This is a genomic window from Flavobacterium sp. FlaQc-47 (genome assembly GCF_044006475.1).
Taxonomy (GTDB): domain Bacteria; phylum Bacteroidota; class Bacteroidia; order Flavobacteriales; family Flavobacteriaceae; genus Flavobacterium.
The window spans coordinates 346,029-402,842 of record NZ_JBIPCQ010000005.1; the positions used below are offsets into that span (position 1 = coordinate 346,029).

A 56,814-nucleotide genomic window follows, 5' to 3' on the forward strand; every position below is an offset into this window, starting at 1 on the left:
AAAAAGGATTTTCCCTTCCATCAGGGCTAGGGATTTGTGTTAAAAATTAACCTCTCGGGCAACTTTATAACGTGGTTCATTACTTTTAGTTCTCAAAATAATTTCTCCCAGAAAACCTGCAAGAAATAATTGAGTTCCTAAAATCATAGTTGTTAATGCAATAAAAAACCATGGATTACTTGTTATTAAGCTATATTTCATTCCGTTATACATATGGTATAATTTAGAAATACCAATATATCCGGTTGATAAAAATCCAATGATAAACATCACTGAACCCATTGCGCCAAATAAGTGCATAGGTCTTTTGCCAAATCTTGACAAAAACCAAATTGTAATTAAATCCAGAAAACCGTTTATAAAACGCTCCATTCCAAATTTTGTTTCGCCATATTTACGAGCCTGATGAATCACGACTTTTTCACCAATTTTCCCAAAACCCGCATTTTTGGCCAAAACAGGAATATAACGGTGCATTTCGCCCGAAACTTCTATGTTTTTTACAACCGTATTTTTATATGCTTTTAATCCGCAGTTAAAATCATTCAATTCAACTCCGGAAGTTTTTCTTGCCGCCCAGTTAAACAACTTTGACGGAAGATTTTTTGCTACCACAGAGTCGTAACGTTTCTTTTTCCAGCCGGAAACCAAATCAAATTTTTCAGCCGTAATCATTTCGTATAATCCGGGGATTTCGTCCGGACTATCTTGTAAATCGGCATCCATTGTAATAATTACATCGCCCTTTGCTTTTGCAAAACCAGCATGTAAAGCCTGTGATTTTCCAAAGTTTTTCATGAAACGAATTCCTTTTACATGAGGATTTTCAATAGAGAAACTTTCAATAATATTCCAGGAATCATCCGTACTTCCATCATCTACAAAAATGATTTCATAAGAGTAATTATTAGATTGCATCACTTTAATGATCCACGAATAGAGTTCCTTTAGTGATTCCTCCTCATTAAGAAGCGGTATAAGTATAGATAAATTCATTTAAATTTTTATAAACTTTGAGTTTTGTTATTCTTTATAATTGCTCCTATAAGTGACGAATACAATAATCCGAAGAAAGAGTACATCACAAGCGTTACAGGAAAAACAATTGCAGGATTCATGAATTTTTTAATCATAGAAACTCCCATCTCCATTTCTTTCGCTGTCATTTCAGGGTTTTTGGCAAGCATTCCTTCTTTAGAAATATCAATCATTTCGTTTATGAACTCAGGAAAAATCAAATTAAAAATCACACTAAAAGCGGCGTAAACAAAAGCAGCAACAAAAGTGATTGAAATTCCAACTTTTAAACATTCACTAAAAGAAATAAAACCATTATTGATATTTTTCTTATAATTAGTACAACCTATATATATAAACAAGATTGGTAATACAAGATAGTTGCCTATGTTTACAATTGTACCAATACTGGAATTTACCAGCGATTTCATACCTATTATATACATGATAACAAATTCTAAAACCATAATAACACCAAACAAAACACCATATAGTATTGATGATTTAGCAGGAGAAGTATTTTTTTCCATAAAACGATGATTTATTAATCCACAAATATAGCAATTCCCAATATAATCAGAGATAAAAAAAGCTTTTTGAATTTAACTAAAAAAAAGTGAGCTAAACATTTGAATATTAAAAAAGAATTGTAAATTTGCAAACTCAAATAATTAAACGTTTTAAACAAAAAAAGAGTATCCTTTGTTTACACCTTTTTCTAACCACGGAAAAGCTTCAAAATAAAAATACTCCAAACAATAAATAAAAGAAAAGATGAAAAAAGGAATTCACCCAGAAAATTACAGATTAGTTGCATTTAAAGACATGTCAAATGACGAAGTTTTTATCACTAAATCTACTGCAGATACAAAAGAAACAATTGAAGTTGACGGAGTTGAGTATCCAGTTGTAAAAATGGAGATTTCCAGAACATCTCACCCTTTTTATACTGGTAAATCTAAACTTATCGATACTGCAGGACGTATTGATAAATTCAAAACTAAATACGCTAAACACGCTAAATAATAAAAGCTGTTTTTACTTATATAAAGCCTTCCAATTTGGGAGGCTTTTTTTTTTGAGAATTATTTAACCGCAATGTGCGCAAAGTTTTTTTATTTCAGGTTGTACTAGTACCGAAAAGTTCGCAACGCTTTGTGAATATTTACTTTGCGAGCTTTGCGTAAAACCTTTGCGGGCTTTGCGGTTAAATGATTACCAATATAAAAAAAATATAATTCTGGACAATATTTTAGTAGTGTCTCTAAAAAAAAGCAACTATTTTTTGGTTTGAATTAATGTGCATTTAATGAAAACGCATAAATATTTGTAACTTTGAACCCGATAACCAAATCAAGTTTTTAACAAGTACCAAATTTAATATTTATGAATTACATTCTTTTTGACGGTCCCGTCCGGAATGCTTTACTCCCTTTTACTTTTACTAGACCTGTTGCTGATATATTAATTGGAATAATGACCATTCGCCAGAAATGGGAAACGCGTTTAGGTTCGACAATAACAACTATTACCGAAGAATATCTGTCAGAGAAATTCCCGATGGTTGAATTAGAAGAGAATGTTATGATCAATGCAGCGTATTTACCAAATGATACGCTTGCGGAAATGGTTTCTGACTTAAAAGAAAATCAGGCGATTTTTAAGGGCGATGATGTAATTGCTTTTTTTACCAATGAGAATCAGGAAGAAGTAGATTTTGACACTTACGAAATCATTCAGTATAATGGTGAAGCTTTAACTGTAGAACATACATGGGATATTTTCTCTAAAAATGATGCTGCAATTCGTGAAGACTTTATTTATTTGACTGAAGACAGAAAATCACAGCCAATCCCAAAAAGTGTAAATGTTATTGCGCCCGAAAATATATTTATTGAAGAAGGAGCAAAATTAGAATTTGTTACCCTGAATGCTTCAAACGGTCCGATATATATAGGTAAGAATAGTGAAATTATGGAAGGAACCGTAATTCGTGGTCCTTTTGCTTTATGCGAAAATGCACAGGTAAAATTAAACGCAAAAGTTTACGGAGCAACAACAGTTGGACCTGGATCAAGAATAGGAGGAGAGGTTAAAAATTCCGTTCTTTTTGCAAATTCAAACAAAGGACATGACGGATTTTTAGGAGATTCGGTTTTAGGTGAATGGTGTAATATTGGTGCAGACAGTAATAACTCAAATTTAAAAAACAATTACGAAGAAGTGAAGTTGTGGAGCTATGAAACAGAAGGTTTTTCTAAAACAGGACTTCAATTTTGTGGATTAATGATGGGAGATCATAGTAAATGCGGAATCAATACGATGTTCAATACCGGAACTGTAGTAGGAGTGAGTGCTAATATTTTTGGAAGTGGTTTTCCCCGCAATTTTGTCCCAAGTTTCTCATGGGGCGGAGCAGCAGGTTTTACAACTTATATTACTAAAAAAGCTTTTGAAACTGCGAGATTAGTTATGGGAAGACGAAACATAGATTTTGATGCGACAGAAGCAGCAATACTGGAACATATTTTTGAGGAAACTAAAAAGTGGAGAAAAGATTAATTTAATTTAGATAATTAGTCAATTTGATAATGTGATAATTTAGTAAATCCGACAGGTTTTTAAAGCCTGTCGGATTTTTGTTTTTAAATTAAATACTACTTATTTGTCGATTTTTGTAAAATCTCCCTTTAATGTAAATTTTAATTCTAAACCATTGGTAAGTTTTGTTTCATAACCGGAAGTTCCTATTTCTATTTTGGTTATTTTTTCTTTGCGAAAGTTATCTTTCACATAAGAAGCAATTTTTTTCGGGATAATAGAGGAAGGGATTTTAGAATTTTCACCATCAACTTCTTTCCAGTTTCCTTTTTTATCAAATTCAATTTCCAGTTTATCATTAAATTGAACTTTATATTCTGTAGAAAGAATTTCTTTGTCCTCTATTATATAACTTGGTTTTTTTGATCCAAAATGGGTTTTTAGGAAAGCTTGAGCATTTGCCGGTAAAGCTTCTTTTTTAATTATTGTTTTTTGTGCATTTGCTGAAAGTCCAAATACTAATCCTGCTATTAGACAAACAGTAAAGTTTAATTTCGTTCTCATATAGTACTGATTTTTGATTCTTATACAAGATAAGATTATATTTTTAAAAATGTAAGAATATTGATTTAAATTAAAAAACGTAATGGCTTAAAAAAAGCCCTGAAATTAAATTCAGAGCTTTTGGTTTTATGTAGTTGCGCCTTTATTTATCAATTCGAATAAAATTTCCCTGAAGATCAAATACCACTTCTATATTGTTAGAAAGTTCAACTTCAATAAATGTTTTTTCATTGTCAATTGAAGTTACAGATTGATTGGGATAATTTGTCATTACATAAGTATTGATTTTTTCCGGAATCAACTCAACAGGAATTGCCTGATGATTTCCGTCAATATCGACCCAATTTCCATTGGCATCAAAATCAATTTCAAAACCATTTGTTAAATAAACATCATAGATAGATCCATCTGCGTCTGGTTTGTCCTGTTTTTTTATTACCTGATAAGTAGTATTAGCGAAATATGTTGTTATAAAAATACTTGCCGTTTGCGGTAAGTCCGTAGCTGTAATTACTGTTTCGCGATCGTCGTCATCGCTGTCACAAGATGTTGTAGTAACTAAAAGTGCCAAAGCGATAAAACCGGATAATAATATTTTTTTCATGATTGGATGTTTTAATAGAGAATGCTTAATTGTCAATTCTTAAAAAGTTGCCTTTTGAGTTAAATTCAAGTTCCAGACCATTGTTTATATTTACTTCATAACCTTTGTAGTCTTTGCTGATTTTAGTTACGGCTGTAGTTGCAAAATTTGCTTTTACATAAGAGGCTATTGCTTTAGGAACTATTGCGGCAGGAATTGAAGTGTGATTTCCATCTACTTCTTCCCAATTTCCTTTTGCATCAAATTCGACTTCAATATTATTTGCGAATTGTACTTTATAATCTGTCGAGAAAGTTTCTTTGTCCTTAATAATATAAGTAGGTTCTTGCCCTGCAAAGTGAGTTTTTAAAAATGTTTGCGCATTTACAGGCAAAGCAGCTTTTGTAATGGTTGTTTTTTGAGCATTTGCTGAAAATCCAAATGCTAATCCTGCAAGCAAACAGAAGGCTGGGTTTAATTTCGTTTTCATAATTGTATATTTAAATTCTGATACAAGATTAAGACCTGAATTTGGAAACAATTAGGAAAAAATAATAAAAAGACTACTTTTTTGGAAAAATAATTTTAAACTGATGGTTTTCGGTAAACAGGTATTCTATAGTAATGGAATAATTGTTTATAATAGATTTTACTATCGATAATCCTAAACCGGTTGATTCATTAGTGGTAGTATGGCGATATAATCTGTTGAAAATTACTTCCGGATTTAATGGAGAATTATTGCCGCTATTTGAAATTAGGATCTCATTTTTATTAATGATAAAGTTTACAAAACCATTTGGATGATTATGGATTATGGCGTTTTTTAATAAATTGCTAATCAGTGCTATTGCTAATCCTTTGTTCATCATGAAATACAACGAATCATTTTGGATCACTGTAATTTTTACTTTCTTATACTCTGATAAATCATCATAATCATCAGCTAATAGTAAAATAAGCTCATTAAAATCAATATTTTTTTCTTCAGAAAATTGCTGGTTTTCTATTTTGGATAACATTAATAAGGATTTATTCAATTTAGTTAATCGATTTAATGTGTCCGTTATTTTTCCTAATTCCATCATTTGTTCATCAGGAAGTATATTATTCTCAGCAAATAATTCAAGTTTATTAATGCTTATTGCCAGAGGAGTTTGTAATTCATGTGAAGCGTTTTCAATAAATTGCTTCTGGCTGGAATATATCATTTCATTTCGGGTCAACATCTTTTCGACTTCTTTTTCCAGACTAATAAATTCATCTATCGAAGAATTTATAGGTTTTAATTTGCTGCCGGTTCCTAATTTAATTTCTTTTAGGTTTTCTAAAATAACATGAAATGATTTCCAGATTCTTTTTAAAAGTAAACGGTTTACCAGTAATATACTGATAACAAGCATCACATATAAACCTATTAATGCTAAAAACAAATCCTCCAGTAACTCATCTTCTTCAACGATCGAAGCTTTTATGATTAATTCGTATGAGTTGCCTTTTTCATCATCAAATACAGTTTTTAAGGTTCTGATAGGTTCATTGTCATTGTCATATTCCATAAATTCTTTTGAAGTTGAAAATTCCTCTTTATGAGAATATTGACCTTTTGGAAGTGGTTTTATCGTGAATTTATTGATTCCGAAGTCTGGTGAATTCAATAATTCCTTGTTTGCAAAAGCATGACGGACGATTATAATTTTAGAATTTTTTAAATCATCATCTATATTGTCATACACTTCATCCAGAATTAGCACATAAAAAATTCCTGCCCAAATTGGGATTACAAGCAATAATGTTATGGCAAGATAGCGAAGTGTATAGTTTTGTAATTTCATCAATTCATTTTATAACCAATACCGTAAACTGCCTGAATATCAATTTCGGCATTACTGTCTTTTAGTTTTTTTCGTAAATTTTTAATCTGCGAATATACAAAATCTAAATTGTCGGCCTGATCCGTATGATCTCCCCAGACATATTCCGCAATAGCGGTTTTATTAATTAATCGGTTGGGATTGATGATGAAATAATAAAGCAAATCAAATTCCTTTCTGTTTAAAATTAATGCTTCGTCGTCAATAGAAACAGTTCTTTGTTCCGGAAAAAGTGTTACGTTTTTCCAGGCAATAAAATTATCGCCATTATGATTGTTTCTGCGAATTGCCGATTTGATTCTGGCATGTAATTCAGATAAATGAAAAGGTTTACTCAAATAATCATCTGCGCCTAAATCCAGCCCTTTAACCTTATCATCAACAGCATCTTTTGCCGAAATTATAATAACTGCACTTTGCTTTTTTTGTCTTTTTAATTCCTGAAGTAAGTCCAGACCATTTCCGTTAGGCAGCATAATATCGATTAAAATACAATCATAATCATATGCGCCTAATTTGTCTAATCCTGAAATATAGTCATGTGCAGTTTCTACTATGTATTTTTCTTTTTCAAGTGATTGTTGCACCACCTCACGTAAACCAGCTTCATCTTCTATTATTAAAATTTTCATACTTGCCTGTTTTATGTATCTCAAATATAAGAATACGAGTTCAAATTAAACCTCTGTTTCTGGAAACATTTGGGAATTTTGACAGACTTCTTAGATTGTTGGATTTTTAGATTTCTTAGATTTTGAAGTGTACCGCTTAATGTTTAGTGTTTTTTTTGATAATTTCTAAAAGTCTAAGAAGTCTAACGCTCTAAAATCTTAAATTCTCATTGGCACATTATCTAATTAAAATCTATCTTTGCACCACGAAAAAAAGGATAGTCAACTAAACGATTAACCGATTAAACAAATTCACAGAAAGTAATGATTACAGTTAACGATATTTCGGTTCAGTTTGGTGGAACTACATTATTTAGCGATGTTTCTTTTGCTATAAATGAAAATGATAAAATTGCCCTTATGGGTAAAAACGGTGCGGGTAAATCGACGCTTTTAAAAATAATTGCAGGTCAAAGCAAACCCTCTACCGGAAGTATCTCTGCCCCAAAAGATGCTATTGTGGCCTATTTGCCTCAGCATTTACTAACGCAGGATGGCGCAACTGTAATGGAAGAAGCATCAAAAGCTTTTGGTGAAATCTTTAAAATGAAAGCTGAAATTGATGAAATCAACGAACAATTAACCGTTCGTACTGATTATGAAAGTGATGCTTACATGAAATTAATCGAAAGAGTTTCAGACTTAAGCGAGAAATTTTATGCAATCGAAGAAGTAAATTACGAAGCTGAAGTTGAGAAAATCTTAGTTGGTTTAGGTTTTGAACGCGAGGATTTTACACGTCAGACATCTGAATTTTCAGGAGGATGGAGAATGCGTATTGAGCTGGCAAAAATTTTACTTCAAAAGCCGGATTTGATTTTACTGGATGAGCCAACCAACCACATGGATATTGAAAGTATTCAATGGCTGGAAGATTTTTTATTGACTCAGGCAAAAGCAGTTGTTGTAATTTCCCACGATAGAGCATTTGTTGATAATATCACGAATCGTACAATTGAGGTTACGATGGGAAGAATTTACGATTATAAAGCAAAATATTCTCATTATTTAGAGTTAAGAAAAGACCGTCGTATTCACCAGCAAAAAGCATACGATGAACAGCAAAAAATGATTGCTGATAACAGAACTTTTATAGATCGTTTTAAAGGAACATTCTCTAAAACAGATGCCGTTCAGTCACGTGTTAAAATGCTTGAAAAACTGGTTATTGTACAAGTTGATGAAGTGGATAACTCCGCTTTGAAATTAAAATTCCCTCCGGCAGCGCGTTCAGGACAATATCCGGTTGTAGTCAAAGAGCTTTCTAAATCTTACGGGGATCATGTTGTTTTTAAAGATGCCAATATTGTTATCGAAAGAGGTGAAAAAGTAGCTTTTGTAGGTAAAAACGGAGAAGGAAAATCGACAATGATCAAAGCGATCATGAAAGAAATAGGTATCGATGAAGGAAGTGTAGAAATTGGTCATAATTCACAAATTGGATATTTTGCCCAAAATCAGGCTTCATTATTAGATGAAAATGCTACAATCTTTGAAACTATCGATGCAATTGCAGTTGGAGATGTAAGAACTCAGATTAAAAATATTCTTGGAGCTTTTATGTTTCAGGGCGATGATATTACTAAAAAGGTAAAAGTGCTTTCAGGAGGAGAAAAAACACGTTTGGCAATGATTAAATTATTGCTTGAACCAGTGAATTTATTGATTCTGGATGAGCCTTCAAATCACCTGGATATGAAGACTAAAGATATTATTAAAGATGCATTGCGTGACTTTGACGGAACTTTAATTCTGGTTTCTCACGATCGTGATTTCCTTGATGGATTAGCAACTAAAGTTTTTGAGTTTGGAAACAAACGTGTGAAAGAACATTTTGAAGATGTTGCCGGTTTCTTGGCACACAAAAAAATGGATTCTATGAAAGAGATCGAAAAGTAATTCTACTTACATAAATAGTAAAAAGCACAAGTTAATTCTTGTGCTTTTTTGTTTATGTTAAAATCTGCGATATTATTTTAGTGATATTTTTTTTACAAGACGTTATATTTTTTCTTATTTTGGTAAGATATTTTAGAGAACTACGCATTCCAGATATTCTTATCTGAGAGATTTTGTAAAAACGGGGAATAAAAGCCTAATTTTTAATTATGGAATTTATGAATAAAATTTTACTGCTAAAAATTGTTTTTATCCTTTTAATATTACCGCTTTTCATGAATGCTCAAACTGCGACAACTCAAAAAGCAGAAGATTCGGAAAGTGTTATTAAATATCCCCAATTTCAGTTTAAAGGACTTTTGCAGGCAAGATATTTAGAAAGTTTTGGTGATAATGTAGATGTTACAGGATTGCAGCATTCTACAGGAGAAGTTACTCAAAGTTCATTTGATATTAAAAGAATGCGAGTTGGTTTAAATACTAAATTAAGCGAAGCCACAGAAGTTGTGATTCTGGTTAATCTTGCTGATTTTAAATCAGATACAAAAGGGAAAGTACTTGAAAATGCATACGGAAAATATACTTTTAATAAATATATTGCTTTAACAGGAGGTCAGTTTCGTCCCGCATTTGGTATTGAGGAATTAGTTCCTGTAGATATTATAAAGTCATTTGATTTCTCGAATCAGTATTATGAATTCGGGAAAAATGGCTGGACGAGTTTTCAAATTGGCGCCTCGGCAAACGGGGTTTTTGATATTGGAAAAATCCCGGTTAGTTATGCTGTTTCTATTTTAAACGGAAACGGAAAAAATCAGGAAATGGACAATGATAACGGAAAGCAATATTCAACTAGATGGGTTTTTGAATTGTCTCAAAAACATAAAATAAATATAGGATTAAACGGCGGTATCGGAAAAAGATCACAAGAAAAAGTATTTGCTCTGGGTGCTGATATTACAAGTGATTTTAGACTAACTGACAGGTTTACTTTTGATTTGCAAATCGAATATAAGCAAGGAACAAATCATAATTTGTATTTTTCTTTACCTGTTGATGGCAGAACTTCAAATGTTGACGATTACCAAATGCGTGGAGTTTATTTCCTGCCTAATTTGAGATATGTGGTTGATTATAAAAAATTAACTTCGCTGGAATTATCATGTCGATATGAATCTTTTGATAATAATTATAAAGTAAATTCGAATGTACGCCAAACATTTACTCCAATGATCAGTCTGGAATTTGGTAAAGCTTATTTAGGACGTATCGAAATGGGATTTGAAATTGATCGATACGATAAAAACATTCCAGACACTTCCTTTTATGATGATGAATTATTTCTGATTCAAATACAACTCCGACTTTAATTTAACTTAATTCCCGCTTTTATGAAAGAAGTAAAAATTCCTCAAACCCTGATTACGCTGGCAGTTGGAATTGCAATTTGGTTAATTCCTGCACCGGACGGTGTTGTAATTGAAGCCTGGCATTTGTTTGCAATTTTTGTGGCAACAATTCTTGGAATTATTTTAAAGGCTGCGCCTATGGGAACCATGTGTATGATTGCAATTGCATTAACGGCATTCTCTCAGGTTTTAGCTCCTGGCGAAGCTGGAAAATCAATTACTCTGGCATTGAGAGGTTTTGGAGATAAAGTGATTTGGCTTATCGGAATTTCGTTTTTTATTGCCAGAGGTTTTATCAAGACAGGTTTAGGAAACCGAATTGCTTTTTTGTTTATTCGAATATTCGGGAAAAGTTCATTAGGATTGGCTTATGGCTTAGGATTAGCTGATTTGGTTTTGGCTCCCGCCGTACCAAGTAATACCGCAAGGGGAGGAGGGATTATTTATCCTATTATGAAATCAATGGCAATGAGTTTTGGCTCGATGCCGGATCAGCCTGAAACCCATAGAAAATTAGGATCCTATTTAACGCTAAGCAGCTATAATGCGAATTTAATTGCTTCGTCTATGTTTTTGACAGGAACGGCAAGTAACCCCATGTGTCAAAAATTCGCCCTTAATTTAGGAATTAAGATAAGTTGGATTTCGTGGGCAACTGCGGCAATTGTTCCGGGTTTGGTGGCTTTTTTTGTAATTCCGTTAGTTTTATATAAAATTTATCCGCCAGAATTAAAGAAAACCGGAGACGCTCCGCAAATTGCGGCTCAAAAGCTAAAAGAGATGGGGGCAATAACCCGTAATGAATGGATGATGTTGCTGACTTTCTTTATCTTATTATTTCTCTGGATGACAGGTGATTTATTTTCTATCGATGCAACAACAACTGCATTTATTGGCTTGGTCATTTTATTGCTTACGTCAGTCTTAACGTGGGAAGATGTAAAAGCCGAAAAAGGTGCTTGGGATACCATTGTATGGTTTTCGGTTTTGGTAATGATGGCGAGTTCGCTTAACGAATTAGGATTTATTGGTTGGTTCAGTAATTTGGTAAAAGCCGAAATTGGCGGTTTAAGCTGGCAAATGGCTTTCCCAATTATTATATTGGTCTACTTTTTTAGTCATTATCTTTTTGCCAGTGCAACCGCACACGTTGCGGCAATGTATGCGGCTTTGCTTGGCGTAGGGGTTTCGCTTGGAATTCCGGGATTACTTTTAGCCTTTATGTTGGGTTTTGTAGGGTCCATTTATGGAACTTTAACGCATTACGGTCATGGTCCGGCACCTGTTTTCTTTGGGAGCGGCTATGTTGACTTAAAAAGCTGGTGGGTCAAAGGGCTAGTCACCGGATTAACAATGTTACTTATTTACATGGTTATCGGTGGGCTGTGGCTGAGACTTATTGGTTATTTTTAAAATTTAAATTCGAATTCCCGGTGGAAGTAGTTCTTTATACACAGGATTTTTTTTAATGAATAATACAATTCTGGGATGAATGGGCATTAATTTGAATTTCTTTTCAATGATAATGTCCATAATGTTTTTAAGCACTTGATCAATTAAAGCTTGATTTTCATACCCTTCAGGTTTGTTGATTTTTGTCAGGAAAATTTTCTTTTCCTGAAATGAATATTCAACAGAAAGTAATCCTTCAGGGACTATGGTTTCAAATTGTCTTGCAAAAGTGTTGTCTTTGATTTCCATAGTTTCAATAGGTTCCATATTAGTCATGTTTTGGGGATTGAATTAAAAAATAATAGAAAAAGAACGTTCATAAATATTATCGAACAAACCTTTGGAAAATTTGTTAAATAATGGTTATTATGACTACAAAGGTAATCATTTGATTTTCAATATAAAATTATTTTTGATGAGGTAATAGATGTTTAACATTTAGAGTTTTTGTAATTTAATTTTAGTCAAAAAATATTATGGTGCAAGATTTGCATGCATATTGCTAAAAAAAGTAATTTTAGCTTCAAAATATAAGCTGTAACCTAATCCATTTTCTATCAAATGAGTAAAATTCCTGTATACTTTATGCCCGGTTTGGCGGCTAGTCCGGCTATTTTTGAAAGAATCATATTAGATGAATCTGTTTTTGAAATGTGTATGTTAGAATGGGAAATTCCACAGGCAAAGGAATCCTTGACTGATTATGCACTCCGAATCACTAAAAATATCAAACACGAAAATCCGGTTCTAATTGGTGTTTCTTTTGGAGGAATTCTGGTTCAGGAAATGGCGAAACATATTCCAGTTAGAAAGGTGATTATTATTTCGAGTGTGAGAAGTAATGGAGAATTTCCAAGAAGAATGAAATTAGGGAAAACTACAAAAGCATATAAGCTGATTCCTATGAAGTTAATTTTGAATATTGAGAATCTGGCTAAATATTCTTTTGGTGAAAAAATCAATAAACGTATTAAACTTTACGAAAAGTTTTTAGCGGTTCGTGACCTTAAGTATTTACAGTGGGCCGTTGAATCGGTTATTTTATGGAATAGAAACGAGATCGATCCAAAAGTAATTCATATTCACGGAGATCAGGATGATGTTTTTCCTATAAAGTATATCAATAATTGTATCGTTGTAAAAGGAGGAACGCATATTATGATCCTGAACAAATACAAATGGCTGAATGAGAATTTGCCTTCGATCATATTGGAGGATTAGAAACCTTTAAAATTGCAGTTTTTAAAATTCCAAATTTCAATACTCATAATGTTCCCATCCTGATTTCTATGATAAATACAAATCTTTTTTAGGAGCTAATCCCGCTATCCGTTCCAATCTTTTGTGCCGAACCCCGGCACAAAAGGATTTCCACTTCTATCGGGGCTAGTGTAGCCGTTTCATACGAATATTCTAGCCCATCTTGTCATCCTGAGGAACGAAGGATCACACAAGAAGCTCAACAAAAAAGCTCAACAAAAAAGCTCAACAAAGAAGCTCGGCAAAGATTGCGGCATCATTTTACGGAATTACTAGTGCGATCCTTCGTTCCTCAGAATGACAAGATTGTGAAAAATAAAAAGCGACAAAAAAAATCCCAAATACCATATAATTGGAATTTGGGATTTTGATATTGTAATTTAAAGAAATTTAGATTTTCTTCATTTGATCTTTCATCATTGTGATTTGCTCTTTCAGCATTCCTTGTTTGTCTAATTTCTTAGCTTCGTTCAATAAATTAGTCGCTTCGAGTTTTCTTCTTCTTGACATTGCAACTCCGGCAAGGTTTAATTTTGCCACCGCTAAATCCATATCCATTGATAGTCCAAGTTCGATAGCTTTTTTAAAATGTTTCTCGGCCTGGTTGATATTTGTTTGCGACAACATGATTCCGTGAAGGTAATTAAAGTATCCTTGTTGTTTTCGCACTAATGCAGCTTCCGGGTTTTTGATGTATGCCAGCCATTTTTTAGCGCCTTCAAAATCTTGTTTTCTTAATTTAAGGAAGGCTAAAAGGATAAATTCGTTTTTAAAGTAAAGAAATATTGGAATTGCAGTCAATAATATAAGGAAGATTCCGTTCCCGATATTACTCTCTGTAAATTGATAAATGCCAGCAACTACAAGAAGTCCTGCTAAAATAAGTTTAATATTTTTGTGAAACATAATAGATGTATATTTGTGATTGCAAATATAGTAAAATGAATTAAAAATATTTTTATTAAAGTGCTTGCGAGAAAAAAAAGTCTTTGTATATTTGCACTCGGTTTTAGAATAACAATATTCGAAGAACAAAAAGAGATATTACATACTATTTAAAGATACAAAGCAATGAGCAAAAGAACATTTCAACCATCGAAAAGAAAAAGAAGAAATAAGCACGGATTTATGGACAGAATGGCTTCTGCGAATGGAAGAAAAGTTCTAGCGCGTAGAAGAGCAAAAGGAAGACATAAATTGACTGTTTCTAGCGAGCCTAGACACAAAAAATAATTTTTGTTTAAAATGAAATATTAGCCGTTACTTTTTTAGTAACGGCTTTTTTTAAACTAATTTTTTAAAATCGTAACTTTGTTTAAAAAAATAAATACTATGGAAGTTTTAAGACCACAAAACAGAAGTACTGATGAAATTATTAGATATTTATTAGAAACAAAAAAGCAAATAACAGAAGAAAGTAAGTCTTTTGCAAAAACAGAAGATTTTCAGGTTGTTAGAAAAAAACTTAAAGAATTAAATAAAAAAAAATGAACTATAAAATAGGAGCCACTGTAGTGGCTATTTTTATGGGCCTTCATTTAAAAAGAAGCAAAATAATAAATTTCCTATTTCTTTAATAATTGCAAAAACGAATCCTTACAGAGCAGAAATTTTTGAAGCATTTGTTCAAATGTCAATGAATAATAAAAAATAAAACAACAACTACAAACAAATTACAATGCCTAAAGACACATCAATAAAATCCGTTTTAATAATAGGTTCAGGACCTATTGTTATTGGTCAAGCTTGCGAATTTGATTATGCAGGTTCTCAATCTGCACGTTCTATTCGTGAAGAAGGAATTGAAGTTATCTTGATAAATTCAAATCCAGCAACTATTATGACCGACCCAACAATGGCGGATCATGTATATTTGAAACCTTTAACGACAAAATCGATTATTGAAATTCTGAAAGAACATCCACAAATTGATGCTGTTTTGCCTACAATGGGCGGACAAACAGCTTTGAATTTATGTTTGGAAGCTGAAGAAAAAGGAATCTGGCAGGATTTTGGAGTAAGATTAATTGGAGTTGATGTAAACGCCATTAATATTACTGAAGACAGAGAGCAGTTTAAACAGCTTCTAGAAAGAATAAATGTGCCAACTGCACCTGCAAAAACAGCTACTTCATATTTAGAAGGAAAAGAAATTGCTCAGGAATTTGGTTTTCCGCTTGTAATTCGTCCATCGTTTACGCTTGGAGGAACCGGAGCTGCAATTGTTTACAAAAAAGAAGATTTTGATGAGCTTTTAACCCGCGGACTAGAAGCTTCGCCAATACACGAAGTTTTAATTGACAAAGCTTTGATGGGTTGGAAAGAATACGAACTAGAACTTTTAAGAGATAAAAATGATAATGTTGTAATCATTTGTTCAATCGAAAATATGGATCCTATGGGAATTCATACGGGAGATTCGATCACGGTTGCGCCAGCAATGACTTTATCTGATAAAACATTCCAGAAATTACGTGACTATGCAATTTTAATGATGCGTAGTATTGGTAACTTTGCGGGAGGTTGTAACGTACAATTTGCAGTTTCGCCAGACGAAAAAGAAGATATCGTAGCGATCGAGATTAATCCTCGTGTATCTCGTTCATCTGCTTTGGCATCAAAAGCAACAGGATATCCAATTGCTAAAATTGCTTCTAAACTAGCGTTAGGGTACAACTTAGATGAATTGCAAAACCAAATTACTAAATCAACTTCGGCTCTTTTTGAACCAACTCTTGATTATGTAATTGTGAAAATACCTCGTTGGAACTTTGATAAATTCGAAGGTGCTGACAGAACTTTAGGTCTTCAGATGAAATCTGTTGGTGAAGTAATGGGAATTGGGCGTTCGTTCCAGGAAGCGTTACACAAAGCAACTCAATCTCTTGAAATTAAGAGAAATGGTTTAGGTGCTGACGGAAAAGGATATAAAAACTACGAAGAGATTATCGAGAAACTAACTTTTGCAAGTTGGGATCGTGTTTTTGTAATTTATGATGCAATCGCAATGGGAATTCCGTTGAGCCGTATTCATGAAATCACAAAAATAGATATGTGGTTCTTAAAACAATATGAAGAGCTTTATACTTTAGAGAAAGAAATTTCGAACTATAAAATAGGAACTCTTCCAAAAGAACTTTTGCTTGAAGCGAAACAAAAAGGTTTTGCCGACAGACAAATTGCTCACATGTTAAATTGTTTAGAAAGTGAAGTACATACATTACGTATGGAGAAGAATATTAACCGTGTGTTTAAACTAGTTGATACTTGTGCGGCTGAGTTTAAAGCAAAAACACCTTATTATTACTCAACTTTTGAAGCTGAAATCGAAAAAGCAAATGGCGAGCGCTATGTAGATAACGAAAGTATTGTTACTGATAAAAAGAAAATCATAGTTCTGGGTTCCGGACCAAATAGAATTGGACAAGGAATTGAGTTTGATTATTCTTGTGTTCACGGAGTTTTAGCGGCTAAAGAATGTGGTTATGAAACCATCATGATTAACTGTAATCCTGAAACGGTTTCAACAGATTTTGATACAGCTGATAAATTATACTTCGAACCGGTTTTCTGGGAGCATATTTACGACATTATTCAGCATGAAAAACCAGAAGGTGTAATTGTTCAGTTAGGTGGACAAACGGCTTTGAAACTGGCTGAAAAATTATCTAAATACGGAGTAAAAATAATCGGAACTAGTTTTGATGCACTTGATTTAGCCGAAGACAGAGGAAGATTCTCAGACTTATTGACTGAATTAAATATTCCTTTCCCACAATTCGGAATTGCTGAAACAGCTGACGAAGCTTCTGCATTAGCAGATACTTTAGACTTCCCTTTATTGATTCGTCCTTCTTATGTATTAGGAGGTCAGGGAATGAAAATTGTAATCAACAAAAAAGAATTGGAAGAGCACGTTATCAATTTATTGAAAACGATTCCAGGAAATAAATTGCTTCTTGATCATTATTTAGCCGGAGCAATTGAAGCTGAAGCTGATGCCATTTGTGATGCTGACGGTAATGTGTACATCATAGGAATTATGGAGCATATCGAACCTTGCGGAGTTCACTCCGGAGATAGTAATGCGACATTGCCTCCTTTTAACTTAGGAGAATTCGTGATGCAGCAAATTAAAGATCATACCGAAAACATAGCAAGAGCGCTTAAAACTGTTGGTTTAATCAATATTCAGTTTGCGATTAAAGATGATACGGTTTATATTATCGAGGCGAACCCGAGAGCATCGAGAACAGTACCATTTATTGCAAAAGCATACGGAGAACCTTATGTAAACTACGCTACTAAAGTAATGTTAGGACACAATAAAGTAACTGACTTTGATTTTAATCCGCAATTGAAAGGATACGCGATTAAACAGCCGGTTTTCTCTTTCAGTAAATTCCATAATGTAAACAAAGCATTAGGACCAGAAATGAAATCAACAGGAGAAAGCATCTTGTTTATTGATGACTTAAAAGACGATCAATTCTATGAATTGTATTCAAGAAGAAAAATGTATTTGAGTAAATAATCTCAAATCCTGATATAAAAAAAGCTCCATGAAAATGGAGCTTTTTTTGTGGTTTAACTTTTGGAAGTTGGTTTAATTAATATGTTTTAAATATTATTCATTAGATAATGACATATTATCTCTTGTGTTTTTTTGTACAGAAATAGCTCCAAACAATGCTAATAAAAAAGCAAAAGCATAAAAACCTTTTTCGCTTGGTAAAATTGTAGCATTCCATAATCCTACTACCAGTAATACAATTGATAAAAGGGTTCCGAACCAGCAAATTCCGTAGTAAATATCAGTTACAGGAAGTTTTTCAAGTCTGTCTCTAACGCTTTTTTGCAATGAAACTACTGCAAAAAGACCAAACATTAAAACTGTGAAATAATAGCCTTTTTCGTTTAGTAGCATTTCGGCTCTTGCGAGTCCAACTATAAAACCAACTGTTCCTGCTCCAAGAGCTACCCAAGATGCCGCAATAAAGGCGTTTGATGTTTTTTGTACCATGGTTATAATTTAATCATTAATTGGTGAGTCGCAAATATAATTAAATTCGGTTCAGATCAAAGTAAAACGTAATACTATTATTCAGGCTAATCTTCCAAAATTGTTACATAAAAAAAGCTCCATAATTGGAGCTTCTTCGTTTTAAAGTAAGATAGAAATATTATTTTTTTATAAGTTCCTGCAAAGGTTTCAATTGTTCCATATTGATTTTTGATTCTTTCAAAACGGACATTAAGGTCATGATATTGTTTGGGTTCATGTTTTTTCCTAAAACACGAACAACTGCAAAACCATTTTCTTTTCTGTTAGCAAAAACTACGAATTCTTCAATGTTATCATCGGCACCCACATAACTTATTGATGCGCCATCTTTACCTGAACCAAACTTCATTAATTCCTGGTATTTCGGATCTTTTAAAATCGCTTTAACCTTGGCTCTTTCTGTTTCAAATTGAGTTTGGTTTGTTGCATTTGCTTTAAAAGCTAAAATGTTCATTTTGTCAAATGATTTCAAAGCTTCATTTTGTTCGGCAGATAATTTTGTTTTTTCTAAGTTTAAAATATCAGGCGAAAGATCAAGTGAGATAAAATCTTTATTATCTGTATTTTCTACAAAATAACGCTGTAATGAAGGGTTAGAATTACAACTTACTAAAGTTAGTAATACTAAAAGGGCTGAGGTAAAAATGTTGGCTTTCATATTATTTTTTACCTTTAGAGGCTTTTTTTAAGTCAGCACCGCCAGGAAGTTGCATCTTGTCTGTAAGTACTGAAATTTCGTTGATATCAAAATTACCGGTTAGTGATAATAAAACAGTTTCTTCGTTTTTAGCACCATCAACGTACATTAATAATTCTCTAACCTGAGAATCTGTTGCTCCTGATTTTACAGATATTTTTACGTTTCTGCCACCGTCATTAATTCGCATTAATTCTTCTAATCCCGCTGTTTTTACATATTTTTCAGCAGAAGCTTTCATATCAGCTTCAACCTTTGGGTTTTTAGTGGTAAAGACTTTCAGGTAATCTAATTTTTTAATAAGTTTAATATATTGTTGTGTTTCCTTATCAGAAGCATCAACTTTTACTTTGCTCATTAAGTCAAACATTTTTTTGTTTACAATTACAGATGTAACATCGTCCTGACCATCAAATTTATCAAATGCTCCTTGTGCATAAAATGCGTGGCTAACGAATGCGAAAACTAGTGTTATGATGAAATTTTTCATTTTTGATTGATTTTAAATTATTGTTTAAAAATTTTGTTTTTTGATTGTTCATATTCTTTAATGTATTGTACACTTCCAATACCTACATTAACATTGTTTGATACTAAGGCTAAAGCTTTTTGCGTTGCAGCAAGGGCTTCTTCCGGATTATCATAGGTTCCTAATTCTGATTGCGCTACAACCGGAGTTGTATTTTTTTCGCTCACATAAAAATAAGTTCCTACTCCTAGTAAAACAACAGCCGAAGCCGCAATTGATAACCACGCCACATTTCGTTTTTTAGTTTTGAGTGGTATTTCCTGCGTCGATTTCTGTTCCTTTACCTGAGAGAAATAACCAAAAATAGGTTTGTATTGTTCTAAATGCTGCGCAACATCTGGTGAAGAAAAATATTCTTTTAATTCATTTTCTTCGGCAATACTGGTTTCTCCCTGAAAGTATTTTTCTAATATATCTTCTATTTTATTGAATTCCATAACGGTGTGTATTAAGCATTGTTTCTCTAATTTTTTTTCTCGCTCTTGAAAGTGCTACCCGAATAGCCGTTTCATTCATGTTTACAATTTTCGCAATCTCATCAAACTCATATTGTTCAACATCACGTAACTGAATTAATATTTGTAGTTGTTCAGGCAACTGGCTTATTATTTTTTCAACCCATTCTAAACTATTCGAATCCTCCAGTTTTTTATCTAATTGAGGTTCCCGATCTGTATAATTATTATGAACAATTTGTAGATTCCCTGCCCTTTTCGATTTTAATTGATCCAGACAATAATTCTTTGTCATTGTCATTGCTAAGGCTTCCACGCTGCCATAAGAATCTAAATTCTCTTTCTTGTTCCATAATTTCACCATTACTTCCTGGGTGGCGTCTTCGGCTTCCTCGGTGCTGGTTAATAATCTTTTTGCCAGACGAAAAACTTTGTCTTTAAAAGGATTTATTAATTCTATAAACACACTTTGATTCATCTCTGGTTTATTTTTGGTTGGTTTTTGGTTGGTTATGTTGTAAGCTTCCTTCTTTACCGCTTAAACGATAAATTTATGGTCATTTTAATTTTATAAATAAACCATTATAAGTAAGCTTATATAGTCAAGACGAGGCACTATTATTTTTGTTACAGCAGAAGTGAAAATTTTATAATAAAAAAACACTTTAAAATTATCAATGTTAAAACTAAAGATACTATTTTTACGTTAGTACTACATAGATACATACTATATGAAAACAATTTTAAAGAGCGTACTGCTATTGTTTATACTTGCTTTTTCTTTACAATCTTGTGAGGATCAGGATGATGTTGCTGTTTCTGGTGATTTGCAGGTGAATAATTTTGTCTGGAAAGGATTAAATCAATATTATTTATGGCAGGCAGATGTTCCTAATTTAGCTGATGATCGTGAAGCGTCACTTGATTCATTTTTACGCGGATATTCTAAACCAGAAGATTTATTTCAGGATTTATTAAATAAACCTATCAGCAAATTCCCTAAAGGGCAGGCGATTGATCGTTTTAGCTGGATTGTTGATGATTATACCGTTTTAGAACAGGAACTTCAGGGAACTTCAAAAAATGATGGTGTCGATTTCAGACTAAGTTATAAACCTAACAGTACTACTGATTTAGTAGGTTACGTTCGTTATATTATTCCAAACTCTGATGCATCAAAAAAAGATATCAAACGTGGTGATCTTTTTACGGCAGTAAACGGAACGCAACTTACGGTTTCAAATTATCAATCACTTTTAGCGGCTGATAGTTATACATTGAATATGGTTACGTACAATGGATCTACTTTTGAATCTAACGGAAAAACTGTTGCATTAGTGAAAACTACTCTGGACGAAAATCCTATATTTATCAATAAAGTAATTACTTCAGGAAGTCATAAAATAGGTTATTTAATGTATAACGGATTTTATGGTAATTATGATGCGCAGCTTAATGCGGCTTTCGCCGAATTAAAAGCGCAAGGAATTACAGATCTTGTTCTTGATTTAAGATATAATGGAGGAGGTTCTATCCAGACAGCGACACGTTTAGCAAGTATGATTACAGGTCAGTTTACTGATAAGATTTTTTCTAAAGAAAAATGGAACGATAAAATAAACGCTGCTTTTCAGGTTGATAATCCGGAATATTTAAATAATAGATTTGTAGATAAAATTGACGGCGCAGCTATTAGCAGCCTGAATCTTTCTAAAATTTATATCCTGACAACAAGCGGAACAGCATCTGCAAGTGAATTGGTAATAAACGGTTTAGTGCCTTATATTTCAGTAATTCAAATAGGAGAAACTACTGTTGGAAAAAATGTAGGATCTGTTACATTATATGACTCTCCAAATTTTGGAAAAGCAAACAGAAATCCCAATCATAAATATGCAATGCAGCCTTTAGTATTAAAAATAGTAAATGCAGCTGATTTTGGCGAATATACAGATGGTTTAAAGCCAACTTATGAGCAAATAGAGCGTGTGAGTAATCTGGGCGTTTTAGGTGAAACATCTGAGCCATTGCTTAATGTAGCAATTTCTCAAATTACCGGAATAACGACTAAAAAAGCACAAACGGATAAAGGTGTAATTTTAAAAACCTTTACAGATGTTAAAGCAATGAACGGTTACAGAAATCAAATGTATATTGAAAAAGCTCCCGAAGGACTTTTAAGATCATTATAGTAAATATAAAAACCAATAAAAAAGGCTTTCAGTAATGAAAGCCTTTTTTATTATTGCATTATTCCAAAAACACAATTTATTCTAAACTAAAAATTAGTCATTAAAGTAGAAGCCGTTTGTTCCTACACCCGTAGTTAATTCTTTTTGCAATGCTCCGGTTAAATCGTAAATGTAAGCCTTGCCATCTGTTGTAAAGTTTCCTTGTGAAACATAAATACGCCCATCGTTTACTGCAAATCCATATACATAAGTCGCAGGAGATGTTAAAATTGCCGTTGTTGATGCAGCAGTAGCATTTGTGTTCATCGTGTAAACAGAACTTCCTACTGTGTAATAAATTTTATTGTCTTCAATATCCATAAATCCTGCACCACTTAAGCTTTCCGGAAAAGTAATTTTAGTAGTTGTTTTGTCTGATATTTTTACTTTTACAAGTTCACTGCTATTTCCAAAACCTCCTTTTAAAATGTATAGAACTCCATTTTCTTCTTCAATACAATCACCGTTAAAACCAATTTGCACAGGAGTATCCAGTTTTTTTGCAGCGATATCAACTACTAATAATTTATCATTATAAGCATCAGTAATATAAAGTTTTCCATCTTTTAAAACCACTCTGTTAGCCGTAGCATTTAAGTCAATTTTTGATTCAACCGTATTAGTTGACAGGTTAATTACAGCTACATAATCATCTGTATCACCTGTTGCGGCATTTTCGTATGAATATGTATTTGCGTTTGTAACATATGCTTTGCCATCTTTTACAACACCGTATCTTGGATTTAGTAAACCTGTTTCGATTTTAGTAATTAATTTAAAAGTATATCTGTTAACTACTGTAATATTGTTAGCTCCCCCAGAAATAATATAAGCATTGTCTCCGCTAAAAAAGATATTTTGTGCATATTTCCCAAGTATATCACTTCCATTTACAGTTGAATAAACATCTTTTGTAAAAGAAGTTAAGTCATTACTTGAAAATGAAACAGTACCTTGTGAAGTTCCCTCATTCAGAATAAAAAAACCATTGTCATAAACTCCTTTTGGAGTATTATCTTCATCATCATTTGAACACGAAACGAATAGCGAAACGCTAAGTGCTATTAAAAATAATTTGCTAAACTTCATATATTAAAATTTTAAGGTTAAATACATATTAAAATTGCGACCAGGCATAGGTCTGTATTCCAGACTTTCATACTTCTTATTCAAAACATTGAGTACTTGAAAACCAAGTTTGAAAGTGTCCAGAAATTTAAAATCATAATCAATCCCAATGTTTGAAACGTTATAATCATTAATAATTTCTGTTGGATCATTGTCTGCTCTTGTATAAACAAAACCATTAAATAAAAATTGATAATAGGCAGAAATTCTGTTTCTGGAATAAGAAACAGATCCTGTCACTTTATTTAAAGGAACATAAAAAAGCTGTTTTTTAGTATCTTCATTTTTCGAAGCCGTGTAAGCGTAAGTTGCACTTACTTCAAAGTAATTTTTACCATATTGTTTTTTCCAGTTCAATAATGTTTCAGCACCATAGCTGTTAACCTTATCCGTATTTTGCGGCGACCAAATGCCATTATTTCCCGGGATCCATTGCAATAAATCCTTTATTTTCATGTAATAAAAGGTTTGCGTTAAAGAGATGTTTTTGACTGTGAAAACATTTCCAATTTCTGCCTGATAAGAACTTTCAGGTTTCAAATCCGGATTTCCTCCCGTTTCCCAATACAAATCATTAAAAGTTGGAATTCTGAAATTTCGGGATAAATTCAATTTTGCATTATATAATTTACCAAACTGATACGAAGATCCCAGAGAAAATAAAACAGGTGATTCATAATTATCGGTAAATTCTTTTCGGATACCCAACTCATTTTTCCAGTCAGCCGAAAGTTCTTGTTTTAACAGTAAAGCAATTGAGCTGATTTCCCTGACATGATCGCCAAAACCGCTTCCGTAACCTTTAGTTTTATTATAATCAAAAATGGCATTTGCTTGTGTTGATTTAGAAATTTGATAACCTAAATCAGCTTTTGTGATAAGGCTTTCTGTTTTTCCGTAAGTAAAATTATTAGAAGAAATATTCCCGTAATATTGGTAATTTTCAAATATATAAGCACCTTTTAAATTGGTAGTAAATTTTCCGAAATCACCATCGTATTCTAATAAGTTTCGGTTGAAACCATTTACATATCTGGTTTTAGTCTCAGTTTCTGATATTATTGAGGTGTTTCTATCTGTATTTGAAGTTTGACTGTATAATTTAAGACTGTTTCTTACATCAAATTTGTAACCAACATTAGCATTCAGGGTAATAATATCGTACTGACCATTTTGATTCCGGCGCTGTTCGCCTTTCCAGTTGTATTGATTCAGATATTTATAATCGTTTGTCGAACTATTTTTAGAAAAGCCAATTTGAGCACTCCATTTTTCATTCGAAATATTCGTTTTAAAGTTGATTCCAATAGTATTAAAACTTCCGTAATCTAACTTTAAATTGTTTTCGAATCGCTTATAAAATCCTAAATCATTATTTAAATGAACAGTTCCTCCAACGGCTCCGCTTCCATAAATGACACTTCCACCACCAGCTTTTACACTTATCGAATTATAATCAGAAGATGAAATGGTATTAAAATCAGTACTTCCGTTCATCTGAGAGTTGATATTAATTCCGTTCCAGATTACAGCCGTTTGCGATGCAGTCGTTCCTCTAAAAGAAACTGTCGAAAGCATTCCGCGACCATATTCCTTAAAATAAATGGTAGAATTAAAATTTAGTAAGTCAGTAAGTAAAGCTTCATTTTTAGTAATAGTGGAATCATTAAACTTTAAAACCGATTGTGAACTGGAATATTTCTTAAGATTAGCATCAGAAACGACAACTTCTTTCAGTTTAGTAATAGAATCGCTTTGCGCGCAAATAATTTGGCACAGCAATAATAAGCAAAAAGCGAAAAGTTTTTTTAAAGTCATAATTTCTACACTCTTTTTCCCGAGAGTTCGATATTTTGTTTATAAAGGCAGGTCTCCTGGCTTGCGTTTTGTTGTTTACCTTCCCATTCGCAGTGCGACCAGTGGTTTTGTAGTTAACAACAAACATTCTTTTCAGAACTAAGCTTACAGTTGCGGGAACAGCTCAAGATTAAAACTTGATTCCCTTTTAATGTGTTTGTGAAATGAACACAACCTTAATTTCGTGCAAAGATAAAGTTAAAATTAGCGAATTTTCAAATTTATGTAACTTTTTAAGCCAAATTCTAAGCAAAATGATCTTTATAGTGCTATTTTTATTACGTCTCCAAAATCTACTTTATTGTTAAAAGCATCTTTTAAGGGTAAAAAAGTATGATGACATAATATGCTTCGAATAATTCCGGCGTGTGCTACAATTATAATTGGCGTATTTATTTCTTTTTGAATTTCAGCTAAAAAACTACCAACTCTTTCATGTAATTCAACAAATGATTCTCCGTTTAAAGCAGCAATATTCACAAAATCCTCCATCCAGGGATTAAGTTGTTCAGGCGGAATATCATTCCAGTTTTTCATCTCCCAATCACCAAAATTCATTTCCATTAAACGATCCTCTTTTTTAAACGAAATTGTTTTAATAATATTCTGAATGTATTCGGCTAAAATTAAACAGCGTTGTAATGGACTTGAAAAAATAATGGCTTCTTGTGGTAATTGCGAAATAATATTTTTGAAAACAGCGTCAAAAGGTTCCGCTAAACCAATATCTGATTGTCCGTAGCAAACTCCTTTTTCGCAAATGGTTTCGGTATGACGAACTAGATAAATTTCCATATAAAAAGAATACTTAAATAATAAATAACTTCACAAACCTGTTGCGTGGCTCCAAGACAATCTCCCGTATAACCATCAATCCATTTTTGAAAATAGCGCGCCAAAAAATAGCGCATTATAAAAACAGGAAGTAAAGCCAAAATAAATTTATACTGGAAATAGGATAAAACTAATAACGGAATTAATCCAAAGAAAATGGAACCTGAAATTTCTTTCCAGGTATGGTTTTTAGCGATGGGTTTACTTTTGGATGAAGCATCTTCACGAGAATATTCATGTGTAAATATAATTGAAATCGCAGCAAGCCGACTCAAAGCATGAGCAGATATAAACAAGAGATAAATTTGAAAAAGTGCAACAGGATTATCTCCTTTGAAAAGTAAAATAGCTTCAGAAAGTAATTTAAATTTCAGTAAAAAAAGTAAAACCAAACCAATCGCTCCATAAGCGCCAATGGCACTGTCTTTCATGATTATCAGAATCTTTTCTTTCGTCCATCCTCCGCCAAAACCATCACAAACATCAGCAAAACCATCCTCGTGAAAAGCTCCTGTTGTAAGTACAGAAATAATAAGAGCAATAATTACCGCAGTTTCTATTGATAAAAAAAGGGAAAAAACATAAAACGCTAAAAAAGAAATACTACCCACAATCCAGCCAATTAAAGGAAAATACCGAGTTGCCTTATTTAAATAATCAGGATGATGATCTATGTTTTTCGGACAGGGAATTCGGGTGTAGAACATTAAGGAAGTGAAGAAAATATGTAGTTCTTTTTTCATTATAAGAAAGTGTGATGATAAATATAAGATGAAACTGAATACTGAAACTGAAAACTGCGACTTCGCTACTTTTTACTAACTCCGGCACTTTCAAAACTCGCCATATCATTCAAAAATGCTTCTGCCGATTTTAAAATAGGAAACGCAATCGCACAACCTGTTCCTTCGCCCAAACGTAAATCTAAATGCAGGACAGGTTTTGCATTTAAATAATCTAATAATTTTTGATGCGCTTTCTCAGCGGAACAATGACAGAAAACTGCATTTTTTATAATTTGCGGATTTATTTTTGAAGCAATCAAAAAGGCAACGCTGCAAATAAAACCATCCACTAAAATCAGCATTTTATTATCGAAAGCAGTTAACATTCCGCTGGCAATCTGGATGATTTCAAAACCTCCAAAATAGGCGAGTTGTTGTTGTAATTCGGCTGGACCGGAATAATTATTTATGGCGTTTTTAAGGATGTTTTGTTTTTGCAATAATTTCTCATTTTCAACGCCAGTTCCTTTTCCAACGCATTCTCCGATGGGTATATCGGTTAAAATACTCATTAAAACCGAAGCTGTAGAAGTATTTCCAATTCCCATTTCGCCAAAACCAATACAGTTACAACTCGTTTTAGCAATATCTTCAATAATTGATTTTCCTTTTTCAAAACACAATTGTAATTCGGTTTCACTCATTGCCGGAATATGTAAAAACGACTGAGTTCCTTTTGCAATTTTTGCATTTATCAGGTTCGCATTTGTAGGGAAATCATAATTTACGCCGGCATCAACAATAGACAAAGTAATGTTGTGTTGATTGCAGAAAACATTGATTGCAGCACCGCCTTCCAGAAAATTAGCTACCATTTGGCGGGTAACATCTTGTGGATAAGCGCTAACGCCATGATTAGCGATTCCGTGATCAGCAGCAAAAACCACAATATTAGGGTTAATTATTTTAGGATTCAGGGATTCAAAAACCGTCGCCATTTGAAAAGCCAAAGTTTCTAAAGTTCCCAAAGCACCGATAGGTTTCGTTTTAGAATCTATTTTTTCTTGTAAAAGAGTTGCGAAATCATTTTTAAATTCGAATTTGTTTGGAGATTTTAAAGGTAAATCTGAAACACAACTTTCTACAATATTTTTAATTTCCGTACAAATTGGAGCTTCAGATTTTTGTTTCCAATTCAATTGCTGTAACATGGGTTGATTGTCGTAATTCGTAGCCGGTTTTCCAATACAGAAATAGCCTAACGGTTCAATATTATCCGGTAAATCAAGAATTTTTTTAAATTCATAATAGTTCAAAATCGAAACCCAACCCATTCCGAAACCTTGCTCAGTAAGAGAAAGCCAGATATTTTGCGCCGCACATACCGAACTGAATTTCACCGCTTCGTTACTTCCAACAGTTCCAATTGTAAATTGATTGAGGACAGATCTATCATAGGCGATAATTAATCCAATTGGCGCTTCTTCAATCGCTTCCAGTTTCAGCGATTTATAATGTTCCTTTTGTTCCGGATTATCAGTAAGTTCTGCTGCTTTTGTATTATAATCTAAAAACAAATTCTTTACAGCATTTTTAACCTCAGGAGATTTAATGATATAGTATCGAGTAGCATCCGTCAATCCAACAGATGGTGCCCAATGTCCGGCTTGCAAAGCTTTCTCGATCACTTTATCAGGAACTTCATCCGTAGTGAAATGTCGTGTATCGCGGCGTGATTTTAAGATATCATCTAAATAGCTCATTTTTAAATTCCAATTTTTTAAATTCCAAATTCCAATTTAATAGCAATTGCGAAAATCAATTTCAATGACAATTTCAAAAACAATTCGAATTAAATAAGAATCTGAAAATTTTAAGATTTAAGTAAAGATAAAGTATAACGTTGGAATTTGGAATTTAAAAATTTTGGAATTTCATTTAATCTTTACCGGAATTCCTGAAACCATTAAAACAACTTCATCTGCATTTGAGGCTAAAAACTGATTCATCCAGCCTTGTAACTCCGTGAATTTTCTGCCAATATGAGTTTCGGCATGAACACCCATTCCTATTTCGTTTGTCACAATAATTAGTGTTGCATTCTCCTGATTGGCAATTAAAAGAAATTCCTTTTTTGCTTCTTCCAAACTTAGATTCACATCATATTTATGATCCGTAAAAAAGTTCGTTAACCAAAGCGTCACACAATCAATCAAAGCTACTTTTCCGGTAAAATTAATTTCGCTTAAATATTTTTCATTCTCAATATTCGTCCAGCGTTCGTCCCGTTCTTGTTGATGACGGTCGATTCTGGTCTGGAAATCAGCGTCCCATTTTCTCGCCGTCGCCACATATATTGGTGTATCTGAAAGTTCTAAAGCTAATTTTTGGGCATAACTGCTTTTTCCTGATCGCTCGCCTCCGGTAATTAGGTAAATCATTTTTTTTAATTATGAATTTTGAGTTGTAAGTTATGAATTATGGCGTTCCCTTCGGTCGGGCTATCCGCTATATCTTTTATTTTCTAAAGAAAAAAATAAAAGGATATCGCTTCTATCCCTAACGCAAAACCCATCGTGTTTAAAAATTTGTCCGGAACTAACAATTTATAATTAACAATTCAATACGGGCAATGACGGCAATCATTTTCGCAGCAAGTTCCTCTTTTTAAATGAAACCAGGCTTTAAAAACATAATTGCCATTTTCGATATAATAGTCAATTCCTTCAATAAGTTTTTCTTGTTTGGGTAAAGAAATCGCTTTGTTTTTAAGGGCTCTTTGAGGTGTAAGAGTTTCAACATAAGCATCAATTTTGTCTTCGCAAGCTTCTTTAAAGCAAACATGACAAAGGCAATCTCCTCCGTCAGAAAGATTAAAAATAGGAGGGAAGTCATTGCACCAACATTTACTTTCTGCCGAAATATTTCCACAATTAAATGAAGATTCACAGCCTGAGCAAACTTTTGTTTTTATGCTGTTCATAGGTTAAAGATGGTATTTTTTGGGTTTTGTAAGAATAAAGGTAGTCAAAAAAAATAGAAATTGCGTTACCTTTGTCACTAGCAAAATGTAAATCAAAAAATCGTAATTATTCAAATTGCGAGTAAAATTAGCTAAAAGCGAAACCATATTCCTAAAAATAATATAACCTGCAGATGAAACATTTATTATCTAAATTAATTTTTATTGTACCTTTTTTTCTTCTTATTGGATGTAAAAAGAATGAAACTCCGGAAATTACAAAACCTGAAATTGCGACAAACAGTATTGAATATGCAACAGGACTTTCAATTATAAAACATGAGGGATATTCTGTAGTAACCGTTACGGATCCCTGGCCAAATGCCAAGGCAAAATATACCTATGTTTTAAAAGAAAAAGAAGCAAAAGTTCCCGATAGTTTACAAAAATATACCACAATAAAAGTTCCGTTAGAATCTGTCGTAGTCACATCAACAACAAATATCCCGTTCTTGGAAATGTTAGAAGTTGAGGATAAATTAGTGGGTTTCCCCCACACCGATTATGTGTCATCAGAAAAAACCAGAGTTTTAATAGACAAAGGTTCTGTTAAAAATGTAGGTGAAAACGAGAAATTAAACATCGAACAATTAATTGAAATTGCTCCGGAATTAATTGTCACTTTTGGTGTAGATAATAATAATCCGGCATTGGAAAATTTGAAAAAAAGTGGATTAAACGTTTTAATCCAAGCCGATTGGATGGAACAATCTCCACTGGGAAAAGCAGAATGGATCAAGCTTTACGGTGCTTTATTTGGCAAGGAAGAAAAAGCAAAGGAATTATTTGATAAAATTGTTATGAGTTACAATCAGGCAAAAAAATTAGTTGCTGATAAACCTGCAACTTCAACCGTATTATACGGTTCTATGTATCAGGATGTTTGGTATGTTGCAAAAGGAAATAGCTGGGTGGCGCAATTTATGAAAGATGCCCACGCAAATTATTTATGGGCAGATTTAAAAGGAACAGGAAGTGAAGGATTGTCTTTTGAAAAAATATTAGTAAAAGCTAAAACGGCGAATTTCTGGATTGCTTCAGGATCGTTTAAATCTTTAGCCGAAATTGAAAAAGCAAATCCGCATTATGGTCAGTTTGATGCTTTTAAAAATAAAAACGTTTATACATTTGAGGGTAAATTTGGAGCGACAGGCGGAACCGTTTATTATGAATTGGCTCCAAGCCGCCCGGATTTAGTTTTAAAAGATTATATCAAGATTTTTCATCCTGATTTATTGCCAAGCTATGAATTTACTTTTGCATCTAAATTAAACTAAGTTCATTGACAAATAAAAAGCGAAATATAATCCTGTTTTCCATACTTGGTCTGGCACTTTTGTTTATGTTTTTTCTGGACGTAAGTTTGGGATCAGTTACAATCCCGTTCAGGGAAGTTTATACCAGTTTAACAGGCGGTCAGGCAAGTAAATCGACATGGGAATATATAATTATTAACTATCGGTTACCTAAAGCAATAACGGCTTTTTTAGTTGGAGTAGGATTATCTATAAGCGGATTGTTAATGCAAACCTTATTTAGAAATCCGCTTGCAGGACCGGATGTTTTAGGTCTAAGTTCAGGATCAATTTTAGCAGTTGCAATTGTAATTTTAGGTGCAGGATTATTGCCATCCTTTTTAAATTCAATTTTACTATCACCTTACGGGCTTGTATTGGCTTCGACATTAGGGAGCGTTTCGGTTTTATTACTCGTTTTACTAGTTGCACAGCGTTTGCGAAATACAATGGCAATTTTAATTGTGGGACTCATGTTTGGGAGTTTTACCAGTGCTATTGTTGGGGTTTTAACCTATTTTAGTTCAGCAGAACAATTGCAAAAATTTACTTTTTGGTCATTAGGCAGTCTTGGAAATCTTTCCTGGACATCAATTGTTGTTTTGGCGGTTTGTGTAGGTATTGGTTTGCTTTTAAGTGCAGGCAGTATAAAACCTTTAAATGCCTTGCTTCTTGGTGAAAATTACGCAAAAAGTATGGGCTTGAATTATAAAAAAGCGAGATTGACAATCATATTTGCAACAAGTATTCTGGCGGGCAGCATAACGGCTTTTGCGGGTCCAATTGCGTTTATAGGATTAGCGGTTCCGCATATCGCAAAGCTTACTTTTCAAACCAGTAATCACGCAGTTTTGTATTGGAGCACTTTTTTCTATGGCGGAATAATTATGTTATTTTGCGATATTGCCTCGCAATTACCGGGATTAGATACCACATTGCCAATCAATGCAATCACTTCAATCATTGGAGCGCCGGTTGTAGTCTGGTTGTTAATGCGAAAAAGAAATTTTAAGTAAAAACTTACATATATTTCGTAATATTGCTTTTTAACACATAGAAACATAGTTTTTATTTCAATTAAAAAGATTAATGATTACTCAGAAATATTTGGATGAATTAACATATGAAGTTTTAGGAGCTTCAATAGAAGTGCACAAAATAATTGGAAAAGGGTTACTTGAAAATGTTTACCATCAGTGCTTAAAAGAAGAACTCTCACAAAGAAAATTAAATTTTTTCACAGAGATGCGAGTCCCAATTCTATATAAAGAGAAGGAACTAGTCGCAGATTTTAGATGTGATTTATTTGTTGAAAATTGTTTGGTAGTAGAACTGAAAACAGTTTCAGAAATAAATGCAGTGCATCAAGCTCAACTTCTAACTTACATGAAGCTTTTAAAGGCACCAAAGGGAATAATAATTAATTTTAATTGCTTTAATATCTTTAAAGAAGGTCAAAAAACATTTGTGAATGAATATTTCAGATTACTTCCAAAATATTAGCACTGAAGCTATGTTTAATTTACAAGTAAATTTTAATTTTCCTTTTTTAATAATACAAAGAAACCTATGTTTCTATGTGTTTAAAAAATAAATCAGCATAAAAAAACTCAGCAACTTAGTATCTAAGAACCTTAGCAACTTTAAAAAATGAAAAATATCTTAGAAACCTCAAATTTAACCATTGGCTATAAGTCCAAAAAAGCAACTGTAACCATTGCAGAAAATTTGAATTTGAATTTAAAATCAGGAAAACTCATTTCATTAATAGGAGCAAACGGTATTGGAAAATCGACTTTGTTACGCACTATTACAGGGATTCAGCAATCTTTAAAAGGAGAAGTTTTGCTGAATGATAAAAATATAAACAGCTATAAACCTTTAGATTTAGCACAAAATTTAAGTTTGGTTTTAACCGAAAAGTTGCCGCCAAGTAATCTTTCCGTATTTGAATTAGTTGCATTAGGACGTCAGCCTTATACCAACTGGATTGGTACTTTGACCGAAACTGATATTGAGAAAGTTCAGGAAGCATTAGCTTTAACTCAAATCGAACATTTGGCTCAAAAAAAACATTACGAAATCAGCGACGGACAATTACAAAAAGTTTTAATTGCAAGGGCTTTGGCACAAGATACTCCGCTGATTATTTTAGATGAACCTACAACACATCTTGATTTATTACACAAAGTTTCATTGTTCAAATTACTAAAAAAGCTAACGCAGGAAACTCAAAAATGTATTTTGTTTTCGACACATGATATTGATTTGGCGATTCAGTTAAGCGATGAAATGATTATTATGACAACAGATTTAATAGTTCAGGACGAACCATGTTATTTAATTTCAAAAGGAAGTTTCGCCACTTTATTCAAGGATGAAAATATTGTTTTTGATGCAGATAAAGGGAAGTTTGTGATCACTTAGTTTTTTTAATTATTACTTCAAGATTAATATCATTCTATTAATAAGTCCCAGCGGGACGTTATATTTATAGAAGAAATAAAACGGATTTAATAGAACCCCATCGGGGTGAAATATTCATCAAAAAAAAATTAAGATATCGCTCTGCTAGAGCTTATTTGCAGGCTGATTTTTTTGCTATAAATATTACGCTCCTCCAGAGCTTAGCGATTTTGAGTTATTCTGCAAGGTTTTTTTCAACCTTGTAGGTATGGTATTGAAAAGTGTTTTTAATCAAAATCTAGTTTATATCTACAAGGTTGAAAAAACCTTGCAGGAAATCGGTTTTATAAAATTCGATTCAACACCAAAACAAATAAACGATTAAACCTTCAATCCAATTTGCCTCTTAGCTTCTCCAACCACAAAAGCCACGGAATTTGCAATATTAAAACTTCGGATTAATTTTGACATTGGAATCGTTAAATGATTTTCGAAACGTGCCAAAACTTCCTGGCTCAAGCCAACACTTTCCTTCCCGAAAACCAACCAGTCTCCATCCTGGAAATCAGTTTCAAGATATGATTTATCGGCATGGGAACTCATTAAAAAAACACGAGATTGATCCGGAATCTGACTGATCCATTCTTCAATGTTTTGATATTCGGTAACGTCAAGATGTACCCAATAATCCAAACCGGAACGTTTCAGGTTTTTATCATTAATCACAAACCCAAACGGATGAATTAGGTGTAATCTACTTTCTGTGCCCACACATAACCGACCAATATTTCCGGTATTATTTGGGATTTCCGGTTCTACAAGAACAACGTTTAGCATTATCGTTTATTTGGTTAATTGTTTATTTGTTTGATCGTAAATTAAAGAATTATCTAATTTTCAAATTGATACATTTTCTAATTAGTCTCATTCTCTAATTTAAAATCGGGAACTTCAATAATTTCTCCGGCTTTCAGGTTTTGCAAATATACATTTCCTATACGAACCCGAACTAATCGCAAAGTGGGAAAACCAACCGCAGCGGTCATTTTCCTGACCTGACGAAACTTTCCTTCATTCACCGTTATTGATGCCCATGAAGTTGGTCCGTGTCTTTCATCTCTTATTTTTTTTGCTCTTGGTCCAAAATCAGGAATTTCAGTAACAATAAAAGCAGAGCAAGGTTTGGTTTTGTATTTTCCGCCATCAAAACCTATTTCAACACCTTTTTGTAATTGTTCAATGGCTTCGGGAGTAATAACGCCGTCGACCTGAACATAATATTCTTTATCGACTTTTTTGCTTCTTATTTGTTCGCTTACTTTTCCGTCCGTAGTGAGTAAAAGCAATCCTTCAGAATCTTCGTCAAGTCTGCCAATCGCCATTGTCCCTTCCGGAAAATCGTGTAATTCGCCTAAAAGCTTTTTCTTTCTTTTTAATTCATAGATAAATTGGCTCAAATAGCCATACGGTTTAAAAAGAATGAAGTGTCTGTGCATGTTTGCTTTTTTGTGGCAAAGATAGTTTTGTTTGATAAGGAATTAAAATATTGGTCAAATAAACCAAAAGCAATGTTAAAGCACTTAATTTTTAGCGTGAGAATTCGTAATATTATAATACTAACGCTAAAATATAAAATTATGGAAACTAATAATTTAGGATCAAAAAAGATAAATGGAGTACAAAAAGACATAGACGAATCTAAAGGAAAAAATATTTCTCATGATAAAGAATCTCACAAATCAGAGATGAAAAAAGAAGTTGTAACAGATCAGGATGGAAATAAAGAAGTTGTAGAGAGAGCCAGAAATGAGAACGAAGAAATAAAAAAAGTTCCGGACAACTCTGGAAACACTAAAGAAAATGGCAATCGCGGAGTGGCTACAGAAGAGGAAGCGCAAAAAACCGTAGAAAACAAAGACAGAAACTCAGATGTAACACCAAATCGATATCCTAATTCTGATCCTGAAAGTCATAAAGACAGAGGAAATATGAAATTAGATGAAGAATAATTCTCTTTAAATAATAAATTTTTTGCTGGTTTCAGGGCTTTTTTTCTAAAATAACATTTGATTGGCAAACTGCGTTAATGTTATTCTAAAACGCTGTTTCATGGAGATTACCGGTTAATATCTTTGTAAATTGTAGTACAAATTTAAAATATATTAAATATGGCACTTTTAGAAAACAAAGTCGCTTTTGTATCCGGTGGAGGTTCAGGAATTGGACGTGCAGTGGCAGAAGCTTACGCTCGCGAAGGAGCAAAAGTAGTACTTTCAGATATTAACGTTGAACACGGTGAAGCAACTGTAAAAATTATAAAGGATAATGGTGGAGAAGCTTTTTTTGTAAAAGGAGATTCATCAAGCGCAAGCGACAATAAACATATGGTTGAAGTTACTGTTTCTAAATATGGCCGACTTGATATTTCCTGTAATAACGCAGGAATGGGTGGTCCGGCGAAACCAACGGGAGAATATGAACCGGAAGCATGGGATAAGGTAATTGCCTTAAATTTAAGTGGTGTTTTTTATGCCTGTCGTTATCAGTTAGAACAAATGGAAAAAAATGGAGGAGGAAGTATTGTCAACATTGCCTCTATACACGGGCAAGTTGCAGCACCATTAAGTCCGGCATATACAGCGTCAAAACATGGCGTTGTAGGTTTAACTAAAAATATAGCTGCCGAATACGGACAAAAAAATATTCGTTGTAATGCAATTGGTCCGGGTTATATTGAAACTGCTTTATTAAAAGACAATCTTAACGATGAGGCTATGAGCGCTATTGCAGCAAAAGCACCAATGAACCGTTTAGGAACCTCAGAAGAAATTGCAGAATTAGTAGTTTTTCTAAGTTCTGAAAAATCTTCTTTCACAACCGGAAGTTACATAATTGCAGATGGTGGATACACCGCAATTTAAAGTTTTTCGTATAATTAATATGAGGCTGTCTTGATTCAAGATAGCCTTTTTTATTGCTTTTAATGAATTAAAATAAAGTTTTATCTTGTTAAAAACATGTGGCTGAGTGAATTCTCACAATAATAGATAATGCCGTAAAGTCAATGTATGTGTATTAATTGTTTAATTAATTTGTCAATAAAATGGCTTTTGTTACCAGATGTTCATAATATGCGAAACAATAAGTTTATGGTTTCACAATATTGGCTTAACTTTAGAGTCTATAAATTTGACCTATAAAAACTCTATTTTTTAAACGTATGAAAAACAATTACTCTGTACGCCATTTTATGGCTTTTTTAAGTTTTTTTTGTTGCTTGTCGGGCAATTTATTTGCTCAGACAATGCCAGCGGCACAAGCATTGCCATATACACAAAATTTTAATGGGTTAGCTGCTACCTCTACAACTTATCCTTCAGGTTTTCAGGGATGGACAGCGGGAATAGCTCCTGGTGCAACTTTTTTAACCGGAGCGACTATGACTGCTGACAGAGCTTTATTTGCCAGCAGTACAGCGGTTACCAATAGCGGTAATTTTCACAACTATGATGGTAAAATTGGATTTTTGAACACAGGTTCACTTGATTTGGCTATCGGTTTTGCATTTACCACTACAGGACAAACGAACATACAGGTTAAATTTGATGCAATGACAATTCGTAATCCTTATGATGTACCGCCAACTACTACTAATACTCGTATTAACGAAATGGTTTTGCAATATAGAGTAGGAACTACTGCTGTTTTTACAACATTATTACCCACTGCTTATTCTAACAATGATGTAAAACAAATAACGGCTGTTACAACTCCACAAAATGTAAAAACAATAAAAGTAACATTACCGGCAGAGTGTGATAATCAGCCTGTCGTGCAAATAAGATGGATTTCCAGACAAGTTTCTGGTGGAGGTGCCCGTCCTTCTTTTGCCATTGATAATATTGATATCAGAAGTGATATTACGGCTCCGGTAAATGAAGCCGGTTATCCAAAAGCAGAAAATATTTTATCCGGAGGTTTTGATTTCTCTAATAAATTAGATGAGCCGGGTAAAACATATTTTGTTCTATTACCTTCAGGAAGTGCAGCGCCAACAGTTGCTCAAATTAAAGCAGGTAATGGTGCTGATGATCTTGCGGCTTTACAATCAGGACTTTTAGATATTGCTGATCAATCTCAGGTGTATTCTAAAACTTTATCTGGTTTAGCACTTAATACAGCTTATTCTGTTTTCTCTGTTTCAGAAGATCTTTTTGGAAATATTCAGGCAGTTTCTAATCAATTAGATGTTACAACATCAAGTGTTGTGGTTCCGTCTTTATCAACCACAATTAATACTCTTGATTTAGGATTTTCAGAAGCTAATTATGATTCAAATATAGCAACTTACCAAATTCAGGGAAGTAATGTTTCAACCAATGTAATTGTTACTGCTACCGGAAATTTTACAATTTCAGCCGACGGTATTACTTTTGGAACTTCATTGACATTTCCGGCTTCAGCTTTTGATTTAAATGCAACGCCAACTGTTTATGTTAAAGGAACTCCAAGTGCTATAGGTAGTTTTTCAGGACAAATATCTCATGAAACAACTGGTGCAACTACCAAAACAATAACATTGACAGGAACAGGAATTAATCCTTATGTACAAGGTTTTAATGATGCAAATGTTTTGACAAATAGCGGTTGGATGCAATATAATGTTGCAGGTCCTCTTAATAAATGGACACCAACTACCGTGGCAAGAAATATAAATTCTGGTGCAGGTGCAGTAATTATGAATGGATATTCTGATACAGGAGCTAGTAAAGACTGGTTGGTTTCGCCGAAATTACGTTTGGATAATTTTAGTCAATTTCCTTTACTATCCTTCTTCTCTCGTAAATTTTATGCAGGAACTGATTTAAAATTAATGGTTTCTACAGATTACGATGGTAAAAGCAGTCCTGAAACGGCAACGTGGACAGAATTACCGGGTAATTTCCCAACCACTACAGGAACTTATGCGCAATCACAATTTATAAATTTAAGCAATTATAAAACCAATCATACCTACCTTGCCTGGGTTTATGTTACTACAGCCGGAGGTACAAATAATGCCGCTGAATGGTCACTTGATGACGTAGCGATTACAAACGAAATAGGTTATGTAGCTGCAAATCCTATTTTAGATTTTGGAGATGTATTGCCAAATTCAGTTTCTGCAAGTCAGTCGTTTGTTTTTAAAGCAAGCGGTTACAATGATATCACAATTACAGCTCCTTCAGATTATCAAATATCTTTAGATGATACTACATTTCAAACTAGTATTATTGTTACTGATGCAGATGCAGCAGCAGGAAAAACAGTTTATGTTAGATTTACGCCTTCAGTAAAAGCATTAAAGATTTCGGGAGTGTTTACAGTAACAGGAACTTCATTAAACAAAACCATTGGTTCTGTAACCGGATCTTCCATTCCAAAAGCAGATACTTTTGATATTGTAAGCTACAACTTGGAGTTTTTTGGTACAGCTGTTAAAGGTACTGACGGAGTAGAATTTGGTCCAACTGATAATGCTTTACAAATTGAAAATGTTGCTAAAGTAATGAACAAACTTAATGCAGATGTTTATGTAGTTCAGGAAGTATCTGATGAACCTGCTCTAGATGCTTTGATACAAAAAATCAGTATCAACGGAAAAACATTCGACAAAACGATTTCAACATCATGGTCTTATTCTTTTAATCCGGCAGACCCTAATTTTCCTCCTCAAAAATTAGTTGTAATCTATAATACGCAAACAGCAACTGTAACAGATACCCGCGTAATGTTTAAGGATTTATATGATGAGGTACGTGCGGGAACGACAACTTTACCAAATTATCCAGGCGGTAATGGAGCAAGTTTTTTCTCTTCAGGACGTTTGCCATACATGGTTCAGATCGAAACAAATCTTGGCGGAGTTAAAAAACTGCTTAATTTAGTTGATATTCATGCACGCGCCAATAGCGGATCTGATATTGCCAGATATAATATGCGTAAATATGATGCTCAGGTTTTAAAAGACAGTTTAGACCTTTACTATGCAAATTCTAATTTAGTTATTTTAGGAGATTATAATGATGATGTAAAAGCATCAGTAATTACGCCAAATCCTTCGTCTTACAAAATGTTTGTGGATGATCAGGTAAATTATAATGCCCTTACTTTAGGTATTAGTCAGGCTGGAGCTTTTAGTTATTTAAGTTCAAGCGGATTCCTTGATCATATTATGATTTCTAATGAATTAAACGATGATTACATTCAAAATTCAATTGCCGTTTATGATCCGCGTACAGATATTGCAAATTATACCAATACAACTTCTGATCACGGACCTGTAATTGCACGTTTTGAACTAAAAGCGACAAACTTGTCTACAATTGATTATGAAACCAAGAACGGATATTTTGTACAAGCATTCCCTAATCCAACAACGGATGTTTTAAATGTTGTTGTAAAAGCGAATAATGATAAAATTCTGAAGTTAAATCTATATGACATTTCAGGACATTTAGTTACGAAGCCTGTTGAAATAAATGCAAATCAGGATTTAAGTACAACTGTTATTCCTGTAAATTATTTACAATCGGGAATCTATGTTTATACTTTGACTGAAAATAATAAAATTGTCTATAAAAGTAAGATTATAAAGAAATAAGTAATTCTTAAAAATGTAAAAGAGGCATTCGCTACGGTGAATGCCTCTTTTTTTATACTTTAAAATAAAGTTTTGAATTTTTCTAAATCAAGATCAGGATTTATATTGTAAAAATAATTTAATTGCCATTGTTGTGTTTTTTGAGCCTGTTTATTTGTCGTTTCATCCCAGGGCGGATAAATTCTTGTCGCTCTTTTTCCTTCTTTAAACTCCGTTGAAAAAATTCCTTTTTCAAGAAGAATATTTTTGGGAAAAATAAATTGTCCCAGTAAATTATTCTTTCTAACGTTTACAATTACGAAATCAATTGTGTCTAAGAAATCAAAAGGTGCAATGATTCCCATTACATTACGTTTCCATAAAGTGACAAACTGACCCGTTTTTGTCGGAGTTATTTTTGCTGCTCTGTAACAAATGTTTTTTTCGTTTATTTGAAAATGATAAGCATCATAATCAGCACTTTCAGCTTCCCGCTGAGGTTCTGTAGCATTAAAATTGCAACAATCATAAACCAATTCTTTAACGGTAATGAGATCTTTAGGCAATGATTTTAGATCATTCCAATTGTTTGTGATTGCCATTTATCGAGATTCTTTTGAAGTTATTTTGTAAAATTAGCACAAAAAGAACTTTAAAAAGAAACATTCAAACCAAAATTCAATCCCCATTGAAATTGATTAAAAGATTGATTGTTTAATGGATTGATGTAATAATTCATAGCAGGTTCAACAAAAACATTCGTCTTTTTATACACACGATATTGCAAAGTACTGCTTAGAGTAGAACCATACACATAATCATTCGCATTCACATTCTGACCAATTGAATTACCATCTAAAGCCACATTATTCGAAATCAATTTCCCCACAAATCCACCTGTATTCAAATTAATACTGGCTTTGTTTTTGCTAAAAACAGAATACGAAACTTCTAAAGGCATTTCGATATATCGTAAGTTCTGATCTAAATTTCCACTTTGAATATTATTACTTTCGATATTATTTTGTTTCAAAGCATTTGCAGTAGCTGTAGGTACAAATACAACATCAGAACTTGCTGCGATTCGCGGAGCAGCAGCCGTTGTATTCATATTAAAATAATCATTAGAACTAAAAAAAGAATTATTTTTCGCACTTAAATACGAAACATTTGCCACACTTTGTCCTAGTTCATTTATTTTGAAACCAGAAGCGACAGCCCACTTTTTGTTGATTTTATACTTGGTTTTTACACCGTAAGAATTACTTTGTTTAGAATCATTTGCGTTACCTAAGGTTTTATCATTTTTATAATTTTCAGAATTTGCTACTCCGGCAAAAACTTCAACAGCCCATTTTTCAGCATTAGAAACAGGATTTTTTTCCTTTTCTGTTTTTTCTTCAGGGGTTTTTGGAGTGATAATTCCTTTTTCTAAGTTTTGAAGTTCTGCTAATTGAACAGAATCCTGCTGGCTTAAAACATCATTAAATTTTGAATTGCTTTTTTGGTTACTGGCAATTGGTTTCTCTGTTATTAAGCTTCCGCTATTTTGTTTTGTATTACTTTCAACTATAGTTTTTTGAATCTCGTTCAAATTTGATTTTGAAGTATTAGAAGCAATATTATAGCTGTTTTTTGAAGCCGATTGATCTTCAAAAAATGATTTGGACAATTGATTTTTTGAAGTTGGATTAAATGGATTTGTTTTGCCAAAAGTTTTTTCAGCTAAAATTTTATCCGAAGCTTTTTTATCAGCACTTGCAATCTGGTTTTTTGAACCAGAATTGAATCCGTTTTTCTGATTTGAAACAGAAGTCTTTTTAGTTAAAGCCGCATTAGAAACTTTTTCATCAACATTCACAATTTGATTTTGTGAACCAGAATTGAATCTATTTTTCTGATTTAAAACAGAAGTCTTTTTAGTTAAAGCCGCATTAGCAACTTTTTCATCCACATTCGCAATTTGATTTTGTGAACCAGAATTAAATCCATTTTTTTGATTTGAAACAGAAGTCTTAGTAGCTAAAGCCGTATTAGAAACTTTTTCATCCACATTCGCAATTTGATTTTGTGAATTAGAATTGAATCCGTTCTTTTGATTTGAAACAGAAGCTTTTTCGGCTACAGCCTGATTACTGTCTAAAGTGCTATTAATTGATGTTGGATTTAATACATCAAAATTATTTTTGATTTTGGTATCAGAATGAGCAACTGCCGTTTTTTGATTTTTATTTTGTTGTGAATTTTCAACTGGATTAATCTTGTTTCCTACAGATGAAACTGATTCAGGATCATTTGATTTTTTTTCAGAAGTTGTAATTTCTAAAGCATTATTTTCAGGAACAGAGATTGTTTTATTTGTATTTGATTTGTTTTTTTGATCATCAAGAACAACACTATTATCGAGAGCATCATTTTTTATAGTTTTGATTCCTGAAGCAGAGTTAAAATGTAAAACAGAAGGAAGCATTAATCCTAATAATAAGCATGCCGCAGCCGACCACCAAAGAATAGCTCTTTTCTTCTTTTTAGGTTTATCTAGTTTTTCCTCAATTTGCCCCCATAATTCCGGCGGTGGAACACTTGAAAAGTCTTCCATTGATGAAAAAATATCTTCTATATTTTGCTTTTTCATGCTATTTTAAAATTTTTTATGCTCAGTATTCTTTTTTGCAATAGTTGCTTGGCGCGGTTTAAATTTGATTTTGATGTTCCTTCGGAGATTTTTAATAATTCGCCAATTTCTTTGTGTTTCATTTTTTCAAAAACATACAAGTTAAAAACCGTTCGATATTGATCTGGTAAATCCCGGATATATTCTAATAATTTTTCTTGTTCTATCGGTATCGGGTCTAATTCTTCCTCCTCAATAAAATCCGTATCAGGATCAAAAACATCTAAAAAAAAGCTTTCTTTCTTTTTTTTGTTTAAAGTTTCAAGCAGTTTATTAATGAAGATGCGTTTTAACCAGCCTTCAAAACTTCCCTCAAATTTATACTGACTTATTTTTTGAAAAACAATGACAAATGCTTCCTGAAAAACATCCTTAGCATCATCTTCGTTTTTCATATACTTTAGGCAAATACCATATAAAACAGGAGAGAACAACTGATATATTTTCAGTTGTCCCTCTCTGTCATTTTTTATGCACAGCCTAATGTATTTTTCTAAATCGTCTTTCAAAAAAGTGGTGTTGTTTGGTTTTGCAAAAATAGTCCTTATAAGCTTATAAAACTATCTTTTAAAAATAGTACGGGCTGCGTCTTCATTATTACTAACAATTGTTAGGTTTTGATTGTCAAGGTTTTCTATAACATAAGTCTTCCCTTCAAAGGTAATTAAGTCATGTTGCGACTTGTCAAAAAAGCCAGTGCCTTTTTCTACCTGATACTTACTGTTTCTAATTTCAACATCATTTTTGTAAGTGATAACACGACCGTTTGATGTAAATACCACCTTTTTGCTAAATCCAATAGTTTTGGGAGTTGCCGTGTACGGATTGCTGGTTCCTCCCGTCGATTTTTCCCAGATCCAGGTGTTTACAATTGATCCTGAACCTGCGTTTGTTGATTCCAGGGAATAAGCCGAAGAAAAAAGGCAGGACACAACAATAAATAATAAGAATTGTTTTTTCATAATTTAGATTATTTTAAAGCTGTAATTTTATCCTGAATCGCTTTCTTGAAAACCTTTATTTCAGCACTTTGATCTGCAGTATCAGTATTATCGATAAAAACTTTAGTTGTTAAGGCACCTTGACGAAGTTCAAAATAAACACCGCCATGATCAGCCGTATCCGGAGTTCCGTAAGTTTTAGTCTGACCTTTTAAGTTTAAAATCTCCGTAGGTACATTTTTAAGGAAAAGCGTGTAATCACCTTTTTTAGTTGTTGCAGTATATCTGTATTGGTTAAAATCATAACCTCCGGCAGCAACATTTAAGAATTTTAGAATGTTGAAATCATTTATTTGATAAAATTTTTGGCAATCAGCACCAGTACATTGTTTGCTAAAAGTTCCTACCACAATATTATCAGTAGTTTCAGTAGTTTTATTAAAAAGAATTTGTTTTCCTGTTCTTGGAATTAAAATAAAATCTGAAGGATAACTTGGTCCTTGCGTTAGCGTTTCTCCAGCCTGAGGTGCTTTTTCATAATAATTAATCAGGATTTCGCACTTGTTTTCTACTATGCTTGTTATTTTAATCGAATATCCATTTGTTGGTTTTAAACCTGCAAAAAGTCCAACTAAAATTTCTTTAGTAAAATCGATAGGAGTATTGTTACTATTAGGACAGCCAGTTTCATTTTTTGTGAATAAAACTTTCATTGTTTCCTCAGACCCAACTAAAACAGGAGTTGGATTATTAGGCAGCGTTTTGACACTATATGAACATAAAAGTGGAAATCCTGTAAAAACTTTGTCTTCGCTGGCTCCGCAATCTACATTTAAATCATCATTATTAAGAGAACAGGCACTGAATCCAAAAGCGATAAACAAGCTTAACATTAATTTTTTCATGGTAAAATTTTAATAGGTTATATATGGTAGATGTGCATTATTTGAAATGGTTGCGTGAAAAAAATAATTTTTCTGCGTAATTGTTAAATAGACTGCGTTCTCTTAAATGTTTATAAAATTTAGAATAGTTACTAATTAGTGAAATTTCAATTTTAAAATTATGCACTACGTATTATTCCTTACTTTTACTTTAAAAAATAAAGTTAGATATGTTTGATTTTTTGCCTTATTTACTGGCTTTTATTGTGGCATTATTCATAGGTGTTTACTTAGGGAAAATGCTGTTTTCGGCTAGGTCTCAATCAGAAAAAGTAAGTTTAGAAGAACGGTTGAATGCGCACATCAATCAGTTGCAAATGCAGAAAGAGCAATTTGAAAGAGAACGGATTATTTTTGAAAAGCAACTTCATTTATCTGCATCAGAAAAAGAAAACATCAGAACCGAAAAAGACAGTCTGGCAATTCAGCTTTCTAAAAAAGAAGTAGATTTTGAAAATTTATGGGAACGCCATAAAGAACAAAAAAGCGAGATAACAGAGCTGCAGGAAAAATTTACCAAAGAATTTGAAAACTTAGCCAATAAAATTCTCGAAGAAAAATCAGCAAAATTTACGGAACAAAATAGCGAGAACATGAAAAGTATCTTGCTTCCGTTGCAGGATAAAATTCAGTTTTTTGAACAAAAAGTAGAACAAACCCATAAAGAAAGTATTGATTACCATGCAGCATTACGCCAGCAAATTATTGGCTTAAGCGAAATGAATGCACAAATGAGCAAAGAAACCCTAAACCTGACCAAAGCCTTAAAAGGCGATAATAAAATGCAGGGAAATTGGGGAGAACTTGTTCTGGAGCGTGTTTTAGAAAAATCAGGCCTGGAAAAAGGGCGTGAATACGAAGTCCAGCAAAGTTTTGTAAATAACGAAGGAAACAGAGTTTTTCCAGATGTTGTCATCAATTTACCCGATGGTAAAAAAATGATTGTCGATTCTAAAGTTTCCTTAGTTGCCTATGAAAAATGGATCAACGAAGAATCTGAAATTCTTAAAACAGAGTACTTAAAAGAACACGTGAATTCTATTAAAAGACACGTAGAGCAACTGGGTAATAAAAATTATCATGATTTATACCAAATAGAAAGTCCTGATTTTGTTTTGTTATTTATCCCTATAGAACCCGCTTTTGCCATTGCCTTAAACCAGGATTCCGGTTTATACAACAAAGCATTTGACCGAAATATTGTAATTGTTACGCCAACAACGTTATTGGCTACTTTAAGAACTATTGATAGTATGTGGGCAAATCAAAAGCAACAGGAAAATGCCTTTGAAATTGCCAGACAAGCCGGAGCATTATATGATAAATTTGAAGGTTTTGTAACTGATTTAGTCAGAATAGGAAACAAAATTAAAGATACAAAAACCGAATATGAAAACGCTATGAGCAAACTTGTTGACGGCAGAGGAAACTTAATTTCGAGTGTCGAAAAATTAAAGAAAATGGGAGCAAAGGCTAAAAAGTCACTTCCGGAAAATATTATTGCAAGAGCTTCAACTGAAGATGAAAATCAATTATTAAATTAAAACTTATGAAACGAATTTTACTGATTATCGCGGCAATGTGTGTGTTGGGTTTTGCAGCTTATTTTACTTTTATTTACTATGTTTCATACAGTGAAGGATATCGTTCCGGCGAATTAATCAGGATGAGCCACAAAGGCGTTATGATGAAAACCTGGGAAGGTGAATTGAGTCAGGGCGTTTCGGGATCGCAAATTTTTAGGTTTTCGGTTCTGGACAGCGATAAAAAAGTAATAGAACAATTGAATGAATTACAAGGTCAATATGTAAAATTGACTTATGTTGAACGATACAGAAATTTTAGCTGGTGGGGAGATTCCCATTTTTTCATCACGGCTGTTCAAAAAGAAACTTCCCCATTTAAATACAAATAAAATATGACTACAGACTTTAAACCGGTATCATCATCAAAAATCAGTATTTCAGAATTGATGTTGCCGTCGCATACTAACTTTAGCGGAAAAATTCATGGAGGATATATTCTGCAATTACTCGATCAGATTGCTTTTGCCTGTGCATCAAAATTTAGCGGTAATTATTGCGTAACGGCTTCGGTTGATACAGTCAATTTTTTAAAACCTATAGAAGTTGGAGAATTGGTAACCATGAAAGCTTCTGTAAATTATGTAGGCAGAAGTTCCATGATTGTGGGTATTCGCGTTGAAGCCGAAAATATTCAGACAGGAGCGATAAAACATTGTAATTCATCCTATTTTACAATGGTCGCCAAAGATAAAGAAGGCAAAAGCGTACCTGTTCCCGGATTAATTTTATCAAATTTAGATGAAGTTCGTCGTTTTAGAAAATGCATCAAACAAATTGAAGCTAAAAAAGAAGTGGAAGAACATGCTAAAATTACCAACGTAAACTCGATTGAAGATTTGGCAACTTTAGACAAGTATAATGTATTGATAGAAATAAGTTAGAAGATATAATCAAATTAAAATTTAGAAACATGGTAAAGTTTGGATATACAATTTTATATGTAGAAGATGTAGAAAAATCAGTTGCATTTTATGAAAGTACATTTGGATTTTCAAGAAAATTTGTAACACCCGAAAATGATTACGGAGAATTGATTACCGGTGAAACAACGATTTCATTCGCTTCAAAAAAATTAGCCGCTCAAAATTTAAGCGAAGGTTTTATCGAAAGCAGTTTAGACGATAAACCTTTTGCCATTGAGATAGGATTTATTACCGATGACGTGGCAGAATTGGTTCAAAAAGCAACTTCTTTTGGCGCAATAGTAGTAAAAGAACCGACACAAAAACCGTGGGGACAAATTGTGGCGTATGTCAGAGATTTAGACGGGTTTTTAATTGAGATTTGTACAGAAGTACAAGGATAAAAACTTTATATTTTAAGATATAAAATTTGTACTTCTTGGGAATAATACTGCCGATGGTTAATTTTTTACCAATATTTAATTCCTAACGGAATATTTCTGGTGAAGATTAATTATCGGTATTTTTTATGATTACAATAGAAGAAGTATTGATGATTTCAAATCAATATTTGGTAGCAAAAAAATATCTCGGAGAGATTAAATTTTGGTAGAAAAAATAATGCGACACGACAATTTTGTCCCGTAGGGACTATCCATTATAATTTGCAAAAAACATTTCACCAATCCCATTTCACATTTTACATTTTGCATCAAAAAACATTTCACAAATATTTAGCATAAAAATGACAACTGGCAACTTTAAATTTGCGTAACTTTAAATATAATCATTTGATTACTATGTTTTTCACGGAATATTGCCATTTTGTTTTTTAAATTTAATTTCAATAAAAAAAGCCGAATGACGTAATTGTTTAATTGATGACGATTATGAAAAAAATTACTGCATTAATGTTACTTTTTACCGCGTTCTCTATACTTGCTCAGGATAAATTTAAAACGACTACAGCAACTGTAAATTTTGAAGCTTCAATTCCTTTTTTTGAAGAAGTTTCGGCGGTAAATAAGCTTGGAACAATAGTTCTGGAACCTGAAACCAGCACATTAATTTGTACTGTTGCTGTAAAAGATTTTCTTTTTAAAATGGATTTAATGCAAACCCATTTCAATCAGAATTACCTGGAAAGCAATCGATATCCAAAGGCTGTTTTTAAAGGTAAAATTGAAAAATTTGATCTAAAAAATGTCGACGGAAGTGAAAAAGAATATGAGGTAAAAGGTAAACTTTATCTTCACGGAAAATCGAAAATAATTGACATGAAAGCGTTGATAAAACGAGTTCCTGAAGGCATACAAATATCCTGTAATTATCCTATTTCAATCTCAGATTTTAATGTAGCAATACCTAGTGTTGTCGCAGGTAAAATTTCAAAAACAGCCAATACTAAATTAATCGGAGTTGTGAGAAGTGATGAAATAATGTATCTCACATTAAAGTGATTTAATTCAGGCAACTTGCGAGAGCACTTTCTAAATTGGTAAATTCAAATTGAAAACCCATTTTTTCCAGTTTCTCAGATGAAACCCTTTGACCTTCCAAAACAGCCAGGCTCATTTCGCCTAACACAATTTTTAGAACAAACTTAGGCGCTTTAGGCAGCCAGATTTTATATCCTAATAGGTTTGCCAAAGTTCTGGACAAGCTTTCATTTGTAGTATCGTCTGTTACGCAGGAATTATACGGACCGCTCATTTTATCGTCCTGAACTGCCTTTAAATAAATCTGACATAAATCATCAATATGAATCCAGGGAACATATTGTTTTCCCGTGCCTAAAATAGTGCCTAAGCCTAATTTAAAACTGGGCATAATTTTTTTAAGGAAACCTTCGTCTTTGCCCAAAACAATTCCGGTTCTCACTTTCACGGTTCTAATACCTAATGAATTTATTTTATCGACTGCTTTTTCCCATTCCTGACACGTTATGCCTAAAAAGTCATTCGCGGGTGCAGTGTTTTCTGTACAAATGGTATCATTGGTAATAGCGCCGTAAATCCCAACTGCCGATGCTGAAACAAAAGCATCAAGCGTTTTATTGTGTTTTTCTAAAATAGAAAATAGTAATTCAACAGGTTTTGTCCGGCTTTCAATAATGTCTTTCTTGCGTTTTTCTGTCCATCGTTTTTCTACGATTCCTTCTCCGGCAAGATGTATAATATAATCAGCATTTAAAATGGCTTCCTCATCAATATAATCCCGGGTTAAATCCCATTTGTAATACGTAATTGCTGGAGTATTTTTTCTGTCAGATCGGCTCAAAATAGAAACTGAAAAACCATTTTCTATCAATAAATCAGTTAGGTTTTTTCCTATGAATCCAGTTCCTCCGGTGAGTAAAATATTTTTAGCCATAATAGTTTATAATATATTTAACAACGTATTTTGTTTAACGATAAGTAAAGATACTTAAACATTGCGTACCTTTAAAGCAAAATTTAAATTTTAATAAGATGGAAGCTAAAAATAAGATAATCAGTAAAGAAGACATCGTTTCATTATATATGGATGAGGTTCTGGAAAAGGGACAGAAACCAAAATCAGTTTATCTTTTTGCAAAAGGGAACGATTTTACAGAAGCCGAATTTTATCCTTTTTTTGGAACTTTAGAAGCTTTGGAAAAAGAGATATTCAGAATGTTTTTTGAGAATTCGGTTAATTTATTGCATCAGCATCCGGATTATTCAGGTTATGATATGAAAAACAAAATGTTGAGTTTTTATTTCACCTTTTTCGAAATCCTGACTGCCAACAGAAGTTATGTTTTACAATCCTTAAAATTCGATAGAAATCCTCTAAAAAATTTAGCCCAGCTTTCAACGCTTCGGGACAGTTTTAAAGAATATGTTTCTGAAATTCTAACCGATGATTTTAGACTTGAATATGAAAAACTTCAAAAATTTCAGGAAAAAGGAATTCAGGAATCAGCTTGGTTACAATTAATGTTAACGATAAAATTTTGGGTTGACGATGAATCGCCATCTTTTGAAAAAACAGATATTTTTATTGAAAAAGCAGTAAATGCTTCGTTCGAATTAATGAATATCGCGCCACTTAATCATTTAATAGATCTTGGAAAATTTCTATTTAAAGAAAAAATATACAGTAAATCATGAAAACAATCGATTATATACCCACGTCAAAAATAGAAAGAGCCAGTAAATTGGTGCAAACCGGTGCAAAAGTAGGCGTGAACTACATAAAGCATTATGCCGAAAAAATGGTAAACTCTGATTTGACGCGTGACAAACTCAATGAAAATAACGCTGAAGACATTTACGACGGACTAAAAAGCCTGAAAGGAAGTGCTCTTAAAGTAGCTCAAATGTTGAGCATGGACAAAAACTTTTTACCTCAGGCTTATGTCGAGAAATTCTCATTGTCACAATTTTCTGTTCCGCCACTTTCGGCACCTTTGGTTTTAAAAACTTTCAAAACAAATTTTGGTAAAACACCTTATGAAATTTTTGACGAATTCAATGCAAATTCAGTTAATGCAGCGAGTATCGGACAAGTACATTTGGCTGTGAAAGACGGCAAAAAGTTAGCCGTTAAAATTCAATATCCCGGAGTTGCCAACAGCATTTCTTCAGATTTGGCTTTGGTAAAACCTATCGCTGTCAGAATGTTTAATCTGCAGGGAAAAGATTCTGATAAATATTTTAAGGAAGTTGAAGATAAACTGATCGAAGAAACCAATTATTTACTGGAACTAAAACAAAGTCAGGAAGTAGTTGAAGCTTGCAGTAAAATCGAAAATTTACTTTTTCCGAGTTATTATCCTGAGTTTTCATCAGAGAAAATCATCACAATGGATTGGATGACCGGAATTCATCTTTCAGAATTTACGGCAATAAATACAAACAAAGAAGTGGGAGACAAAATTGGTCAGGCACTTTGGGATTTCTATATGTACCAAATTCACGTGTTGCGAAAAGTTCACGCAGATCCGCATCCCGGAAACTTTTTAGTAGACGATCAAAACCATTTGATTGCATTGGATTTTGGATGTATGAAAAAAATTCCGGATGATTTTTACGTGCCTTATTTTGAATTAATCAATAAAAATGTAATTACAGATAAAGCCCTTTTCAATCAGAAATTATTTGAATTGGAAATTCTTCGTCCGGACGATACTCCAGCCGAAATTGAATATTTTACAGAGATGTTTCATGATTTATTATCACTTTTTACGAAACCTTTCCAAAACGAAACTTTCGATTTTGCCGATGAAACTTTCTTTGAAAGCATTGCAAAATTAGGTGAACGTTTTTCAAACGATACCAATCTTAAAAAAATGAACGGAAATCGTGGTTCTAAGCATTTCATTTACATGAACAGGACTTTCTTTGGTTTATATAACTTAATGTTTGACTTAAAAGCGAAGATTGTAGTAAGTAATTATGTGAAGTATTAGGAGCTATTTCCTGCTATCCGCTATATCTTTTGTGGCGAACCCCGCCACAAAAGGATATCGCTTCTATCAGGGCTAGGGATTTAGGTTTTTGTAATAATTTTTTTCTCATAAAGTAACCATAAAGTATGTCATTTCAAGGAACGAGAAATTACATCCACTACTCGCCAACAGTGCGTTCTCAGTATGTGTAATTTCTCGTTCCTCGAAATGACAATATTGTCGATAAACTTTGTGTTAGTTTTATCGTTAAAGTAACCACAAAGCGTGTCATCACAAGTCAAAATAAAAATCTGAAAATCTGCGAGAATAAAAAAAACAAATCCATTATAAATGAGAAATATATTAATTATTGGAGGAAGTAAAGGAATTGGAAATGCGGTTTTACTGCAGCAGCTTGAAACCAATATAGTCTATAATATAAGCAGAACTGTACCTGAAATTAGCCATAACAATCTAAATCATTTCAGTTTAGACGTCCTTAAAGATGAACTTCCTGATATTGAGAATATTGATGTTTTAATTTATTGTCCCGGATCAATTAATCTCAAACCTATTTCGGGTTTAAGCGTTGATGATTTCAGGAATGATTTTGAAATCAATGTAATTGGTGCTGTAAAAGCGATCCAGAAATATTTACCTGTTTTAAAACGAGGTAACAAACCATCAATTGTTTTATTTAGCACCGTTGCCGTAAAGTTAGGAATGCCTTTTCACGCCAGTATTGCAACTGCAAAAGCAGGTGTCGAAGGTTTGACAAAATCGCTTGGAGCCGAGTTAGCTTCAACAATTCGTGTCAATGCAATTGCGCCTACCATTACCGAAACGTCACTTTCGGCTTCGATTTTACGAAACGATCGTATGAAAGAAAACATGGTCGAACGTCATCCAATGAAAAGTTATTTAAAAGCTGATGAAGTGGCTAATATGGTTGATTTTCTGATTTCTGAAAAAGCGAGTTCAATTTCAGGTCAAATTTTTGAAATGGATTACGGATTGGTGACTTTTAAAATGTAACACTTATGAAAATTCTCTTAACAGGTGCAACAGGTTATATAGGGAAACGTTTGTTGCCTATTTTAGTAGCGCAGGGAAACGACATAATTTGCTGTGTAAGAGATAAAAACAGATTTTATGTACCTGAAATTTTCCAACAGAAAGTACAGGTTATCGAAGTTGATTTTTTAGATAAAAATACATTAGCGTCAATTCCCTTAGATATTGATGCGGCTTTTTACCTCATTCATTCCATGTCCGGTCCTGATACTAATTATGATGAATTAGAAAGTACCTCGGCAAGTAATTTTACCGAGAGAATAAATCAAACCCAAGCACAGCAAATCCTTTATTTAAGCGGAATCGTAAACGATAAATCACTTTCAAAACATTTAGCATCGCGCAAAAATGTAGAAAGTATTTTAGGGCAATCTACCGTGCCACTTACCACTTTAAGAGCCGGAATTATTGTAGGTTCAGGAAGTGCTTCTTTTGAGATAATTCGGGATTTGGTCAATAAACTGCCTGTTATGATCACGCCAAAATGGCTCAATACAAAATGCCAGCCTATTGCGATAAATGATGTTCTGGAATTTCTCTCCAAATCACTTTTAAATCCTGTCACATACAATCAAAGTTTTGATATTGGCGGTCCTGATATTTTAACGTACAAAGAAATGTTACTGGCTTTTGCCGATGCGCAAAAACTGAAAAGATACATTTTTACGATTCCTGTTATGACGCCTAAATTATCGTCGTATTGGTTGTATTTTGTCACTTCTACATCCTACAAATTAGCGTCGGCTTTAGTAAGCAGTATGAAAGTCGAAGTAATTTGCAAAGATCATCGCATTAACGAACTTTTACATGTAAAACCTATGAGTTATAAGGAAGCGCTTTCACGTGCTTTACTTAAAGTGGGAGAAAATAATGTGGCGTCGAGTTGGAAAGATTCTCTGGTAAGCGGACGTTTTAGCACCAATATTTCCGAATATTTAAAAGTTCCAAAAAAAGGCTGTTATATCGATCGCAGGAAAAAAGAAATTGAAGACAGGGATTTTACCATCAATAAAATTTGGTCAATTGGCGGAGAAAGCGGTTGGTATTATGGAGATTGGCTGTGGAGTTTGCGCGGCTTTATCGATAAATTATTTGGAGGTGTTGGTTCACGAAGAGGCAGAACTAATAGAAACGATATTCATTCCGGAGATGCTTTGGATTTTTGGCGTGTTTTATATGCCAACAAACAAGAAGGAAAATTAATTTTATACGCCGAAATGAAATTACCCGGTGAAGCCTGGCTTGAATTCAAAATCATTCACAACACTTTATATCAGGCAGCGACATTTAAACCCAAAGGTATTTTAGGAAAACTATATTGGTATTCTGTTTTGCCATTTCATGGTTTTATCTTCAACGGAATGCTCAATAAATTGATTAAGTAGTTTTAGGAGCTATTTCATGCTATCCGCTATATTATTCATGCCAATCAGGAAAGCCTGTAATTTGTGCCGTTAGGCACTAAATATTGGAAGTTAATAGGAACCGGAATAAATCTAGCGTGCCGTAGGTACGCAATAGTTATCATTTTGTTGCGTACCTACGGCACGCTAATGTATTCTAATCTATTGTTAACTACCAATATTTAGTGCCTAACGGCACATTTCGACTCTTATTCGCATTGCTCTAATTATCAAAAAAGCTTGAATTAATGACATTGTGATCTCAGTTAATAGCTCTGCAAAAATTGGTAATTTTGCAGTATGTGTGATTTCTCCCTCCAGTCGAAATGACAAAATTTCGCAACAACAATTGGAATTTGGAATTTTAAAAATTTGGAATTTATTTAATTATCCCCTCCTTGTAAGTCGCAATAGCGCGATCTCTTGCAAAAGCATGATCCACCATTGGTTCGTTGTAACCCAAATCAAATTCAGGAATCCATTTGCGAATGTAGATTGCTTTGTCGTCAAATTTCTTTTGTTGAATTTCCGGATTAAAAACACGGAAATAAGGCGCAGCATCGCAACCTGTTCCTGCTGCCCATTGCCAGTTTCCTACGTTTGATGCTAATTCAAAATCGAGTAATTTTTCGGCAAAGTATGCTTCGCCCCATTGCCAGTTGATCAGTAAATGTTTGCAGAGAAAACTCGCTACAACCATACGGACACGATTGTGCATGTAACCGGTTTGGTTCAGTTGGCGCATTCCGGCATCAACTATTGGGTAACCCGTAGTTCCGGAGCACCAGCGTTTAAAATCATCTTCGTTATTGCGCCATTGAATACCATCATAAGCCGATTTAAAATTATGATTCACGACTTTTGGGAAATTAAACAGAATCTGAATAAAAAATTCTCTCCAGATTAATTCGCTTAAAAAAGTTTGGTTTTTCTTGTTTGCCCAATTCACTAATTTCCGAATACTTACGGTTCCAAAACGTAAATGTGGTGATAGATAAGAAGTGCCATCCAAAGCTGGAAAATCCCTGATTTCTTTATAATCGCCAATTTGGGTTAAGTTATGCGGAAGTACTTTTATGCTGCTTCTTTCAAAACCAATTTGGGATAATTCAGGAAATGCAAATTCGCTTTTAGCAAAATTGGAGAACAAAGATTTTGTGTCATATTCCTGCGCTTGTCCGGAAAGATGGTATTTTTCCAGCCATTTGTTTTTATATGGCGTATAAATCGTGTACGGAAGTCCGTCAGCTTTTGTGATTTCTTTTTCTTCAAATATCACGTGATCTTTGAATGAAAAGGCTTTTGCATTATTGTCTTTTAATAAATCAGCAATTACTGTATCGCGTTTTATGGCGTAGGGTTCATAATCTTTGTTGAAAAAGATTTGCTGAATATCAAATTCCTGAATAAGTGATTTCCAAACGTCCAGTGTTTTTCCTTTTTTGATTAAAAGAGAAGATTCAATAGTATTGAGTTCTGTATTTATATTTTGTAATGAATCATAAATAAAACTTACACGCGCATCATTCTCAGGTAAATTGTCCAGAATATCTTCATCAAAAATAAACAACGGAATTACCGGAAAATCAGATTGCAAAGCATTGAATAATCCAAAATTATCATCCAGACGCAAATCACGTCGAAACCAGAAAAAAGTAACTTTTTGTTTTGTCATTATATTGCATTCTGTTTTTTATGCCACAGATTAAGGGAATACTAAAAGATTTTTTTCTCACGCAGATTGTGCAGATTTTGGAGATTTTATTTTTTATCGTAATTGAAATAAATCTGGGACTATTTGCCTAAATCTGTACAATCTGCGTGAAAGAATTAAAGAACTATATTCAGCGTTAATCTGTGGTAAACAATTATTTTAAATTGAATAACTCTTCTATTTTTTTGTGGCGATATTCAAAAATTGATTTCAGTTTATTTCTGACCATTATTTTATTGGCGAGTTGTCCTAAAAAGCCAAACGGCAATGCATAATGAACAACATCGGTCATTTTTACGCCAGTTTCCGTGGGTTCAAAAAAGTGTTTGTGATGCCATAAAGCATAAGGACCAAAACGTTGTTCGTCGACAAAATATTTATTTTCTTCAGAAACTGTAATGATTGTCATCCAATTGATTTTAATTCCCAAAAGTGGCTTTAATGTATAGGTAATCACTTGTCCCGGATACATACGTTTACCATCGAAATCCTGAATTACAAAACTCATATCGTCAGGTGTTAACACTTGCAGGTTTTGTGGACTCGAAAAAAAGTCCCAACATTTTTCGATACTGACGTTTAAGTGTTGTACAGTTTCTAGTTTATATACTTTCATAAATCGATTATTACAAATGGTTCTTGAGATACGTTTGCGTTAGGGATTGAAGTGGAGCTCTTTTTGTGTCAGGCTTTTTTTGCCTGTGACAAAAAAGCGGGAACGGAAAGCCCGACCCTTGGGTAACGCCCAAATAATGCTACATTTTATAATATTTGAAGGGAACGAATAACATCCCGAAACATTCTCCGTGTTGTTTACCCAGATGTTTGTGGTGAATTTTATGCGCTTTACGTAAACCAATCAGGTATTTATTTTTGGTGTTTTTGAACCATTTAAAACGCTGGTGAATTAAAACATCGTGAATTAAAAAGTAACAAATTCCGTAAGAGGTGATGCCGCAAGCGACAAAAAATAAGTAATTAAAGCCACCCTGAACGCCAAGATAAAAAAGTGTGATACTTGGAATG

General features: G+C 33.2%; 58 protein-coding genes and 1 riboswitch (1 of these 59 cut by a window edge). Of the genes, 26 read left to right on the top strand and 32 right to left on the bottom strand.

Going from position 1 to position 56,814, the window contains the following annotated elements; all coding sequences use genetic code 11:
- Positions 1-39: 39 nt before the first annotated feature.
- Both ACHRVX_RS18060 and ACHRVX_RS18065 read right to left on the bottom strand, forming a co-directional pair.
- A complete protein-coding gene (locus ACHRVX_RS18060) occupies positions 40-996 on the bottom strand; it encodes a glycosyltransferase family 2 protein (protein WP_395334703.1) in 957 nt (318 codons plus the stop codon).
- A gap of 8 nt (positions 997-1,004) precedes the next feature.
- Positions 1,005-1,547 (bottom strand): DUF4199 domain-containing protein, encoded by a 543-nt coding sequence (locus tag ACHRVX_RS18065; RefSeq protein ID WP_395334705.1) that lies wholly within the window; start codon positions 1,545-1,547, stop codon positions 1,005-1,007.
- A 244-nt stretch (positions 1,548-1,791) separates the two neighbouring features.
- Here ACHRVX_RS18065 and ACHRVX_RS18070 point away from each other — a divergent pair, with 244 nt between their 5' ends.
- Together ACHRVX_RS18070 and ACHRVX_RS18075 are read left to right on the top strand one after the other, a co-directional pair.
- The gene (locus ACHRVX_RS18070) at positions 1,792-2,043 is read left to right on the top strand and encodes a type B 50S ribosomal protein L31 (RefSeq protein ID WP_310282721.1); all 252 of its coding nucleotides are present in this window, start codon (positions 1,792-1,794) and stop codon (positions 2,041-2,043) included.
- A 360-nt stretch (positions 2,044-2,403) separates the two neighbouring features.
- Complete coding sequence (locus ACHRVX_RS18075; RefSeq protein WP_395334707.1) at positions 2,404-3,579, top strand: GlmU family protein; 1,176 nt, start codon at positions 2,404-2,406, stop codon at positions 3,577-3,579.
- Positions 3,580-3,678: 99 nt separating this feature from the next.
- Here ACHRVX_RS18075 and ACHRVX_RS18080 read toward each other — a convergent pair whose 3' ends face one another.
- The 5 genes from ACHRVX_RS18080 to ACHRVX_RS18100 form a co-directional block, all read right to left on the bottom strand.
- Entirely contained in the window at positions 3,679-4,122 is a 444-nt protein-coding gene (locus ACHRVX_RS18080) for a PepSY-like domain-containing protein (protein ID WP_395334709.1), read from the bottom strand.
- Between the two features lie 142 nt (positions 4,123-4,264).
- A complete protein-coding gene (locus ACHRVX_RS18085) occupies positions 4,265-4,726 on the bottom strand; it encodes a PepSY-like domain-containing protein (protein ID WP_395334712.1) in 462 nt (153 codons plus the stop codon).
- A gap of 25 nt (positions 4,727-4,751) precedes the next feature.
- Positions 4,752-5,195, bottom strand: a complete 444-nt coding sequence (locus ACHRVX_RS18090; RefSeq protein ID WP_395334714.1) for a PepSY-like domain-containing protein — start codon at positions 5,193-5,195, stop codon at positions 4,752-4,754.
- Positions 5,196-5,268: 73 nt separating this feature from the next.
- Positions 5,269-6,540: a histidine kinase dimerization/phospho-acceptor domain-containing protein gene (locus tag ACHRVX_RS18095; RefSeq protein WP_395334716.1), complete on the bottom strand. Its 1,272-nt coding sequence runs from the start codon at positions 6,538-6,540 to the stop codon at positions 5,269-5,271.
- Positions 6,540-7,211, bottom strand: a complete 672-nt coding sequence (locus ACHRVX_RS18100; protein ID WP_395334718.1) for a response regulator transcription factor — start codon at positions 7,209-7,211, stop codon at positions 6,540-6,542. Before ACHRVX_RS18100 ends, ACHRVX_RS18095 begins: the two co-directional genes overlap by 1 nt.
- A 303-nt stretch (positions 7,212-7,514) precedes the next feature.
- Between ACHRVX_RS18100 and ACHRVX_RS18105 the strand changes: the two genes are divergently transcribed.
- From ACHRVX_RS18105 to ACHRVX_RS18115, 3 genes are all read left to right on the top strand, one after another.
- Positions 7,515-9,149: an ABC-F family ATP-binding cassette domain-containing protein gene (locus ACHRVX_RS18105; RefSeq protein ID WP_213301707.1), complete on the top strand. Its 1,635-nt coding sequence runs from the start codon at positions 7,515-7,517 to the stop codon at positions 9,147-9,149.
- A 218-nt stretch (positions 9,150-9,367) separates the two neighbouring features.
- Positions 9,368-10,519 carry a porin gene (locus ACHRVX_RS18110; protein ID WP_395334721.1) on the top strand — a complete coding sequence of 384 codons (1,152 nt, stop codon included), beginning with the start codon at positions 9,368-9,370 and terminating at the stop codon, positions 10,517-10,519.
- Positions 10,520-10,540: 21 nt separating this feature from the next.
- The gene (locus tag ACHRVX_RS18115; protein WP_395334723.1) at positions 10,541-11,971 is read left to right on the top strand and encodes an anion permease; all 1,431 of its coding nucleotides are present in this window, start codon (positions 10,541-10,543) and stop codon (positions 11,969-11,971) included.
- 3 nt (positions 11,972-11,974) lie between these two features.
- Here ACHRVX_RS18115 and ACHRVX_RS18120 read toward each other — a convergent pair whose 3' ends face one another.
- Positions 11,975-12,259 carry a GNAT family N-acetyltransferase gene (locus ACHRVX_RS18120; protein ID WP_395334878.1) on the bottom strand — a complete coding sequence of 95 codons (285 nt, stop codon included), beginning with the start codon at positions 12,257-12,259 and terminating at the stop codon, positions 11,975-11,977.
- A 312-nt stretch (positions 12,260-12,571) separates the two neighbouring features.
- On the opposite strand from ACHRVX_RS18120, the gene ACHRVX_RS18125 reads away from it, so the two are divergent.
- Positions 12,572-13,231, top strand: a complete 660-nt coding sequence (locus ACHRVX_RS18125; protein ID WP_395334725.1) for an alpha/beta hydrolase family protein — start codon at positions 12,572-12,574, stop codon at positions 13,229-13,231.
- Positions 13,232-13,660: 429 nt separating this feature from the next.
- Here ACHRVX_RS18125 and ACHRVX_RS18130 read toward each other — a convergent pair whose 3' ends face one another.
- Positions 13,661-14,176, bottom strand: a complete 516-nt coding sequence (locus ACHRVX_RS18130; RefSeq protein WP_056246554.1) for a hypothetical protein — start codon at positions 14,174-14,176, stop codon at positions 13,661-13,663.
- 165 nt (positions 14,177-14,341) lie between these two features.
- On the opposite strand from ACHRVX_RS18130, the gene rpmH reads away from it, so the two are divergent.
- The 3 genes from rpmH to carB all read left to right on the top strand — a co-directional run bounded on the left by rpmH (position 14,342) and on the right by carB (position 17,804).
- On the top strand, positions 14,342-14,503 hold the full coding sequence (gene rpmH, locus ACHRVX_RS18135) for a 50S ribosomal protein L34 (RefSeq protein WP_008464848.1): 162 nt from the start codon (positions 14,342-14,344) through the stop codon (positions 14,501-14,503).
- A 99-nt stretch (positions 14,504-14,602) separates the two neighbouring features.
- The gene (locus ACHRVX_RS18140) at positions 14,603-14,761 is read left to right on the top strand and encodes a hypothetical protein (RefSeq protein WP_395334727.1); all 159 of its coding nucleotides are present in this window, start codon (positions 14,603-14,605) and stop codon (positions 14,759-14,761) included.
- A gap of 187 nt (positions 14,762-14,948) precedes the next feature.
- The gene (gene carB, locus ACHRVX_RS18145) at positions 14,949-17,804 is read left to right on the top strand and encodes a carbamoyl-phosphate synthase large subunit (protein ID WP_395334729.1); all 2,856 of its coding nucleotides are present in this window, start codon (positions 14,949-14,951) and stop codon (positions 17,802-17,804) included.
- Positions 17,805-17,897: 93 nt separating this feature from the next.
- Here the strand turns inward: carB and yiaA are convergent, their stop codons facing one another.
- The 5 genes from yiaA to ACHRVX_RS18170 form a co-directional block, all read right to left on the bottom strand.
- Entirely contained in the window at positions 17,898-18,293 is a 396-nt protein-coding gene (yiaA, locus tag ACHRVX_RS18150) for an inner membrane protein YiaA (protein ID WP_213301687.1), read from the bottom strand.
- A 160-nt stretch (positions 18,294-18,453) separates the two neighbouring features.
- Positions 18,454-18,993: a DUF4252 domain-containing protein gene (locus ACHRVX_RS18155; protein ID WP_395334731.1), complete on the bottom strand. Its 540-nt coding sequence runs from the start codon at positions 18,991-18,993 to the stop codon at positions 18,454-18,456.
- A 1-nt stretch (position 18,994) separates the two neighbouring features.
- The gene (locus ACHRVX_RS18160) at positions 18,995-19,522 is read right to left on the bottom strand and encodes a DUF4252 domain-containing protein (RefSeq protein ID WP_394774150.1); all 528 of its coding nucleotides are present in this window, start codon (positions 19,520-19,522) and stop codon (positions 18,995-18,997) included.
- A gap of 17 nt (positions 19,523-19,539) precedes the next feature.
- A complete protein-coding gene (locus ACHRVX_RS18165) occupies positions 19,540-19,998 on the bottom strand; it encodes a hypothetical protein (protein WP_395334733.1) in 459 nt (152 codons plus the stop codon).
- On the bottom strand, positions 19,985-20,494 hold the full coding sequence (locus ACHRVX_RS18170; protein WP_395334735.1) for an RNA polymerase sigma factor: 510 nt from the start codon (positions 20,492-20,494) through the stop codon (positions 19,985-19,987). The genes ACHRVX_RS18165 and ACHRVX_RS18170 overlap by 14 nt, the downstream gene beginning before the upstream one ends.
- A gap of 253 nt (positions 20,495-20,747) precedes the next feature.
- Here ACHRVX_RS18170 and ACHRVX_RS18175 point away from each other — a divergent pair, with 253 nt between their 5' ends.
- The gene (locus tag ACHRVX_RS18175; protein ID WP_395334737.1) at positions 20,748-22,208 is read left to right on the top strand and encodes a S41 family peptidase; all 1,461 of its coding nucleotides are present in this window, start codon (positions 20,748-20,750) and stop codon (positions 22,206-22,208) included.
- A 93-nt stretch (positions 22,209-22,301) separates the two neighbouring features.
- Here ACHRVX_RS18175 and ACHRVX_RS18180 read toward each other — a convergent pair whose 3' ends face one another.
- The 7 genes from ACHRVX_RS18180 to ACHRVX_RS18210 all read right to left on the bottom strand — a co-directional run bounded on the left by ACHRVX_RS18180 (position 22,302) and on the right by ACHRVX_RS18210 (position 29,774).
- A complete protein-coding gene (locus ACHRVX_RS18180; protein ID WP_395334739.1) occupies positions 22,302-23,336 on the bottom strand; it encodes a YncE family protein in 1,035 nt (344 codons plus the stop codon).
- Positions 23,337-23,339: 3 nt separating this feature from the next.
- A complete protein-coding gene (locus tag ACHRVX_RS18185; protein WP_395334741.1) occupies positions 23,340-25,193 on the bottom strand; it encodes a TonB-dependent receptor plug domain-containing protein in 1,854 nt (617 codons plus the stop codon).
- Between the two features lie 28 nt (positions 25,194-25,221).
- A riboswitch (cobalamin riboswitch) is annotated at positions 25,222-25,426 on the bottom strand.
- 67 nt (positions 25,427-25,493) lie between these two features.
- Entirely contained in the window at positions 25,494-26,027 is a 534-nt protein-coding gene (cobC, locus tag ACHRVX_RS18190; RefSeq protein WP_395334743.1) for an alpha-ribazole phosphatase, read from the bottom strand.
- Positions 26,012-26,809: an adenosylcobinamide-GDP ribazoletransferase gene (locus tag ACHRVX_RS18195; protein ID WP_395334746.1), complete on the bottom strand. Its 798-nt coding sequence runs from the start codon at positions 26,807-26,809 to the stop codon at positions 26,012-26,014. The genes cobC and ACHRVX_RS18195 overlap by 16 nt, the downstream gene beginning before the upstream one ends.
- Positions 26,810-26,874: 65 nt before the next feature.
- Positions 26,875-28,554, bottom strand: a complete 1,680-nt coding sequence (cobT, locus tag ACHRVX_RS18200) for a nicotinate-nucleotide--dimethylbenzimidazole phosphoribosyltransferase (protein ID WP_395334748.1) — start codon at positions 28,552-28,554, stop codon at positions 26,875-26,877.
- Between the two features lie 171 nt (positions 28,555-28,725).
- Positions 28,726-29,232, bottom strand: a complete 507-nt coding sequence (cobU, locus tag ACHRVX_RS18205; RefSeq protein ID WP_395334750.1) for a bifunctional adenosylcobinamide kinase/adenosylcobinamide-phosphate guanylyltransferase — start codon at positions 29,230-29,232, stop codon at positions 28,726-28,728.
- 179 nt (positions 29,233-29,411) lie between these two features.
- The gene (locus tag ACHRVX_RS18210) at positions 29,412-29,774 is read right to left on the bottom strand and encodes a DUF5522 domain-containing protein (RefSeq protein WP_395334752.1); all 363 of its coding nucleotides are present in this window, start codon (positions 29,772-29,774) and stop codon (positions 29,412-29,414) included.
- Positions 29,775-29,947: 173 nt separating this feature from the next.
- On the opposite strand from ACHRVX_RS18210, the gene ACHRVX_RS18215 reads away from it, so the two are divergent.
- From ACHRVX_RS18215 to ACHRVX_RS18230, 4 genes are all read left to right on the top strand, one after another.
- Complete coding sequence (locus ACHRVX_RS18215) at positions 29,948-31,090, top strand: ABC transporter substrate-binding protein (RefSeq protein WP_395334754.1); 1,143 nt, start codon at positions 29,948-29,950, stop codon at positions 31,088-31,090.
- A 5-nt stretch (positions 31,091-31,095) separates the two neighbouring features.
- Positions 31,096-32,124, top strand: coding sequence for an iron chelate uptake ABC transporter family permease subunit (locus tag ACHRVX_RS18220; RefSeq protein ID WP_395334756.1), 1,029 nt, complete (start codon positions 31,096-31,098; stop codon positions 32,122-32,124).
- 73 nt (positions 32,125-32,197) lie between these two features.
- Positions 32,198-32,611 (top strand): GxxExxY protein, encoded by a 414-nt coding sequence (locus tag ACHRVX_RS18225; protein WP_395334758.1) that lies wholly within the window; start codon positions 32,198-32,200, stop codon positions 32,609-32,611.
- A gap of 147 nt (positions 32,612-32,758) precedes the next feature.
- Entirely contained in the window at positions 32,759-33,535 is a 777-nt protein-coding gene (locus tag ACHRVX_RS18230; RefSeq protein ID WP_395334760.1) for an ABC transporter ATP-binding protein, read from the top strand.
- Positions 33,536-33,895: 360 nt separating this feature from the next.
- Here ACHRVX_RS18230 and ACHRVX_RS18235 read toward each other — a convergent pair whose 3' ends face one another.
- Together ACHRVX_RS18235 and ACHRVX_RS18240 are read right to left on the bottom strand one after the other, a co-directional pair.
- Positions 33,896-34,351: a tRNA (cytidine(34)-2'-O)-methyltransferase gene (locus tag ACHRVX_RS18235; RefSeq protein WP_395334762.1), complete on the bottom strand. Its 456-nt coding sequence runs from the start codon at positions 34,349-34,351 to the stop codon at positions 33,896-33,898.
- A gap of 77 nt (positions 34,352-34,428) precedes the next feature.
- Positions 34,429-35,010: a pseudouridine synthase gene (locus tag ACHRVX_RS18240; protein ID WP_395334764.1), complete on the bottom strand. Its 582-nt coding sequence runs from the start codon at positions 35,008-35,010 to the stop codon at positions 34,429-34,431.
- Positions 35,011-35,151: 141 nt separating this feature from the next.
- On the opposite strand from ACHRVX_RS18240, the gene ACHRVX_RS18245 reads away from it, so the two are divergent.
- The 3 genes from ACHRVX_RS18245 (at position 35,152) to ACHRVX_RS18255 (ending at position 40,157) form a co-directional block, all read left to right on the top strand.
- Complete coding sequence (locus ACHRVX_RS18245; protein WP_395334766.1) at positions 35,152-35,523, top strand: hypothetical protein; 372 nt, start codon at positions 35,152-35,154, stop codon at positions 35,521-35,523.
- Between the two features lie 159 nt (positions 35,524-35,682).
- Entirely contained in the window at positions 35,683-36,435 is a 753-nt protein-coding gene (locus ACHRVX_RS18250; protein WP_395334768.1) for an SDR family NAD(P)-dependent oxidoreductase, read from the top strand.
- Between the two features lie 299 nt (positions 36,436-36,734).
- Positions 36,735-40,157 carry a choice-of-anchor J domain-containing protein gene (locus tag ACHRVX_RS18255; protein ID WP_395334770.1) on the top strand — a complete coding sequence of 1,141 codons (3,423 nt, stop codon included), beginning with the start codon at positions 36,735-36,737 and terminating at the stop codon, positions 40,155-40,157.
- 59 nt (positions 40,158-40,216) lie between these two features.
- Here the strand turns inward: ACHRVX_RS18255 and ACHRVX_RS18260 are convergent, their stop codons facing one another.
- Genes ACHRVX_RS18260 through ACHRVX_RS18280 form a run of 5 tightly spaced genes read right to left on the bottom strand, consistent with a single transcriptional unit; the run spans position 40,217 to position 44,656 of the window.
- Positions 40,217-40,738, bottom strand: a complete 522-nt coding sequence (locus ACHRVX_RS18260; RefSeq protein ID WP_395334772.1) for a MepB family protein — start codon at positions 40,736-40,738, stop codon at positions 40,217-40,219.
- Positions 40,739-40,788: 50 nt separating this feature from the next.
- On the bottom strand, positions 40,789-42,771 hold the full coding sequence (locus ACHRVX_RS18265; RefSeq protein ID WP_395334774.1) for a hypothetical protein: 1,983 nt from the start codon (positions 42,769-42,771) through the stop codon (positions 40,789-40,791).
- Positions 42,768-43,319: an RNA polymerase sigma factor gene (locus tag ACHRVX_RS18270; RefSeq protein ID WP_395334777.1), complete on the bottom strand. Its 552-nt coding sequence runs from the start codon at positions 43,317-43,319 to the stop codon at positions 42,768-42,770. The genes ACHRVX_RS18265 and ACHRVX_RS18270 overlap by 4 nt, the downstream gene beginning before the upstream one ends.
- Before the next feature lie 51 nt (positions 43,320-43,370).
- Positions 43,371-43,772 carry a hypothetical protein gene (locus tag ACHRVX_RS18275; RefSeq protein WP_395334779.1) on the bottom strand — a complete coding sequence of 134 codons (402 nt, stop codon included), beginning with the start codon at positions 43,770-43,772 and terminating at the stop codon, positions 43,371-43,373.
- 8 nt (positions 43,773-43,780) lie between these two features.
- A complete protein-coding gene (locus ACHRVX_RS18280) occupies positions 43,781-44,656 on the bottom strand; it encodes a protease complex subunit PrcB family protein (protein ID WP_395334782.1) in 876 nt (291 codons plus the stop codon).
- A gap of 209 nt (positions 44,657-44,865) precedes the next feature.
- Here ACHRVX_RS18280 and rmuC point away from each other — a divergent pair, with 209 nt between their 5' ends.
- The 5 genes from rmuC to ACHRVX_RS18305 all read left to right on the top strand — a co-directional run bounded on the left by rmuC (position 44,866) and on the right by ACHRVX_RS18305 (position 48,643).
- Complete coding sequence (rmuC, locus tag ACHRVX_RS18285; RefSeq protein ID WP_395334784.1) at positions 44,866-46,239, top strand: DNA recombination protein RmuC; 1,374 nt, start codon at positions 44,866-44,868, stop codon at positions 46,237-46,239.
- Between the two features lie 5 nt (positions 46,240-46,244).
- Entirely contained in the window at positions 46,245-46,610 is a 366-nt protein-coding gene (locus ACHRVX_RS18290) for a 6-phosphogluconate dehydrogenase (RefSeq protein ID WP_395334786.1), read from the top strand.
- Between the two features lie 3 nt (positions 46,611-46,613).
- Entirely contained in the window at positions 46,614-47,162 is a 549-nt protein-coding gene (locus tag ACHRVX_RS18295) for an acyl-CoA thioesterase (RefSeq protein ID WP_395334788.1), read from the top strand.
- Positions 47,163-47,191: 29 nt separating this feature from the next.
- Positions 47,192-47,587 (top strand): VOC family protein, encoded by a 396-nt coding sequence (locus tag ACHRVX_RS18300; RefSeq protein ID WP_395334790.1) that lies wholly within the window; start codon positions 47,192-47,194, stop codon positions 47,585-47,587.
- Positions 47,588-48,073: 486 nt separating this feature from the next.
- Positions 48,074-48,643 carry a YceI family protein gene (locus ACHRVX_RS18305; protein WP_395334792.1) on the top strand — a complete coding sequence of 190 codons (570 nt, stop codon included), beginning with the start codon at positions 48,074-48,076 and terminating at the stop codon, positions 48,641-48,643.
- Between the two features lies 1 nt (position 48,644).
- Here ACHRVX_RS18305 and ACHRVX_RS18310 read toward each other — a convergent pair whose 3' ends face one another.
- Positions 48,645-49,556, bottom strand: a complete 912-nt coding sequence (locus tag ACHRVX_RS18310; RefSeq protein ID WP_395334794.1) for a TIGR01777 family oxidoreductase — start codon at positions 49,554-49,556, stop codon at positions 48,645-48,647.
- A gap of 98 nt (positions 49,557-49,654) precedes the next feature.
- On the opposite strand from ACHRVX_RS18310, the gene ACHRVX_RS18315 reads away from it, so the two are divergent.
- From ACHRVX_RS18315 to ACHRVX_RS18330, 4 genes are all read left to right on the top strand, one after another.
- On the top strand, positions 49,655-50,317 hold the full coding sequence (locus ACHRVX_RS18315) for a TetR family transcriptional regulator C-terminal domain-containing protein (protein ID WP_395334796.1): 663 nt from the start codon (positions 49,655-49,657) through the stop codon (positions 50,315-50,317).
- Positions 50,314-51,618, top strand: a complete 1,305-nt coding sequence (locus ACHRVX_RS18320) for an ABC1 kinase family protein (RefSeq protein ID WP_395334798.1) — start codon at positions 50,314-50,316, stop codon at positions 51,616-51,618. The genes ACHRVX_RS18315 and ACHRVX_RS18320 overlap by 4 nt, the downstream gene beginning before the upstream one ends.
- 330 nt (positions 51,619-51,948) lie before the next feature.
- Positions 51,949-52,632, top strand: coding sequence for an SDR family NAD(P)-dependent oxidoreductase (locus ACHRVX_RS18325; RefSeq protein WP_395334800.1), 684 nt, complete (start codon positions 51,949-51,951; stop codon positions 52,630-52,632).
- Positions 52,633-52,637: 5 nt separating this feature from the next.
- The gene (locus tag ACHRVX_RS18330; RefSeq protein WP_395334802.1) at positions 52,638-54,056 is read left to right on the top strand and encodes an SDR family oxidoreductase; all 1,419 of its coding nucleotides are present in this window, start codon (positions 52,638-52,640) and stop codon (positions 54,054-54,056) included.
- Between the two features lie 397 nt (positions 54,057-54,453).
- Here ACHRVX_RS18330 and ACHRVX_RS18335 read toward each other — a convergent pair whose 3' ends face one another.
- The 3 genes from ACHRVX_RS18335 to ACHRVX_RS18345 form a co-directional block, all read right to left on the bottom strand.
- Positions 54,454-55,749 carry a cryptochrome/photolyase family protein gene (locus ACHRVX_RS18335; protein WP_395334804.1) on the bottom strand — a complete coding sequence of 432 codons (1,296 nt, stop codon included), beginning with the start codon at positions 55,747-55,749 and terminating at the stop codon, positions 54,454-54,456.
- Positions 55,750-55,942: 193 nt separating this feature from the next.
- The gene (locus tag ACHRVX_RS18340; RefSeq protein WP_395334806.1) at positions 55,943-56,404 is read right to left on the bottom strand and encodes a hypothetical protein; all 462 of its coding nucleotides are present in this window, start codon (positions 56,402-56,404) and stop codon (positions 55,943-55,945) included.
- 139 nt (positions 56,405-56,543) lie between these two features.
- Positions 56,544-56,814 carry the 3' portion of a sterol desaturase family protein gene (locus tag ACHRVX_RS18345; protein ID WP_213301576.1) on the bottom strand. Its footprint extends 170 nt past the window's final position, so the window shows 271 of its 441 coding nt (coding positions 171-441); the start codon falls outside the window, past its right edge; its stop codon occupies positions 56,544-56,546.

What these genes read in the sequence shown, in the direction of transcription:
- ACHRVX_RS18140 (WP_395334727.1), top strand. Translation starts at nt 14,603, where the DNA reads ATGGAAGTTTTAAGACCACAAAACAGAAGTACTGATGAAATTATTAGA.
- ACHRVX_RS18155 (WP_395334731.1), bottom strand. Translation starts at nt 18,993, where the DNA reads ATGAAAGCCAACATTTTTACCTCAGCCCTTTTAGTATTACTAACTTTA.
- ACHRVX_RS18170 (WP_395334735.1), bottom strand. Translation starts at nt 20,494, where the DNA reads ATGAATCAAAGTGTGTTTATAGAATTAATAAATCCTTTTAAAGACAAA.
- ACHRVX_RS18245 (WP_395334766.1), top strand. Translation starts at nt 35,152, where the DNA reads ATGGAAACTAATAATTTAGGATCAAAAAAGATAAATGGAGTACAAAAA.
- rpmH (WP_008464848.1), top strand. Translation starts at nt 14,342, where the DNA reads ATGAGCAAAAGAACATTTCAACCATCGAAAAGAAAAAGAAGAAATAAG.
- ACHRVX_RS18300 (WP_395334790.1), top strand. Translation starts at nt 47,192, where the DNA reads ATGGTAAAGTTTGGATATACAATTTTATATGTAGAAGATGTAGAAAAA.
- cobU (WP_395334750.1), bottom strand. Translation starts at nt 29,232, where the DNA reads ATGATTTACCTAATTACCGGAGGCGAGCGATCAGGAAAAAGCAGTTAT.
- ACHRVX_RS18165 (WP_395334733.1), bottom strand. Translation starts at nt 19,998, where the DNA reads ATGGAATTCAATAAAATAGAAGATATATTAGAAAAATACTTTCAGGGA.
- ACHRVX_RS18115 (WP_395334723.1), top strand. Translation starts at nt 10,541, where the DNA reads ATGAAAGAAGTAAAAATTCCTCAAACCCTGATTACGCTGGCAGTTGGA.
- ACHRVX_RS18315 (WP_395334796.1), top strand. Translation starts at nt 49,655, where the DNA reads ATGGAAGCTAAAAATAAGATAATCAGTAAAGAAGACATCGTTTCATTA.
- carB (WP_395334729.1), top strand. Translation starts at nt 14,949, where the DNA reads ATGCCTAAAGACACATCAATAAAATCCGTTTTAATAATAGGTTCAGGA.
- ACHRVX_RS18295 (WP_395334788.1), top strand. Translation starts at nt 46,614, where the DNA reads ATGACTACAGACTTTAAACCGGTATCATCATCAAAAATCAGTATTTCA.
- ACHRVX_RS18250 (WP_395334768.1), top strand. Translation starts at nt 35,683, where the DNA reads ATGGCACTTTTAGAAAACAAAGTCGCTTTTGTATCCGGTGGAGGTTCA.
- ACHRVX_RS18175 (WP_395334737.1), top strand. Translation starts at nt 20,748, where the DNA reads ATGAAAACAATTTTAAAGAGCGTACTGCTATTGTTTATACTTGCTTTT.
- ACHRVX_RS18210 (WP_395334752.1), bottom strand. Translation starts at nt 29,774, where the DNA reads ATGAACAGCATAAAAACAAAAGTTTGCTCAGGCTGTGAATCTTCATTT.
- ACHRVX_RS18335 (WP_395334804.1), bottom strand. Translation starts at nt 55,749, where the DNA reads ATGACAAAACAAAAAGTTACTTTTTTCTGGTTTCGACGTGATTTGCGT.
- ACHRVX_RS18100 (WP_395334718.1), bottom strand. Translation starts at nt 7,211, where the DNA reads ATGAAAATTTTAATAATAGAAGATGAAGCTGGTTTACGTGAGGTGGTG.
- cobT (WP_395334748.1), bottom strand. Translation starts at nt 28,554, where the DNA reads ATGAGCTATTTAGATGATATCTTAAAATCACGCCGCGATACACGACAT.
- ACHRVX_RS18180 (WP_395334739.1), bottom strand. Translation starts at nt 23,336, where the DNA reads ATGAAGTTTAGCAAATTATTTTTAATAGCACTTAGCGTTTCGCTATTC.
- ACHRVX_RS18080 (WP_395334709.1), bottom strand. Translation starts at nt 4,122, where the DNA reads ATGAGAACGAAATTAAACTTTACTGTTTGTCTAATAGCAGGATTAGTA.
- ACHRVX_RS18340 (WP_395334806.1), bottom strand. Translation starts at nt 56,404, where the DNA reads ATGAAAGTATATAAACTAGAAACTGTACAACACTTAAACGTCAGTATC.
- ACHRVX_RS18130 (WP_056246554.1), bottom strand. Translation starts at nt 14,176, where the DNA reads ATGTTTCACAAAAATATTAAACTTATTTTAGCAGGACTTCTTGTAGTT.
- ACHRVX_RS18330 (WP_395334802.1), top strand. Translation starts at nt 52,638, where the DNA reads ATGAAAATTCTCTTAACAGGTGCAACAGGTTATATAGGGAAACGTTTG.
- ACHRVX_RS18255 (WP_395334770.1), top strand. Translation starts at nt 36,735, where the DNA reads ATGAAAAACAATTACTCTGTACGCCATTTTATGGCTTTTTTAAGTTTT.
- cobC (WP_395334743.1), bottom strand. Translation starts at nt 26,027, where the DNA reads ATGGAAATTTATCTAGTTCGTCATACCGAAACCATTTGCGAAAAAGGA.
- ACHRVX_RS18275 (WP_395334779.1), bottom strand. Translation starts at nt 43,772, where the DNA reads ATGAAAAAACAATTCTTATTATTTATTGTTGTGTCCTGCCTTTTTTCT.
- ACHRVX_RS18120 (WP_395334878.1), bottom strand. Translation starts at nt 12,259, where the DNA reads ATGGAAATCAAAGACAACACTTTTGCAAGACAATTTGAAACCATAGTC.
- ACHRVX_RS18085 (WP_395334712.1), bottom strand. Translation starts at nt 4,726, where the DNA reads ATGAAAAAAATATTATTATCCGGTTTTATCGCTTTGGCACTTTTAGTT.
- ACHRVX_RS18160 (WP_394774150.1), bottom strand. Translation starts at nt 19,522, where the DNA reads ATGAAAAATTTCATCATAACACTAGTTTTCGCATTCGTTAGCCACGCA.
- ACHRVX_RS18090 (WP_395334714.1), bottom strand. Translation starts at nt 5,195, where the DNA reads ATGAAAACGAAATTAAACCCAGCCTTCTGTTTGCTTGCAGGATTAGCA.
- ACHRVX_RS18235 (WP_395334762.1), bottom strand. Translation starts at nt 34,351, where the DNA reads ATGCTAAACGTTGTTCTTGTAGAACCGGAAATCCCAAATAATACCGGA.
- ACHRVX_RS18320 (WP_395334798.1), top strand. Translation starts at nt 50,314, where the DNA reads ATGAAAACAATCGATTATATACCCACGTCAAAAATAGAAAGAGCCAGT.
- ACHRVX_RS18325 (WP_395334800.1), top strand. Translation starts at nt 51,949, where the DNA reads ATGAGAAATATATTAATTATTGGAGGAAGTAAAGGAATTGGAAATGCG.
- ACHRVX_RS18240 (WP_395334764.1), bottom strand. Translation starts at nt 35,010, where the DNA reads ATGCACAGACACTTCATTCTTTTTAAACCGTATGGCTATTTGAGCCAA.
- ACHRVX_RS18260 (WP_395334772.1), bottom strand. Translation starts at nt 40,738, where the DNA reads ATGGCAATCACAAACAATTGGAATGATCTAAAATCATTGCCTAAAGAT.
- ACHRVX_RS18265 (WP_395334774.1), bottom strand. Translation starts at nt 42,771, where the DNA reads ATGAAAAAGCAAAATATAGAAGATATTTTTTCATCAATGGAAGACTTT.
- ACHRVX_RS18065 (WP_395334705.1), bottom strand. Translation starts at nt 1,547, where the DNA reads ATGGAAAAAAATACTTCTCCTGCTAAATCATCAATACTATATGGTGTT.
- ACHRVX_RS18095 (WP_395334716.1), bottom strand. Translation starts at nt 6,540, where the DNA reads ATGAAATTACAAAACTATACACTTCGCTATCTTGCCATAACATTATTG.
- ACHRVX_RS18105 (WP_213301707.1), top strand. Translation starts at nt 7,515, where the DNA reads ATGATTACAGTTAACGATATTTCGGTTCAGTTTGGTGGAACTACATTA.
- ACHRVX_RS18290 (WP_395334786.1), top strand. Translation starts at nt 46,245, where the DNA reads ATGAAACGAATTTTACTGATTATCGCGGCAATGTGTGTGTTGGGTTTT.
- ACHRVX_RS18195 (WP_395334746.1), bottom strand. Translation starts at nt 26,809, where the DNA reads ATGAAAAAAGAACTACATATTTTCTTCACTTCCTTAATGTTCTACACC.
- ACHRVX_RS18310 (WP_395334794.1), bottom strand. Translation starts at nt 49,556, where the DNA reads ATGGCTAAAAATATTTTACTCACCGGAGGAACTGGATTCATAGGAAAA.
- ACHRVX_RS18110 (WP_395334721.1), top strand. Translation starts at nt 9,368, where the DNA reads ATGAATAAAATTTTACTGCTAAAAATTGTTTTTATCCTTTTAATATTA.
- yiaA (WP_213301687.1), bottom strand. Translation starts at nt 18,293, where the DNA reads ATGGTACAAAAAACATCAAACGCCTTTATTGCGGCATCTTGGGTAGCT.
- rmuC (WP_395334784.1), top strand. Translation starts at nt 44,866, where the DNA reads ATGTTTGATTTTTTGCCTTATTTACTGGCTTTTATTGTGGCATTATTC.
- ACHRVX_RS18280 (WP_395334782.1), bottom strand. Translation starts at nt 44,656, where the DNA reads ATGAAAAAATTAATGTTAAGCTTGTTTATCGCTTTTGGATTCAGTGCC.
- ACHRVX_RS18070 (WP_310282721.1), top strand. Translation starts at nt 1,792, where the DNA reads ATGAAAAAAGGAATTCACCCAGAAAATTACAGATTAGTTGCATTTAAA.
- ACHRVX_RS18075 (WP_395334707.1), top strand. Translation starts at nt 2,404, where the DNA reads ATGAATTACATTCTTTTTGACGGTCCCGTCCGGAATGCTTTACTCCCT.
- ACHRVX_RS18230 (WP_395334760.1), top strand. Translation starts at nt 32,759, where the DNA reads ATGAAAAATATCTTAGAAACCTCAAATTTAACCATTGGCTATAAGTCC.
- ACHRVX_RS18215 (WP_395334754.1), top strand. Translation starts at nt 29,948, where the DNA reads ATGAAACATTTATTATCTAAATTAATTTTTATTGTACCTTTTTTTCTT.
- ACHRVX_RS18125 (WP_395334725.1), top strand. Translation starts at nt 12,572, where the DNA reads ATGAGTAAAATTCCTGTATACTTTATGCCCGGTTTGGCGGCTAGTCCG.
- ACHRVX_RS18060 (WP_395334703.1), bottom strand. Translation starts at nt 996, where the DNA reads ATGAATTTATCTATACTTATACCGCTTCTTAATGAGGAGGAATCACTA.
- ACHRVX_RS18305 (WP_395334792.1), top strand. Translation starts at nt 48,074, where the DNA reads ATGAAAAAAATTACTGCATTAATGTTACTTTTTACCGCGTTCTCTATA.
- ACHRVX_RS18225 (WP_395334758.1), top strand. Translation starts at nt 32,198, where the DNA reads ATGATTACTCAGAAATATTTGGATGAATTAACATATGAAGTTTTAGGA.
- ACHRVX_RS18185 (WP_395334741.1), bottom strand. Translation starts at nt 25,193, where the DNA reads ATGACTTTAAAAAAACTTTTCGCTTTTTGCTTATTATTGCTGTGCCAA.